Source organism: Pseudoalteromonas sp. SWN166, from assembly GCF_015864485.1.
Lineage (GTDB): Bacteria > Pseudomonadota > Gammaproteobacteria > Enterobacterales > Alteromonadaceae > Pseudoalteromonas.
This window is the reverse complement of record NZ_JADYXB010000029.1, coordinates 1-49522: the sequence shown is the minus strand read 5'-3', so window position 1 is coordinate 49522 and position 49522 is coordinate 1. Positions and strand designations below refer to the sequence as shown.

Annotated in this window: 43 protein-coding genes; 20 read left to right on the top strand and 23 right to left on the bottom strand. The window is 39.1% G+C overall.

The genetic code is table 11. The features are described from left to right. Nucleotides 1–272: 272 nt before the first annotated feature. Nucleotides 273–2414, bottom strand: a complete 2142-nt coding sequence (locus tag I6F49_RS15390) for a transcriptional regulator (protein WP_197181232.1) — start codon at nt 2412–2414, stop codon at nt 273–275. A gap of 282 nt (nt 2415–2696) precedes the next feature. Between I6F49_RS15390 and I6F49_RS15385 the strand changes: the two genes are divergently transcribed. Then, nucleotides 2697–3062 carry a hypothetical protein gene (locus I6F49_RS15385; protein ID WP_197175804.1) on the top strand — a complete coding sequence of 122 codons (366 nt, stop codon included), beginning with the start codon at nt 2697–2699 and terminating at the stop codon, nt 3060–3062. 35 nt (nt 3063–3097) lie between these two features. Further along, complete coding sequence (locus tag I6F49_RS15380) at nt 3098–4018, top strand: TraB/GumN family protein (protein WP_166419937.1); 921 nt, start codon at nt 3098–3100, stop codon at nt 4016–4018. 128 nt (nt 4019–4146) lie between these two features. Here I6F49_RS15380 and trpS read toward each other — a convergent pair whose 3' ends face one another. From trpS to rpe, 3 genes are read right to left on the bottom strand one after another with little or no spacing between them, the layout of a single operon-like run. Next, on the bottom strand, nt 4147–5151 hold the full coding sequence (gene trpS, locus I6F49_RS15375) for a tryptophan--tRNA ligase (RefSeq protein WP_166419936.1): 1005 nt from the start codon (nt 5149–5151) through the stop codon (nt 4147–4149). Between the two features lie 32 nt (nt 5152–5183). Further along, complete coding sequence (locus tag I6F49_RS15370) at nt 5184–5849, bottom strand: phosphoglycolate phosphatase (protein WP_197181231.1); 666 nt, start codon at nt 5847–5849, stop codon at nt 5184–5186. After that, on the bottom strand, nt 5849–6532 hold the full coding sequence (gene rpe / locus I6F49_RS15365) for a ribulose-phosphate 3-epimerase (RefSeq protein WP_166419934.1): 684 nt from the start codon (nt 6530–6532) through the stop codon (nt 5849–5851). The genes I6F49_RS15370 and rpe overlap by 1 nt, the downstream gene beginning before the upstream one ends. 161 nt (nt 6533–6693) lie before the next feature. On the opposite strand from rpe, the gene I6F49_RS15360 reads away from it, so the two are divergent. Both I6F49_RS15360 and I6F49_RS15355 read left to right on the top strand, forming a co-directional pair. Then, nucleotides 6694–6990, top strand: coding sequence for a hypothetical protein (locus tag I6F49_RS15360; RefSeq protein WP_165740605.1), 297 nt, complete (start codon nt 6694–6696; stop codon nt 6988–6990). Nucleotides 6991–6993: 3 nt separating this feature from the next. Beyond that, nucleotides 6994–7179: a DUF2970 domain-containing protein gene (locus I6F49_RS15355; RefSeq protein ID WP_165740604.1), complete on the top strand. Its 186-nt coding sequence runs from the start codon at nt 6994–6996 to the stop codon at nt 7177–7179. Here I6F49_RS15355 and I6F49_RS15350 read toward each other — a convergent pair. The 9 genes from I6F49_RS15350 to I6F49_RS15310 all read right to left on the bottom strand — a co-directional run bounded on the left by I6F49_RS15350 (nt 7136) and on the right by I6F49_RS15310 (nt 16063). Next, complete coding sequence (locus I6F49_RS15350; protein WP_197181230.1) at nt 7136–7993, bottom strand: Dam family site-specific DNA-(adenine-N6)-methyltransferase; 858 nt, start codon at nt 7991–7993, stop codon at nt 7136–7138. The two genes, I6F49_RS15355 and I6F49_RS15350, sit on opposite strands and share 44 nt — an antisense overlap. 53 nt (nt 7994–8046) lie before the next feature. Continuing rightward, the gene (locus tag I6F49_RS15345) at nt 8047–9399 is read right to left on the bottom strand and encodes an SPOR domain-containing protein (protein ID WP_197181229.1); all 1353 of its coding nucleotides are present in this window, start codon (nt 9397–9399) and stop codon (nt 8047–8049) included. After that, entirely contained in the window at nt 9400–10470 is a 1071-nt protein-coding gene (gene aroB / locus I6F49_RS15340) for a 3-dehydroquinate synthase (protein WP_197181228.1), read from the bottom strand. Between the two features lie 27 nt (nt 10471–10497). Beyond that, the gene (gene aroK, locus I6F49_RS15335; RefSeq protein ID WP_166419931.1) at nt 10498–11016 is read right to left on the bottom strand and encodes a shikimate kinase AroK; all 519 of its coding nucleotides are present in this window, start codon (nt 11014–11016) and stop codon (nt 10498–10500) included. Between the two features lie 184 nt (nt 11017–11200). Continuing rightward, the gene (locus I6F49_RS15330; protein ID WP_197181227.1) at nt 11201–13306 is read right to left on the bottom strand and encodes a type IV pilus secretin PilQ; all 2106 of its coding nucleotides are present in this window, start codon (nt 13304–13306) and stop codon (nt 11201–11203) included. Beyond that, nucleotides 13293–13832, bottom strand: a complete 540-nt coding sequence (locus I6F49_RS15325) for a pilus assembly protein PilP (protein WP_197181226.1) — start codon at nt 13830–13832, stop codon at nt 13293–13295. The genes I6F49_RS15330 and I6F49_RS15325 overlap by 14 nt, the downstream gene beginning before the upstream one ends. Then, nucleotides 13829–14434: a type 4a pilus biogenesis protein PilO gene (locus tag I6F49_RS15320; RefSeq protein WP_149593352.1), complete on the bottom strand. Its 606-nt coding sequence runs from the start codon at nt 14432–14434 to the stop codon at nt 13829–13831. Before I6F49_RS15320 ends, I6F49_RS15325 begins: the two co-directional genes overlap by 4 nt. Then, entirely contained in the window at nt 14424–14996 is a 573-nt protein-coding gene (locus I6F49_RS15315) for a PilN domain-containing protein (protein WP_166419927.1), read from the bottom strand. Before I6F49_RS15315 ends, I6F49_RS15320 begins: the two co-directional genes overlap by 11 nt. Continuing rightward, the gene (locus I6F49_RS15310; RefSeq protein WP_197181225.1) at nt 14984–16063 is read right to left on the bottom strand and encodes a pilus assembly protein PilM; all 1080 of its coding nucleotides are present in this window, start codon (nt 16061–16063) and stop codon (nt 14984–14986) included. Before I6F49_RS15310 ends, I6F49_RS15315 begins: the two co-directional genes overlap by 13 nt. 130 nt (nt 16064–16193) lie before the next feature. On the opposite strand from I6F49_RS15310, the gene I6F49_RS15305 reads away from it, so the two are divergent. Further along, on the top strand, nt 16194–18686 hold the full coding sequence (locus I6F49_RS15305) for a penicillin-binding protein 1A (protein WP_197181224.1): 2493 nt from the start codon (nt 16194–16196) through the stop codon (nt 18684–18686). A gap of 68 nt (nt 18687–18754) precedes the next feature. On the opposite strand, the gene metL is transcribed toward I6F49_RS15305, so the two are convergent. Next, nucleotides 18755–21100, bottom strand: a complete 2346-nt coding sequence (metL, locus tag I6F49_RS15300; RefSeq protein ID WP_197181223.1) for a bifunctional aspartate kinase/homoserine dehydrogenase II — start codon at nt 21098–21100, stop codon at nt 18755–18757. Between the two features lie 216 nt (nt 21101–21316). Further along, a complete protein-coding gene (gene metB / locus I6F49_RS15295; RefSeq protein WP_197181222.1) occupies nt 21317–22564 on the bottom strand; it encodes a cystathionine gamma-synthase in 1248 nt (415 codons plus the stop codon). Nucleotides 22565–22853: 289 nt separating this feature from the next. On the opposite strand from metB, the gene metJ reads away from it, so the two are divergent. Next, the gene (gene metJ, locus I6F49_RS15290; RefSeq protein WP_007586263.1) at nt 22854–23174 is read left to right on the top strand and encodes a met regulon transcriptional regulator MetJ; all 321 of its coding nucleotides are present in this window, start codon (nt 22854–22856) and stop codon (nt 23172–23174) included. A gap of 248 nt (nt 23175–23422) precedes the next feature. Here metJ and I6F49_RS15285 read toward each other — a convergent pair whose 3' ends face one another. Both I6F49_RS15285 and rpmE read right to left on the bottom strand, forming a co-directional pair. Further along, the gene (locus tag I6F49_RS15285; protein ID WP_197181221.1) at nt 23423–24664 is read right to left on the bottom strand and encodes a malic enzyme-like NAD(P)-binding protein; all 1242 of its coding nucleotides are present in this window, start codon (nt 24662–24664) and stop codon (nt 23423–23425) included. Nucleotides 24665–25191: 527 nt separating this feature from the next. Further along, nucleotides 25192–25407, bottom strand: a complete 216-nt coding sequence (rpmE, locus tag I6F49_RS15280) for a 50S ribosomal protein L31 (RefSeq protein WP_076925367.1) — start codon at nt 25405–25407, stop codon at nt 25192–25194. A gap of 230 nt (nt 25408–25637) precedes the next feature. Between rpmE and priA the strand changes: the two genes are divergently transcribed. From priA to I6F49_RS15255, 5 genes are all read left to right on the top strand, one after another. After that, complete coding sequence (priA, locus tag I6F49_RS15275) at nt 25638–27824, top strand: primosomal protein N' (RefSeq protein ID WP_197181220.1); 2187 nt, start codon at nt 25638–25640, stop codon at nt 27822–27824. Nucleotides 27825–27844: 20 nt separating this feature from the next. Next, nucleotides 27845–28372: an SPOR domain-containing protein gene (locus I6F49_RS15270; RefSeq protein WP_197181219.1), complete on the top strand. Its 528-nt coding sequence runs from the start codon at nt 27845–27847 to the stop codon at nt 28370–28372. Nucleotides 28373–28451: 79 nt separating this feature from the next. After that, nucleotides 28452–28970 carry an ATP-dependent protease subunit HslV gene (gene hslV, locus I6F49_RS15265; RefSeq protein WP_002958366.1) on the top strand — a complete coding sequence of 173 codons (519 nt, stop codon included), beginning with the start codon at nt 28452–28454 and terminating at the stop codon, nt 28968–28970. An 11-nt stretch (nt 28971–28981) separates the two neighbouring features. After that, entirely contained in the window at nt 28982–30310 is a 1329-nt protein-coding gene (hslU, locus tag I6F49_RS15260) for an HslU--HslV peptidase ATPase subunit (protein WP_197181218.1), read from the top strand. A 57-nt stretch (nt 30311–30367) separates the two neighbouring features. Then, nucleotides 30368–30742 carry a gamma-butyrobetaine hydroxylase-like domain-containing protein gene (locus I6F49_RS15255; RefSeq protein WP_197181217.1) on the top strand — a complete coding sequence of 125 codons (375 nt, stop codon included), beginning with the start codon at nt 30368–30370 and terminating at the stop codon, nt 30740–30742. 60 nt (nt 30743–30802) lie between these two features. Here I6F49_RS15255 and I6F49_RS15250 read toward each other — a convergent pair whose 3' ends face one another. Both I6F49_RS15250 and I6F49_RS15245 read right to left on the bottom strand, forming a co-directional pair. Further along, a complete protein-coding gene (locus I6F49_RS15250) occupies nt 30803–31834 on the bottom strand; it encodes an MJ1255/VC2487 family glycosyltransferase (protein WP_197181216.1) in 1032 nt (343 codons plus the stop codon). Further along, nucleotides 31831–32370, bottom strand: a complete 540-nt coding sequence (locus tag I6F49_RS15245) for a phosphatase PAP2 family protein (RefSeq protein ID WP_197181215.1) — start codon at nt 32368–32370, stop codon at nt 31831–31833. The genes I6F49_RS15250 and I6F49_RS15245 overlap by 4 nt, the downstream gene beginning before the upstream one ends. Nucleotides 32371–32571: 201 nt before the next feature. Here I6F49_RS15245 and rraA point away from each other — a divergent pair, with 201 nt between their 5' ends. Next, nucleotides 32572–33069 carry a ribonuclease E activity regulator RraA gene (gene rraA / locus I6F49_RS15240; protein WP_008169908.1) on the top strand — a complete coding sequence of 166 codons (498 nt, stop codon included), beginning with the start codon at nt 32572–32574 and terminating at the stop codon, nt 33067–33069. A 1-nt stretch (nt 33070) separates the two neighbouring features. Further along, nucleotides 33071–34120, top strand: coding sequence for a formimidoylglutamase (locus I6F49_RS15235; protein ID WP_197181214.1), 1050 nt, complete (start codon nt 33071–33073; stop codon nt 34118–34120). Here I6F49_RS15235 and I6F49_RS15230 read toward each other — a convergent pair. Further along, complete coding sequence (locus I6F49_RS15230) at nt 34117–35781, bottom strand: EAL domain-containing protein (protein ID WP_166419944.1); 1665 nt, start codon at nt 35779–35781, stop codon at nt 34117–34119. The genes I6F49_RS15235 and I6F49_RS15230 overlap by 4 nt on opposite strands. A 120-nt stretch (nt 35782–35901) precedes the next feature. Continuing rightward, nucleotides 35902–37149, bottom strand: coding sequence for an imidazolonepropionase (gene hutI / locus I6F49_RS15225; RefSeq protein WP_197181213.1), 1248 nt, complete (start codon nt 37147–37149; stop codon nt 35902–35904). A gap of 119 nt (nt 37150–37268) precedes the next feature. Between hutI and hutC the strand changes: the two genes are divergently transcribed. From hutC to hutH, 3 genes are all read left to right on the top strand, one after another. Then, complete coding sequence (gene hutC, locus I6F49_RS15220) at nt 37269–37976, top strand: histidine utilization repressor (protein WP_197181234.1); 708 nt, start codon at nt 37269–37271, stop codon at nt 37974–37976. A gap of 66 nt (nt 37977–38042) precedes the next feature. Further along, the gene (hutU, locus tag I6F49_RS15215; RefSeq protein WP_197181212.1) at nt 38043–39716 is read left to right on the top strand and encodes a urocanate hydratase; all 1674 of its coding nucleotides are present in this window, start codon (nt 38043–38045) and stop codon (nt 39714–39716) included. 2 nt (nt 39717–39718) lie between these two features. Then, nucleotides 39719–41254: a histidine ammonia-lyase gene (hutH, locus tag I6F49_RS15210; protein ID WP_197181211.1), complete on the top strand. Its 1536-nt coding sequence runs from the start codon at nt 39719–39721 to the stop codon at nt 41252–41254. Here the strand turns inward: hutH and I6F49_RS15205 are convergent. Then, on the bottom strand, nt 41251–42021 hold the full coding sequence (locus tag I6F49_RS15205; RefSeq protein WP_197181233.1) for an NADP-binding protein: 771 nt from the start codon (nt 42019–42021) through the stop codon (nt 41251–41253). The two genes, hutH and I6F49_RS15205, sit on opposite strands and share 4 nt — an antisense overlap. Before the next feature lie 117 nt (nt 42022–42138). On the opposite strand from I6F49_RS15205, the gene I6F49_RS15200 reads away from it, so the two are divergent. The 4 genes from I6F49_RS15200 (at nt 42139) to I6F49_RS15185 (ending at nt 48803) form a co-directional block, all read left to right on the top strand. Continuing rightward, nucleotides 42139–44166, top strand: coding sequence for a methyl-accepting chemotaxis protein (locus I6F49_RS15200; protein WP_197181210.1), 2028 nt, complete (start codon nt 42139–42141; stop codon nt 44164–44166). 373 nt (nt 44167–44539) lie between these two features. Continuing rightward, nucleotides 44540–47254, top strand: coding sequence for a preprotein translocase subunit SecA (secA, locus tag I6F49_RS15195; protein WP_197181209.1), 2715 nt, complete (start codon nt 44540–44542; stop codon nt 47252–47254). A gap of 68 nt (nt 47255–47322) precedes the next feature. After that, entirely contained in the window at nt 47323–47721 is a 399-nt protein-coding gene (gene mutT / locus I6F49_RS15190) for an 8-oxo-dGTP diphosphatase MutT (RefSeq protein ID WP_166419910.1), read from the top strand. A 14-nt stretch (nt 47722–47735) separates the two neighbouring features. Continuing rightward, the gene (locus tag I6F49_RS15185; protein WP_197181208.1) at nt 47736–48803 is read left to right on the top strand and encodes a phosphotransferase enzyme family protein; all 1068 of its coding nucleotides are present in this window, start codon (nt 47736–47738) and stop codon (nt 48801–48803) included. Nucleotides 48804–49238: 435 nt separating this feature from the next. Here the strand turns inward: I6F49_RS15185 and I6F49_RS15180 are convergent. Then, nucleotides 49239–49522: transposase (locus I6F49_RS15180; RefSeq protein WP_197181011.1), on the bottom strand; the 284-nt coding region annotated here is incomplete at its 5' end.

The window sequence follows — 49522 nt, the reverse complement described above, 5'->3', positions numbered from 1 at the left end:
ACTGATTGCTGGTACGCCAGAAGAAGTTGCTGAATGTGAGCGTTCACATACTGGGCATTACCTAAAACCTCTATTAAGTAAATAGAGGTCTAGCTATAGCAAATCAATCGGCATTAAAGTTATTTAACTGCCGAGATTACATTTGATTAAAAATAGCGAGAAGAGTTACTTCTCGCTATTTTTTTGTTCTAATTTTTCTTTTATCAACATAACAATCGAAAATGTTATTAGAGAAAAACAACGTAAACTTAATCTAAAAAGATAGACACGCCCTAGTCGTTCCAACTTATCTGTATTATTTGCATATCTTTATATTTTGATTCTGTAAAGAAAATCTGATTGTTATCACTAATAAAAAATGCGATGGGTTTAAAATCTACATGTACATCTTGTACTGTTTTATCTTCTAAATTAAGCCGAGCAACTCTTGAAATAGCATCTGAGTAATAAAGGTAATTACCATTAATGGCAAAAAGTTGCGCTTGTCGCGCGTCTTTAGGCAATTCCCAATTCTGTTTATCTGATAGTTTAATTAACTGATTATTTGTAATCGCATAATTAGTGCCGTCAACGTCTGAAATTAATTTGTTAGCTTTAACACCCTCTAATATAGTTGTGTCTCGCGTTAATAAATTAAACTGAGCAAATAGATTTTCTGAACCACTTCGCTCTAAATAAATTATACTTTCATTATTTTTAGACCATACATAGTTTAGTATTTTCTGCCCTTTAAACTCAGCTATGGTATAGAGCTTGTTCAACATAACGTCAAAAAATGCAATATCATTATTAATTCTTAATAAAACACGATCTTGCTTACTCGATACTCTTAGTCCGCCAATAGCAAAGTTAGATTTCCCTTCATAAGTAAAGTTACTAAGTTGCTTTGTAAGTCCATTTTGAGATAACCACAACTGACTGCTGCCAGAGCGCTCGGATACAAAAATATGCGCTGGCCCTTTCTCATTAATGACTTCTACAATGTTGTAGTCGTCTTCATCACTTTTGTAGAGTGCTTCATACTCAGGAACATCGCTAAAAAGATTAGTCGCTTTAATTAACGAAAATGCTTGTGTTTTATTTGCTGAGTAAAAAAGGCTATTAGCAGATTGAACTGCAATATAATAAGGTGAAATTGCTGGGGTAACCGTTAGTGTGCGTTTAATGATATTATTTTCATCAAACACAATGGTTGAAAGCTCAGAGTCTTCAAAAACAATCACGCCTTTATCGTCTGCAAGCCAGTCAAACGCGAAGCTAATTATGCTTTTCTTTGCTTTAAATAACCGCTTGGTTTCATGGGTCTCAAAATTGTAGCTAAATACAGAAAAAGGCTTACCCTTTTGACTAAGTACATATGCTATTTTACTACCAGAATGAGATAAACGAGGCATGATTACGCCATACATGACGCCTGGTGGTGGAATCACTATGAATTCTTTCTTAAGTTCTAAATCATATTTATATAAACCTGAACCCTCATGCTCATTTTTATATTCGGTGTAATAAATATGCTCACCACTTTCGTCTACTTGCGCATAACCAGTGTATCTAAGGTCACACTTTTTAATTAAAGTAGCCTCTCCTATAACAGGAAACTGGCTTAAATCAACGAGTACCATTTCACACTTTTGCTGCTTTAAGTTGGTAGCTTGTAACAACACAGAGCGCTGATTTAACTGCCACGATAAAATGGATACTTGAAAGCCAGGATAGGTAATTTCAACTTCCCTTTGATCAGATAGTCGCTTTACAAATGCATGCATTACGTCATTTTCAGGTTCAACATTTGTATAAGCTAAATATTGTTTATCTGAGGACATCTCAGGGTGAACCTCACTGCCTATATTCCACGTGCTTGCTACCTTATTAACCGTGATCTGTTTAATCTTTTCACTAGAAGGTGTATTAATAAAAAACAACCCAAACCATACTAAAAAGCAGAGGCAGATAATGACGAGTAAAGAATAAATCAAAAACTTTTTACTATTCTTTTTTTGAACTGGTTGCAAAATAGTTGCACTAGCTATTTCTTCATTTTTGGCAGAAATACCCGGTGAGTCAGGCAAAATATTTGCAGGCTCTTTCGAAACGTTTGCTTGCGTTAAACGCTCAGGTATTACTGTTAGGCTATATCCTTTACGGTAATGCGTTTTTAAAAGCGGTGCTTTTTCAATTGGGTGGGCAAGCTGCTTTCTTAACTCTGAGATTGCACGGTTAATCGCATTATCATCAACAAAGCTCTGTTGCCACACACTCTCAATAAGCTCTTGCCGGGAAACGATTTGTTGAGGCTTACCTATAAAGTGGAGTAATAACTTTACTAAAAGTGGATCTAATTCCCTTTCTAAATGGTTTGAAGTAATCACACAGCGATTACTAATAAATTGCCAAGGTCCGATTTGATAATTCATAGTCTTTACGTATTTTTATTTTTATAAACCGTATCACATCTACACTTTATTTTATAGAAAAAGCATTTTAAACCTTATATTAGCATTATAAGATTTAAAGCTAACACACTGAATTTTAACAATTTTTTATATTTAAAACCTTATCTATTAATTGCTCATAACTAGATAAGCGACTCTTAATAAATTCAGCGATATTCTTTAAACCGTCATCAACAAGCAGCTTAGTAAAAATCATTTGTCATTCTAAATTGGCTGCATTTAAAAAATATAAAAGGTTTAATTATGAACAACACAATGAAAAAAGTACTACCAGCTTTACTACTAGCAACGGCTTTTAATACTACTTCAGTTATTGCAGCTGACGCTAAACAAGATACCGTTCAAAATAATTTTGAGAAATGCATGATTGGTGAAAGCATAGAGGCAATTAACCCTGTTAATCAAGAGCTACAAAACACAATCAAAATAGACGCTTCTAAGCCTTTAAAAAGTAATGTTGATAAGCAAACATTACTTTCTTCAATAGATGAAAAAATATCAGCTGAGCTTGACTCTTCAATGAGCAAAATAAACTCGCAAATTGATAAAAATCTTTCAAAGGTAACATCGTCAATAACTGCATATTTCAGCAATGTGTTATCGAACTAAAAAAATCAAATTAAAAGCTATATTAAGGAATGATCATGAAAAAATTCACAAAAAAATTAGTGTCTGCTAGCGTATTACTTAGTTGTAGCCTTTTAGCAAATACAGCACAGGCTCAAAGCTCTGTATGGCAAGTAAGTAATGGCAATGACTCACTATTTATTGGCGGTACAGTTCACATACTACCTAAAGCTGAAATGCCACTACCCGCCGAGTTTAACCATGCTTATGAACAAGCAGATACAATTATTTTAGAAGCACCGTTACCTGACCCAGCCGACACCAATGCACAAATGCAAATGTTAGGTGCGCTATCGTATACAAATAACGAAACGTTGAGTCAAAAGCTAGAACCCCAGGTTAAAGCTTCACTTGAAAATAAGCTTAGCGAGTTTGGCGCTAACCTAGCTAAGTTAGATGGTTTTCGCCCTGCTATGGTTAGTATTGTTTTAATGTCGATGGAACTTCAAAAGCAAAACTTAATGGGTGAAGGGGTTGATGCTTACTTTACTAAAAAAGCGACTGAAGATAACAAAACAAAAAATTACTTAGAAACAATGGAATTTCAGTTAGAGCTTTATAAAACAATGGGTCAAGGCAACGAAAACGATTTCATTAAACGTAACTTAGCTGAGCTTCACAACTATGGCGATATGTTTAAAGGACTTTTAGCTGCCTGGCGCAAAGGTGATACAGGCACACTGAATAAAGTGGCACTTGAAGGTATGCAGAAAAATGATCCGAATAGCTATAAACAACTCATTACAGATAGAAATAATGATTGGTTACCAAAAGTAGAAGCCATGTTTAACAACGACAAAAATGAGTTTGTACTTGTTGGAGTTGGCCACCTTGCAGGACAAGATAGTTTACTTACCTTACTTGAAAACAAGGGCTATAAAGTTTCTCTAGTTGATGTTGAAGAGAGCGTTAAAATAACAACTAAAGACGCTGAATAATGGACAAGACAGACAAACAAGCAATGTCGTTATTATTTATATTTGGTTTTTTAATGTTAATTAGTATTATATAAAAAATGCCGCTTATTTGAAGTAAGCGGCATTTTTACATAAGTGGTAAAGCTACCTTATGGACGTGGAATAAATCCAACCGCATCATAAGCCGCTTTTAATGTAACCTCAGCTCGAGCACTCGCTTTTTCAGCGCCCTTTTTCATAATGTTGTTAAGAAGCGTTTGATCTTCTCTAATCTCTTTAAAGCGAGCCTGAATAGGTTCAATCATACTTACAACAGCATCAGCGGTATCTTTCTTCAAATGGCCATACATTTTATCTTCGTATTCTGGCACTAGCTCTTCAATTGAGCGCTTAGTTGCAACGCTTAATAAAGTAAGCAAGTTTGATACGCCTGGCTTTTCTTTGCGATCAAAGTAGATACGCGCTTGTTCGTCTGAGTCTGTTACTGCTTTTTTAAGTTTTTTCTCAATCTTTTTAGGCTCGTCTAGCATCATGATAAAACCATTTGGGTTTTCATCTGACTTTGACATCTTTTTAAGTGGATCTTGTAGGCTCATTACGCGAGCACCAAATTCAGGAATATACGGTTCTGGTAGCGTAAAAATATCACCATATACATTATTAAAGCGCGTAGCAATATCGCGAGTCAGCTCTAAATGCTGCTTTTGATCATCTCCTACAGGTACTTTATCTGCTTGATACAATAAAATATCCGCCGCTTGCAAAGCTGGATAAGCAAATAAACCCACGTTAATATTATTAGCGTGCGTTGCTGACTTATCTTTAAACTGCGTCATACGATTTAATTCACCCATTTGCGCATAACAGTTTAAAACCCAACCTAGTTGAGCATGTTCAGGCACTTGAGATTGTACAAATAGCGCTGCTTTTTCTGGATTGATACCACATGCTGTATATAGTGCAACTCCGTCCAATACGCGAGCGCGAAGTAATTCTGGGTCTTGGCGTACCGTAATCGCATGCAAATCTGCAAGCATAAAGTAGCTATCATATTCTTCCTGTAGCTTAACCCACTGGTTAATAGCGCCAACATAGTTGCCTATTGTCATACCACCGGTTGGCTGCATGCCACTTAATACTACTGGTTTACTCATGATTTTCCTTTATTTAGCTTAATTAATAATATTTAACGCTGCGTTAGAACAGGTATTATATCTAAGAAGTTATCGCATAGGTACTGCGGATTATAATCTGCAAGGTTTTCACCTTGGTTATAGCCGTAATTAAGTGCAATTACGTCTATGTTAGCGGCTTTAGCTGCAAGTATATCGCTTTTAGAATCACCTATCATTATTGCTTTATTAGGTTCAACATTTAGCGTTTTACAGGCGAATAGTAAAGGCTCTGGAGATGGTTTTTTTGCCATGTCGTCACCACATATAATCACATCAAAATGGCTCGCTAGTGCTAGTTTATCAAGCAACTTCTCTGTAAACACACGAGACTTATTAGTGACTAATGCTTTGGGCATACCGCGAAGTGCTGCAAGCCCAGTTTCTACATGTTGGTACAACACACTATATTCACCCACATGTTGCTCATAATGTTTATAAAACTGCGTAATAGCTTTGCTGCTGAGTGATTCATCTAAATGTTCACTCACTTGCATATCGCCACTCAAGGCGCGTTTAACGAGGACTTCAACACCATTACCTACCCAGCTTTCAACCAAACGCTGACTTACTATCGGGAATGCTAGGTCAGTTAATGTGAGATTTATGGCTATATATAAATCGTAAACGCTATCAACCAAGGTACCATCTAAATCAAATAAGGCGATATCGTACTTCATTATTTTACACTTCCAAGCTGCTCACGCATTTGATCAATCACAACTTTGTAATCTGGTTGGTTAAAAATAGCAGAACCTGCAACAAACATATCTGCACCCGCTTGAGCTGCTGCTGCAATGTTATCGACTTTAATACCACCATCAACCTCTAAGCGAATATCTCGACCTGATTCAATAATACGCTGTTTTGTTTGGCGTAATTTTTCAAGCGTATGAGGGATAAAACTTTGCCCGCCAAAACCTGGGTTTACCGACATAAGTAAAATGGTATCGAGCTTATCAATAACATGATCTAAATAACTTAGACTTGTTGCAGGGTTAAACACTAAGCCTGCTTTACAGCCGTGATCTTTAATCAGCTGTATTGTACGATCAACGTGCTCGCTAGCTTCTGGATGAAAAGTAATAATTGATGCACCTGCCTCTGCAAACAGTGGAATAAGGCTATCTACAGGCTTAACCATTAAATGCACGTCGATAGGCGCTGTTACGCCGTAATCTCTAAGTGCTTTACACACCATTGGGCCAATTGTTAGATTAGGTACATAGTGATTATCCATTACATCAAAATGAACCACATCTGCACCTGCAGCGAGTACTTTATCAACATCTTCGCCTAGCTTTGCAAAGTCAGCAGACAAAATAGAAGGGGCAATTAAATATTTTTGCTCTGGGTTAAACATGATTAACTCCATCAATAAATAGTGTATTGCGTTAATGTAACTTAATTGAAGATGTTACCCAAGTAATATGGCGTAATAGCCCCTATTTCAGGTAACTTTAAGTTTGATATTTAATCAATATTTGCTATGATTAAAAAAGTAACAAATTATTGGATTTTACCATGCGTGCATTTAAAACTGGGATATTAATTGCGTCGGCATTACTGCTTATCGGGGCGTTTAGCTTTGGTTCAAGCTCTGAGCAAGAATTAAGCTCGGTTAATAATTGCCATAATACACAAACTGTAAGTGCTAACAGCACATTATCTACGTGTATTAAAATTGAAGAAGAGTCATCGTGGTTTTCGTGGTTAACTGGCGATAGCCGTAGTGCTCAGTTTCATTACCTCGATTTGCTAGAACTACTTACTAGTTCTGATGATTCTAAAAATACTCCTTCTTTAAAACCCTTATTTTAAATAATGCTGCAATTTATTAGTGCGTTGCAAAGTGTGCTAGCAGCATTTTTTGGTGTTCAGTCTGAAAATAAACGCCAAGCTGATTTTAAACAACACTCTCCTACGTCTATTATTTTAATTGCGATTACACTATTTATTGCTTTTGTTATCGCAATTTATGCAGTGGTTGCTTGGGTGCTAAATACATAGCCATTAACTCGTCTACTTTATTACGAGAGCCACCTTTGGGGCTGATAGTGCGCTTTACTTGTATTTGATCAAGTGACGCTTGGCTATAAATTTTTCGAGTCCATACAGTATCGTGATTAGATATAAGCACTGGCGTGTTTTTTTCAAACGCCGCCTTCTCAGCCAGATTTGCCAAATTAGCCTGATCATCTAAATTAAACCCGCCCTTAGCGTAAGAGGTAAACGAAGCCGTTTTACTTAATGGTACATAAGGTGGGTCGCAATAAATAACAGCATTGTTAGGTACTAACTTAAAAACGTCATCGTAATCTAAGCAGGTGAAGGTAGCTTTTTGTGCTTTTTCAGCAAAAAAATACATTTCTTTTTCAGGAAAGTAAGGCTTTTTATACTTACCAAAAGGCACGTTAAAAATGCCTTTTAAATTATACCTACAGAGTCCATTGTAGCCATGACGGTTCATGTATAAAAACAATATTGAACGTTCATATACATCACGACTTTGATTAAACTGCACACGATATTCGTAATAAGCATCTGCATGATTATTCAGATCAACAAATAGTTTTTTAGCGTCACTAATCAGCTCATCTGGAGAGCTTTTAAGCTCTTTGTATAAGTTAATTAAGTCTGCATTTATATCGTTAAGAATATAGTGTTTAAAGTCACTATTTAAAAACACAGAACCTGCACCAACAAAAGGTTCAACCAACGTATCTGCATGCTTGCTAGCTTGGTTTAATCGCGCATTAATGTTCTCAACTAGGCTGTATTTTCCGCCGGCCCATTTAAGGAAGGCTCTACTCTTTTGCTGCATTGGCTCTTTACTTCAATCTGGTGTTGCGCGATTTTACACTAAAGCAGTGTGTTTTACTGATCAACGAGTGCTATTTCTTGCTTTATTTTACTAATTTTTTTATAGAAAGGTTTATTTTTTCTAACCCCAGCAGATAAAGTATCCATTGCTGATTTTGCTTCTTTTATACTTTCAAAACTGCCAAATGTGACAACCCACCACATTTTATTATTTCGTTTGGTTCGATACGTATGAGTTTGCTGCTGTAGATTAAATTGAGCAATAAAATTATCACTCACTTCCTGCTGAGTTACAGCTAATAATTGAATAACGCTATTTGTATCTGGCTGCTGCATATACCATATATTATCCTGGTTGACCTGAGTTTGCTCTGCGGTATCTACTTTCTTTATTTTAAGAACTTCAGATTTAACGTCACTTGATACACTGCTTTTATTATTAGCACTATCATCAACATCATTGTCTAATACGTTAACGGTGTTGCCAGGTTCGGTAAGGCTTTGCATGATGGCAGGCACATCATTAATATGTACGCGCTCTGGCTTAATATCTGGCTCAACTACTTCAAGTTCATTTAAGTTAATTATTGAGTCATTTTTCTTTATAACCGGCGCACTTACTTGCTCTATTGGTATTGCTGTATTAATTACCTGGGTCTCTTCTTGCTGGTAGTACTGTTGCCACCACTGCGTCATATCAGATTTATAAAGTAGCCCAATAATTAATAGCATAATCAGCAACATCAAAATCAATAAATGTAACCGCCAAGACACTTTGTCTTTAACGATAATATCGGCTATGTGCTCACTAGGTTGCCAAGCAAGCAATAAACTAGGATTGCCGTGAGCCTCAGCTAAAAAAGTACTGAATATAGGGTCTTCATCATAAGGTAAATCAGTAAAATACCACTGCAATAACATCTTGCTTTCTTGAAGCGTTAGCGGTTCTAAGTAAATTTCAACAGCATTATTTAAAGCTAATTTGGACTGTGAAGCTATTATGATATATAGCGTATTTGGGCTGTTTTTTGAAAGTAACTCAAGCTCAATCAACATCTCTTCAGATAACTGTCTACCGCCATCAAGTACCCATAAGCATGGCCCACATGGTTGTTGCTGCAGTAATTGGTAATAGTTTTCAGGTAAACTTAAGTTATGATCAACCAGGGGGGAGTTAAAGCTTTGCTCTAATAGCTCACTCATTAGCTGAGCGTCAGTCATTTGTGCGCTTACTTGCACAAAGGCTTTATTAAAGTCGTTATATTTATCTGTAATGAAGGTTTCGAGCATATAGCTTTTACCTAGCCCAGAAGTGCCAAGTAAAACAATTAAATTTTGCCCGTACTCAAATTGCAGTGCGATTCTATCCACCAAAGCCGCACGGCTTGGTAAAATTTGTGACTGCATTTACTGCTCGATTAAGTCTCTAACTTGATCATCAGATACATTATCAACTAATGCACACTGGCCAAATTGGGTAGGTAGAATAAAGCGGATAGTGCCTTTTTTATTCTTTTTGTCTTTACGCATATGCGTTAAAAACTGCTCGCTAGTCATTTGCTTTGGAATTTCTGTTGGTAAATTATATAGCTCAAGCAGCTTAATAATTCTCTCAACTTCATCTTCGCTTAAATCTTGGCGTGTATGCGCAAGTTTAGCTGCCAATACCATTCCCGTTGCAACAGCTTCACCATGTAACCAAACGCCATAACCCATCTGCGCCTCAATTGCATGGGCAAATGTATGACCTAAGTTTAACAAAGCTCGCAGGCCATGTTCTTTTTCATCTTGAGCAACTATAAGCGCTTTTATTTCACAACATCTAAAAATAATATGCTGTAAACATGCTTCATCGAGTTGCTGTAAATTAGCTACATTTTGCTCTAAATAAGCAAATAGTTCGGTATCGTAAATCAGACCATACTTAATTACTTCAGCCATACCTGCTGCAAACTCTCGTTCAGGTAAGGTGTGTAATGTCTGCGTATCAATAAAAACAGCTTGAGGCTGATAAAATGCCCCTATCATATTTTTACCTAAAGGATGATTTACTGCCGTTTTACCGCCTACCGATGAATCAACCTGTGAAAGCACTGTCGTTGGTATTTGAATAAACGGTACGCCGCGCTGATAACAAGCCGCAACAAAACCAGTTAGATCACCTACAACACCGCCACCTAATGCAATTAAGCATGTATCTCGGCCACAGTTATTTTGTAGTAAAAATGCTGATATTTTTTCAAACCATTCAAGTGATTTATATTGCTCACCGTCAGGAATAATAAAAGATAGCGGATTTAGATCAGCTAATGAATCAAGTAACCTTTGTAAATATAAAGGTGCTATTGTGTCATTAGTAATGATGATAGGCCGACAATCACCAATGTGGTGAACCAGGCGGCCATTATCTTGAAGTGCAGATTCCCCAATATAAATAGGATAACTTCGCTCGTCCAAATTAACAGTTAATTTAAGCATGCTTGGTTATTCCCTTATTATTGGTTTTTAAAAATCTAATTTCTCGATGATTTGGTTAGCAACAACTTTAGCGCTTTGCTCATCGGTACGTACAACAAAATCAGCAACTTCTTTGTATAGTGGCTCGCGTTCTTCTGCTAAGCGCTCTAATACGTTACGAGGTGCTTCTTCAGATTGCAGTAATGGACGACGCTTGTCGCGTTGCGTGCGTGCAACTTGCTTTTCTATAGGTGTCTCTAGGTATACAACGATACCTCGAGCCGAAAGCTTGTTTCGAACTTCTTTGCTCATTACTGAACCACCACCGGTAGCAAGTACAATACCTTGCATCTCGGTTAAATCGCCAATAACAGACTCTTCTCGAAGTCTAAAGCCTTCTTCACCTTCAAGATCGAATACCCATGCAATATCTGCACCTGTGCGGCGTTCGATTTCTTGATCAGAATCAACAAATTCAAGGTGTAATTGGTCAGCGATGTGACGACCAATCGTGCTTTTGCCAGCCCCCATGGGGCCAACTAGAAATATATTACGTTTCTCAGCCATATCTTTTAGTACAAACAAACTCTAAAATTTGAAATAAAACCCCGCCTAACGACCTGGCCCCAAAATTAAGGAGGGGATTATCTCAGTAATTGCAGGGGTATTTCAAGTCAATTAGGATAAAAAGCCATATAACGAGCAATTAATCTAAATAATCACCCGTTGGTTAACATAAAACCACTGTATTTTAATCAATTTGTATTTTTGGTGTCACGAAAATAAGCAATTCACGCTTTTCATTAAACTCACTTGTGCTTTTAAATAGTCTTCCTACATAAGGAATATCACCTAAAATTGGTACTTTACTTGTAGTATTAATGATTTGCTGCTGGAAAATACCACCGAGTACGACGGTTTGGCCATTTTCAACTAATACTTGTGTTTGGATCTCTTGGGTATCAATAGACACAGCTTCACCTGTACCCGTTTGTACGGTATCACCACGTGTATCTTGAGTAATCACTAAGTCTAGTATTACTTTATTATCCGGGGTTATATGAGGCGTTACTTCTAAACTCAGTACCGCTTTTTTAAAGCTTACGGTAGTAGCACCACTTGAAGCTGACTCAGTGTAAGGAATTTCAGTACCTTGCTCTATTCGCGCTTTTTGCTGGTTTGCTGCAATAATGCGCGGGCTTGCAATGATCTCACCTTTGTTCTCTTTTTCAAGCGCACTTAGCTCTAAATCAATTAACGTACCATTAGCCAGTTTTGCTATGTGTAAGCCAATACTTGCTGCTGGGTTTGATGTAGGTAAATTTACATTTAATCGATCTGAAATACTTGGCGCATTTGAAGTTGATGTCGCGTTATAAATGCCTTCTGCGCCTTCAAGTGAGCCTGAAATACCAACACTGCTACCTTGGTCACTAAAGCCCCAGCGTACGCCTAAGTCTTCAGTAACGTTATCGCGCACAGTTACCATACGAGATTCTATTACAACCTGCTGTACTGGAATATCGAGTGTTTCAATCATGCGGCGGATATTTTCTATACTCTTTACCGTGTCTTTTACTAATAAGGTATTTGTACGCTGATCAACCGATACACTACCACGGGCTGTTATAATGCTGTTTCTATCTGTTTTTAATAAATCAGCAAAATCTTCGGCCTTAGCATAGTTTAATCGAATGTATTCACTGTACAGAGGCTCTAAGTCTTCAACTTGCTGTTTAGCTTTTAAATCTTTAGCTTCACGTGCAGCTAGTTCTTCTGCAGGTGCTACCATTAAAATAGAGCCATCCATGCGCTTATCTAGCCCTTTAATACGCAGTACTACATCAAGCGCTTGATCCCACGGTACGCCATCTAAGCGCAGCGTTATGTTACCCGTTACTGAATCGCTGGTTACTAAGTTAAAGTCGTTGTAGCCCGCAATAATTTGTAGTGCTGCGCGTACAGAAATATCTTGAAAATTTAAGGTCATAGGGCGACCTTGATACTCAACGCCACCATCTAAATAGGCGTTTTGTGTTTCATCTTTTTCTACTGTTAACGTTAAAATATTATCTATTTGCTGATAGGTAAATGTAAACTGAGCATTCGGTTCAATGACAACTCTACTTAAACCTTCTTCTTTAAACGTTTCGATATTACTTACAACAGTACCAAAATCTAATACATCCAGCTCATAAAGTAAGTCATCTAAAATATCAGTATGATGGAAGTCTGCATAAATTTTGCCGCCGCTCTCATGTACTTCAATTGCAGCTTGCGTATCTTGTAAGAATACCAGTACTTTCGCTTCGCCCTTTTCACCACGTCTAAAATCAATTGACTGAATACGATTAATATAATTTCCGCTTACATCACCTGAATCCATCACTACATCTTCGTTTTCAGATTCTGTAAGTGGATTGTCCGATACGCGTATTGATACTAAATTATTATGAACTTCGGTTTCATAAATTTTTAATCTATCTAGGTTTACTGTTACTTTTAAACCACTATCAGTTAGAACATTGGTTACATTGCTAATCCCGGCTTGATTAACTGCAACATCATTTAAACCAACTTCTAATTCAGCGGTATCAAAAAACATTTCGATTCTGGCTGGGCTATTAAACACCTGAACTTTTGGCTCAAGCGTTAACTCTTCATCAAAAACAAGCTGTAACTCAGTTTCGCCTTTAAGTAATGGATTATAACGAACATCATAAAGTAACGGCCCTGCAACGGCTGAATTTACAGTGACTAAAGCAACAGCAGCCAGTAATGTTCGTGAAATACGATGAAGCCAAAGTACATCCTTATGCATGCTATTTTTACCTTTTTTATTATTAATTTGCGCCATCTGTTGCCGCCTCTAACATTTCTAATTTAGTCAAGCGCTCTTTCCAACAGCCAGACCCATCAGGGATTAATTCCACTAACTCTATATAGTCGTTACTTACTGTTTTTACTTTTCCATCATAACTACCAAGGTAATTCCCTACCGTTACACGATGCAAAGTAGCGTCAGCTGCTGTTATTAATGCCCATATTTGTCCACTAGAACCAATTGTACCTTTCATAGCTAAGTTATCTAGCGGGTATTTTTCTAACGGTTCGCGGCGACGCTCTTGATCTGGGTGCAAACAGTTTTTTACTTGCGTTAATTTATTTTGAATTATTTCAGGCTGAGGCGCTACAAACGGACTACGTAGCTGCCCTGCACTATATTCAAATATTTCAAACTTTGTAAGTTCAGGAATTGAGTCTACTTTTGGTGTTGTACTTGCCTTAACTTGATCAATGAATTCTTTTTGTTCAGAAGTATCATCATTACAACCAGCTAAAACAAAGGCTATTGCTAAAGGTACTACGCGAAGGAGTTTCATTTTTTAACCCCTTCTTCATAACGATATGTTTTTGCAACAACACTGAATGTTAACTGTTTATCGCCCGATGATAAAATAGAAAAATCATGTAGGCTTACAATTCGTGGTAACTGAGCCACTTTACCTACAAACTCACCAAACTCATGATAGGTACCGATCACTTCAATTTTAATCGGCAGCTCGGTATAAAATTCTTTTTCAACCTCAGGCAACCAGCCTATTTTTAAAAAAGTCAGGCCACTCGTTGTCCCAACATACGACAAATCATCAAGTAAGCCAGGAGTTTCGTTCGAAGTAGGTAGACGTTTTAATAGCTGTGAAAACTTATCTTCCATTTCAACCATTTGTTGACGATAGATTTCAAGCTTACTCGCTACAGCATACTTAGTACGATAAGTAGTACGTAATTCAACTTCTTTAGCAACCGCACTATGGTAGCTATCAATTTCATCAGAAACTAATAGGCTGTAACTAAAAAACAATACAAGCCCAGCAACAAACGCACAACAAATTGCTTTAACAGCAATAGGCCAATCGCCAATGTTATCGAGCTCTATTTCATTCCAATCAATTTCACTCAGTGCTTTAAAATCAAGGTTCATCGCTAACCTCACCAATTTTATCAAATGGTTTTACATAAAATTCCATATTAAAATCACTAAGTAAACGCGACGATTGATCGCCTGCAACAATGCCCTGCATTGAAGGATTCTCTAGTAAATATGAACTTTGTACTTCGCGCAGCATTGTCGATAAACGGTTATTAGACTCACTACGTCCTAACACATGTATTTGGCTGCCTCTGCGCTCTAGTTTTGTTAAATAAACGCCACCGGGCACTATTTTGGCAACTTCATCCATTATTTGCGTACCCAGGTTACGACTACTTTGTAATTCTTCAATAAGCCTCATACGCTGCTGTAAGTTTTCTTTTCTTTTATCTAAGCTTCTTATTTCACTTATTTTTTTATCTAACATGCTAATTTCTGAGCTTAGATAGTTATTCTTTAAGTTTTGCCCATCTTTTAAAGCACCATAAAAAGAGCTCAATAAATACATACTCGCAAAACAAATTATAACGACACCAACAAGTATAGTTACAAATTTCTTTTTCGATTCTTCGCGTTGTAATTCGCGCCAAGGCAGTAGATTTATATATGGCATGTTGAAAAACTCCTTAATGCCAACCCAGTCGCAATTGCAAACTGTGTTTTGTGACGCTGCATCACATTACGATCTACTTTAGGTGAAATTTCCATATTCTCAAAAGGCTCAGCTACGACAGAGTGAATACCGAGCTCTTCGATGAGCAATCGGTCAATACCTTTTATCATCGATGTCCCACCCGTTAATACAATATAGTCAATTTGTTCTTTACCACTGGTTGTTAAAAACATTTGTACTGCACGTCGCACCTGTTGAAGTAACGAGGTTTGAAAAGGGGCCAATACTTCAAAAGTATAGTTTGGTGGTAAATCACCTGATGTTTTACCAATTTCGGCTTCATCAAAGCCTTTATTATAATAAGCCACAATACTATTTGTATATTGATCGCCGCCAAAAACCTGATCACGTGTATAAATTGTCTCACCTGCTTGTACTACGCTTACAAGCATTAAAACTGCACCAATATCAACCACCGCTACACATTTATTAAATGCGTCGCTAGGTAGCTGTTGGTAGTAAACATCCATTGCACGACTTAATGCATAGCTTTCTACATCAACTATTTTAGCTTCTAAGTTTGCCGCTTCTAAAGCGCCAACACGCGCTTCTACACTTTCAGTACGAGCAGCAGAAAGCAAAACATTCATTTTACTAGGATCTGCCTCATTCGTCGAAAGCCTCTCAAAATCAAGGCTTACCTCATCAAGTGGGTATGGGATTAAACTATCGGCTTCAATTTCAATTTGTGATTCAAGTTCAGCATCAGTTAACGATACATCCATGAAGATCACTTTAGTAATGACTGTTTGGCCTGAAACAGCTACTGCTGCAGATTTTAATGATTTTGGTAATTTTTTTCTTAATTTTGAAATTACGTTACCAATCGCTTCGATATCTTGAATTGTGCGCTCACTCATTGCGCCTTTTGGCATTGGCTCAATTGCAAGTGCTTCTAGTCGAAATCCTGTTTCAATTTCACGTAAAAGCACAGCCTTAATAGAGTGCGATCCAATATCAATTCCTACCATCATCGGGGACGGTTTTTGAAATAGTTGACTTAGCATGTTTCAACTTGGCCTTTGTTTTAATAATAAACAAGTTATAATTTTTATATGAAAAAATATTATTCATTTTTTAATCAATATATACTAGCAGTCAAAACTCGCAATTGGGAGTCCATTTAGGGAAATATAAGTGATTTTATTAAAACGAACTTTACAATTTTTTATCATTTGTGTGTTAATTGGTCTGATCACTTTGGTCAGCCTTTATTACTACGTTAAACCTGATATCCCCAGTGTGCAAGTTTTAAAAGACGTGCAATTACAAACTCCTATGCAAGTTTTCACTAAAGATGGGCTTTTAATCAATCAATTTGGTGAAAAACGCCGTATTCCTGTGACTATTGATGAAATTCCTCAAACGTTAATTAATGCGTTCTTAGCGACGGAAGATAATCGTTTTTACGACCACATAGGCATAGACCCTATAGGTATTGTACGCTCAGCCCTTGTTCTTATATCTACCGGCGAGAAAAAACAAGGCGCAAGTACTATTACCATGCAGCTTGCTCGTAATTTCTTTTTGACACGCGAAAAAGCCTATATTCGTAAAGTTAAAGAAATATTTATAGCACTGCATATCGAAGATGTATTAACAAAAGACGAAATTTTAGAGCTTTATCTTAATAAAATAGAATTAGGTAATCGTGCTTTTGGTATTGGTGCGGCAGCGCAAGTATATTACGGCAAAGAATTAAAAGATTTAACACTTGCCCAAATGGCGATGATTGCAGGTTTGCCTAAGGCACCTTCGGCTTTAAATCCAATTCGTAACCCGACTCGTGCAAAAGCACGTCGAAATGTTGTTTTAGGCCGCTTACTAACCGAAGATTACATAACACAAGAACAATATAACGAAGCAACAAGCCAACCTATAACCGCTTATTTTCATGGTGCAGAAATAAACTTATACGCACCGTATATTTCTGAAATGGTACGCGCCGAAATGGTTTCGCGTTATGGAATTGATAAAGCATATAACTCAGGTTTTAAAATATTCACCTCAGTAGAGTCAAAGGTTCAAAAAGCAGCGCAAAACGCACTTGTAAATAACTTACATAATTATGATATGCGCCACGGTTTTAGAGGGCCTACTGATGTTTTATGGAATCCTGAAACACAACCGGCTTTAACCAAAGAGCAAATACTCAATAAATTACAGAGCGCAAATGAGTTAGGCACTTTAAAAGCAGCTGCTGTGCTTAGCGTTAATGATAAAACAGCAACGGTACTGCTTAAAAACGGTGAGCAAACAACGCTGACTTGGGATAGCTTAAAATGGGCGCGTAAATATATTACTCGCTACCGCCAAAGCTTTGCTCCAAAAGCTGCGACTGATATTTTAACGCCAGGAATGCAAATATGGGTGCGTAAAAATGATGATGACAGCTACTTACTAAGCCAAATACCAGAAGCATCAAGTGCCATTGTTTCACTCGATCCACAGGACGGTAGAATTAGAGCTATTGTAGGGGGTTACAGCTTTGAGCAAAGCCAATACAACCGCGCGGTACAAGCTAAGCGTCAAGTTGGTTCTAATATAAAACCGTTTATATACTCAGCAGCACTTGAAAAAGGTTATACGCTTGCGTCTATATTAAACGACGCACCTATAAACCAATGGGATAAAAGCCAAGGCGTAGCATGGCGCCCTAAAAACAGCCCTGCTGTATACAATGGACCTATTCGAATTCGCCGTGCTTTAGCACAGTCTAAAAATGTTATTTCGGTGCGTTTGCTACGCGGTGTAGGATTACAACGTACAGCCGATCACTTACTGAAATTTGGCTTTAAAAACGCTGACATTAATCGCAGTGAATCACTAGCGCTTGGTAGTGCTTCTATCACCCCTCTTGAACTTGCCAGGGGTATGAGTACATTTGCCAATGGTGGTCACTTAATTGAACCTTACTTTATTTCAGAGATTCAAGATGCCTACGGCAATGTATTATTTGAAGCAAACCCTGCTCTTGCCTGTGACGAAGAGTCTTTACCAACATACAATGAACTCTCAATACACAATAGTAACGTTGAAGTGGATCAACCAAAAAAGTGTGCACCGAGAATTATATCTAAGCAGAATGCATTTTTAATAGCTGATGCAATGCACAGTGGTATTTGGGGCGGCGGAAGCTGGGCTCATAAAACAGGTTGGAGTGGTACAGGTTGGCGCGCGCAAGCCTTGGAACGTCGCGACCTTTCGGGGAAAACAGGCACAACAAACGATTCTGTAGATACTTGGTTTAGTGGTTTTAACAGTAAAGTGATGACTTCTGTATGGGTTGGGTTTGATAACCCTGGCAACTCTCTTGGTCGCTCAACTTACAATAACAACCTTGATAGTAGCCAAATATCAGGCGCTGAATCGGGTGCTAAAACAGCACAACCTGCATGGATTGAGTTTATGAAAGCCGCACTTGAGGGAACACCTGAAGCGCCAATTGAACCGCCTGAAGGGCTTGTTTCAATCCGCATTGATTTAGCTACTGGCCTGTTGAGTCATAAAAACGACTACACAAGTCGCTTTGAATATTTTGAAAAAGGCACCGCCCCTACAAAGTATGTGCTATCTCAGCCTAACGATATATTTGAAGAAGACACAAAAACTGAAGAAGAACTATTTTAATAATATGTATGTAATACAAAAACGGCCGCTTATTTAAGCGGCCGTTTTATTTCGTGTAAATATAAAATCTATTTTAAGTTTTGAACAAGCCAATATAAATCTGAATGAATACCTGCTGCGGTTACTTCCCTGCCTGCCCCAGGTCCTTGAATCACTAATGCGTTGTCGTTGTACCACTTACTATTAATTACAAAAATATTATCGCCCGGTGTTAAATTCACTAACGCATTACCATTTGGCACATACGCGATTCCCACTTTAGCAATTACTTTATCGTTTGTAATTTCTAATAACCCAGTGTACCTAAGTACTGAATTTTTAACTTTTGCTGCGGCTGCATGCTCTTCAATGAACGCATCTAGCTGTGCTTTTTTATTTAAAAAGTCATCCCAATTTCCCAGCGTAAGTTCATCTGGCATCAATGCCGACAAGCTAATATCATCAAGTTCAAGCTCTACACCTAGCTCTCGAGCTAAAATAAGTAGCTTACGCTGCATATCTCGCCCAGATAAATCTTCGCGAGGGTCTGGCTCTGTGAATCCCATTTTCTGTGCTTCTAGTACCAACTCAGAAAATGCGGTAGAACCATCATATTTACTACATAACCACGAAAGCGTACCTGAAAATACGCCTTCTATACGTGTTATTTTATCGCCACTATTTTGCAAATCTGCCAAGGCAAAGTTAATAGGCAAACCAGCGCCGACACTTGTATTATATCGCCAATGTAAGTTGCGCTCTGCCAAATTATTTCTAAGAGTTTGATACCAGAGCGTAGGCGCTGTACCCGCATATTTATTTGCACTAATTAAATGACAATCGCTTTGGACAAAACCAGTATAAAGCTGGCTAAATTGCTCGCTAGCAGTAATATCAATGACTACTTTACGCTCGTAATCAAGCTCGCTAATTGCATTTAATAAATCACTACTTTGGTATTTTTTTGCCTCAAGCTGCCATTGTTTTTTCCATGTTTGAGGATTAACTCCACTTGGATTAAACAACATCTCTTGAGAGCGTACTAATGCAACTAATTTAATGCTAAAGTCATCTGATAAACGCTCAAATTGCGCCGATAACTGCTTAATAAAAGCATCACCTACGTTACCAAGCCCCGCAACTATAATTGCTATTTCTTGGCCTTTATTAATTAGCTTATCATGTAAAGCACTTTGTATATCGCTATCTATAAATTGATCGGTAAGTAATAAAGCATATTCAGTATCTTGATGGACAAAACGAGGTTTTATACTGTGAAGTTTTAATAAATCTAATGCTTGTAAGCTTAATATATTAACGTCTTGCTCAGGCGCTACAATTGCACAGCCGTTTAAATTTGACTCACTAATATTTGCCCTACCCGCAAAATAATTAATAACCAGATAAGTTTGTGCTGCCGGTACTACCAAATACACTTCACCGTTGTGATTAAAGTGATGAAGGCTATGCTGAATAAGCTGACTAACACTTGCAACCTCTCCCTCACTTAATCCTTCAACCATTAATAAGTCCACATTTTGTAAGGTGGTTATAAAACGTTTTTTCTTCGCTGCTCCCTCTTTTACTATATCGGTCGGGCTTGCTTGCACATCAAAACTACTGCGAACAGCTAGCTTAATATCGGTATTTTTAAGAGGCGATAGCGTTTTAGCATGTAAAACAGGATTACCTAAACGAGCCAGTAAATTAGCTTGTCCACGGCAAATTTTGCCGTATTTAATCGCTTTTTGCACTTTACGTGGATCAGTACTAAACACTCCTTGCGTATCAGTCCAAATACATACTTGCTTAGCATTACAATAATTTGCAAGCAGTGTTGCACTGTAATCACTACCATTGCGTCCAAGCGTTACTGTCTCGCCCTTAATATCAGCGGCAATAAACCCAGTAACAACATTTATTTTATTAGGTAAAATTAACTGCCCACATTGCTGCACATTTTTTGCATGCATTAATTCGCCATCACTTAAGGTAAAAAGAGTGCGAGCATCTTGAGCACATGCCTCAATATTTAGCTGCTGCAAATAAGTGGCTAGTAAACGTGCTGACCACAGTTCGCCATGTGCAAGTAACGCAGCCTCTTTTAGCTGCTCAGCCTGAGCAAGTTCTGCAATATAGCTAAGCTCGATACTTAGTGTTTTAAGTGCAATTCGCTTTAAATCGGCTTCTAATAGCTGCTCTATTAAATCACTTTGATGATTATTTAACTGCAATAAAATATCGGCTACTGCTTGAGTATCTTCTTTTTGATAACTTTGCCAAAGTAATACTAGCGTATCGGTTGTCTTACCCGCAGCCGATACCACGACACAGTCACCCGGTTGAGTATGCGTAATTATTATTTTTGCTACACTTTGATAGCGATCGCTCGAGCTTAAACTCGAGCCACCAAATTTATGTATACAATTAACCATATTTATACCAATTCGCTTAATTAAGTGGTCTATTTTGAGGTAAGAAAACCGTGTCGATAACAAGGCAAATATTTCGTTATTTAGTTGTTATCACTAATTGCTCCTGCATTGCTCTACCTCCTGCATCCATGCAGTCGTATATCAGGAATTTTTAACGAAGTTAGCGTGCGGTTTAATCCCTCAAATTGATTAGGTATTATTGCGGATTGGTATTACTTACCAAAGCGCCGGACGGGCTACACTTAATTTAACGTTACCACCAGAAGTACCTGCACCTTTGCCAACACGGCCAACATTTTTATTTTGCCCTGGTTTTACAAGTTCAAACACTCGCTCAAAATCAGCGACTAAATCGTGTATATCTTCAATACCTACCGAAATACGAATAAGCGTATCGCCAACACCCGCTTCTAAACGTGCTGTTGCATCCATGCCTGCGTGCGTCATGGTTGCAGGATGACAAATTAAGCTCTCTACGCCACCTAATGACTCAGCTAAACTAAACGTTTTAAGGCTAGTTAAAAATGCTGCAGCGTCGTTTATATCGCCTTTAATATCAAAACTAACCATGCCACCAAAACCAAGCTGCTGTGCTTTAGCTAGTTCATGTTGAGGATGTGACTTAAGACCTGGGTAATAAACTTGGCTTACAAATTCAGAGCTTTCAAGGTATTTAGCTATTGCCAGTGCATTTTCTTGATGCTGCCTTAGGCGCACATTTAAAGTACGTAAACCACGTAGCGTTAAATAGCTATCAAAAGGTGCGCCCGTAATACCAATGTTATTAGCCCACCAAGCAAGCTCATCGCCTAACTCTTGTGTTGCGGCAATAACAGCGCCACCCACAACATCTGAGTGTCCGTTAATGTATTTAGTCGTTGAATGCACCACAATATCGACACCAAACTTAATAGGATTTTGTAAGGCCGGTGACAAAAACGTGTTATCTGCAGCCACCAATGCACCGCATTTTTTTGCAACATCGGTAACCGCTTTAATGTCTGTTAAACGAAGTACCGGGTTACTTGGCGTTTCTATCCATATGAGTTTAGGTTTAATTGCTAAAATTTGTTGCAGGCTTTCTGGTTTTGTTAAATCTAGTATTTCGAGCTTTAGTAAGCCGCGTTTTTGCAGCGATGTAAATAAACGATAACTACCACCATAACAATCATGTGGAATTACTAGCGTATCGTCACTGTTAAGTAGCTGAGTAGCTAAATGTACGGCAGCCATGCCTGTGGCAGTAATTATGCCGCGAGCACCACCTTCAAGCTTAGCAAGCGTTTCAGCTAAAATATCCCGATTAGGATTGCCGCTACGACCATAGTCATACTCGCGTTTAGTATCAAAGTCGGCAAACGAATACGTAGTCGATAAATAGATTGGCGGTACTACCGCTCCATGATGTTTATCAGCATCAACGCCGTTACGCACAGCAATGGTTGCTTTATTTTCTTCGCTCATATTCGTTACCTGATTAATTTGGATGTTTAGACGTCTAAAAGAGTAAGTTATCCATTTTGATAAGTCAAAGTATTTTAAAGCTCTAGATGGCTAAAAATAAAGATAGCCATAACTAACGGTACAATTAAGTTTGTTAAAGTGCGCCTATATTTACATTCACAATAGGCTTATTAAGGTAGATCTGTATCTATTATTTGACTATCTTTTTTAAATCGATAGAATTTCACGCATATTTACACGCTTTTTATGCCGTGTGAGAAATTAATAATCTGAGGCAACGATACATCTTATGGCTAAATGGAATGGTGAATATATTCACCCATACGCAGAACACGGGAAAAAATCAGAGCAAGTTAAAAAGATCACCGTTTCGATCCCGCTAAATGTATTAAAGGTATTAACTGACGAACGTACACGTCGTCAAATCAACAACCTCCGCCATGCTACAAATAGTGAATTGCTATGCGAAGCGTTTTTGCATGCTTTTACTGGCCAACCTTTACCAAATGATGACGACCTACGTAAAGATAACGCCGAAAAAGTGCCAGAAGAAGTTAAAAAAATAATGCAAGAAATGGGTCTAGAAGTACCCGTTTTAAACGAAGAATAAATATTACAAAAACATAAAAAAAACCTCAGTTAATACTGAGGTTTTTTTATGTCTAAATTTTATTGCATAGATCTACTGTATAGATTTATACCAATTCGCTTAATGAAGTGATCTATTTTGAGGGAAGAAAATCGTGTCGATAACAAGGCAAAAATTTCGTTATTTAGTTGTTCTATATCAGAAATTTTTAACGTAGTTAACGTCAGATTTAATCCCTCAAATTGATTAAGTATTATTGCGGATTGGTATTACCGCATATAATTTTCTGGTAAATCAATTTGTGCTACACCCGACTCAACAGCAGCAAGTGCAACAGCTCTTGCTATACGCGGTAGTAAACGTGGATCCATTGGTTTTGGAATAATATACTGCGCACCAAATTCTAGTTTATCAACACCAGCGGCTTTTAAAACCTCTGCTGGTACAGGTTCTTTGGCAATACTACGAATAGCCTCTACTGCAGCAATTTTCATTTCATCGTTAATAGCGCTTGCACGTACATCAAGTGCACCACGGAAAATAAACGGGAAGCATAAAACATTATTAACTTGGTTAGGGTAATCAGAGCGCCCTGTTGCCATAATTAAATCATTGCGTGCGCCGTGCGCAAGTGCAGGATCAATCTCAGGATCTGGATTTGAACACGCAAACACAACCGGTTTTGCTGCCATTAGCTTTAAATCTTCAGCCGCTAATAAGTTAGGGCCAGAAACGCCTACAAATACATCCGCATCTGCAATTACATCTTGCAGCGTACGTTTATCGGTATTGTTAGCAAACAGTTGTTTGTATTCGTTTAAGTCATCGCGACGAGTATGAATAACACCTTTACGGTCCAGCATGTAAATGTGCTCACGCAGTGCACCACACTTAATTAACAGCTCCATACACGCAACTGCTGCAGCGCCAGCCCCTAAACATACAATAATTGCATCTTCAATTGATTTACCTTGTACTTCTAGCGCGTTGAGCATACCAGCAGCCGTTACAATTGCAGTACCGTGTTGATCATCATGAAAAACCGGAATACTACAACGTTCAATCAATGCCTTTTCAATTTCGAAACACTCTGGGGCTTTAATATCTTCAAGGTTGATACCGCCGAATGTGTCGGCAATGTTGGCAACCGTATTAATAAAGTCTTCTGTTGTTTTGTGCTTAACTTCAATATCGATAGAATCAAGCCCTGCAAAACGTTTAAACAATAACGCTTTACCTTCCATCACAGGTTTAGACGCTAAAGGACCTAAATTACCAAGTCCTAAAATTGCAGTACCGTTAGTGATAACCGCAACCATATTACCTTTACCGGTATATTTATATGCATTTGCAGGATCTGCAGCAATTTCACGTACAGGTTCGGCAACACCTGGGCTATACGCAAGTGCGAGATCATGAACCGTTTCAGCGGGCTTTGTTAGCTCAATGCTAATTTTACCAGGTACGGGATGTGAGTGATAATGTAGTGCTTGTTCACGAAAGTCAGACATAACGCGATGGTATCCTGCAATTTAAGTTAAAGTGAGAGGTGGAGTCTTGGGGTACGATACCCTTATTATTTTTAAATTCCAAGCAATATCAGGTCTATCCTGTTATATGCTATATCCTTTGATTTTAAGAGGTTTTTCAGTAACTTTGCAGAATTATATCAACATTTCATAAATAAAAATTCACCTAAAAAGTAAGTTTTGAGGTGCTTTTATACTTATTAAAATATTAATAAAATGTATGTATAAAGTATCAGCATAAACTTAAAATAACAGCCTACTACTCAACTTTAAAAACAGATAAGCCCACGTTAGCTACTTTTATCAACCTAGTTAAAAATTATACTATTTAAAATATAGAGAATATCTATCGATTTGTCTGTAAAGGTTTATGCATACTCAGAATAAGAATAGGAAATAGTTATGCAAAAGGGGGGTATAGCTAAAATCAACGAAGTAAAATAATAAATAACAAATTTTAGGCACAAAAAAAGCACCCTAAAGTGCTTTTTTTAACTAAACAGCAATAATTATTTCTTGCTGGCAAGTGCACCGAAGCGTTTGTTGAAACGATCAACACGTCCGCCAGTGTCTAAAACTTTTTGCTTACCAGTGTAAAACGGGTGACACGCAGAACATACGTCTAAGTGAATGTCTTTACAAAGAGTTGAGCTAGTTTCGAATTGGTTTCCGCATGAACATGTTGCAGAAATTACTTCGTACTTAGGGTGAATACCTTCTTTCATAGGAACCTCTAGTTAAGGCCGCATCGCTCTCCAAACCCGGAGTTTGGCACCATACGTCGTTAAAACAAATTTGTTGGTGGCGGATTTTATCCAACAACCTCCCCCTACACAAGTATTTATTTATGTTTTTGCCAAAAAAGTGAACAATCTCGCTCTCAAGTACTATTGCTAGTAGGTTTTTAGCGTTATTTTTAGTACATTACAGCATTAATTTTACGGGTTGAGTTGTTATGAGTTTTGTTGAAGTTGCTATTAAAGTTCCGCTTCCACGCACCTTTGATTATAAAATAGAAGAACAGCTCAGTGGCTTATCAACTCCTTTACTACCTGGCATGCGGGTTTTGGTACCTTTTGGTAATCAAAAAAAAGTAGCTGTTGTTTTGGGTATTAAGAGCAGTACCGACGTCCCAGAAAATAAAATAAAAAGCATCATAGAAGTCATCGACGACACCCCCATTTTAAGTGCCCAGCACTTAGAGCTCCTTAGCTTTACTGCCCGCTATTATTGTTATCCCTTAGGCGAAACTATTCATATAGCGCTACCGGCTGTACTTCGCCAAGGTGAATCGCCTGATAAAACCAGTATTAATATGGTTGCCCTGACAGAAAAAGGTGCAAAAGTACCGTCATTAAAAGCTAAAACACAGCTCAACCTATTAAAGCAGTTATCGCAATCAGGTAAGTCATCATTAACTGAGTTAAAAGCATTGGGCTTTAGTAAAAAAACAATAGATAGCCTAATAGATAAAGAACTCATAACACAAACTATTGAGCACGATAACCAATGGCAAAGCGTTGCGCCAACCGTCGGTAGTAAACCAGTACTTAATAAAGAACAAGCGGTTGCTTGCACAGCTATAAATCAAAGTACTGGCTTTAGCAGCTTTTTATTAGAAGGCGTAACGGGCAGCGGTAAAACTGAAGTGTATTTACAGTGCCTAGAAGAAGTACTCAAACGTAGCGAGCAAGCTCTCGTACTCGTGCCCGAAATCGGCCTAACACCACAAACCGTAAACCGTTTTCGCCGCCGCTTTCCTGATACACCCATTATGCTTTGGCACTCAGCACTTACCGACAACGAACGTTTACAAACATGGCGTTTTTGCGAAAAAGGCAGTTGCGCGATAGTTATTGGCACGCGTTCGAGTATTTTTCTACCATTTTTAAAACTCGGTATGATTGTTGTTGATGAAGAACACGACTCGTCATTTAAACAACAAGATACTCTTCGTTACCATGCTCGTGATTTAGCCGCTTACAGAGCTTTTCAGCATAAAATCCCGCTTATATTAGGCAGCGCCACACCCGCGCTTGAAACACTTCACAAAGCAATTAATAACAAATACCAGCTATTAAGTTTAACCGAGCGTGCGCAAACAGCGACTGACAATCAGTTTAAGTTACTCGATATGAAAGGTCAGCCCGACCAAGCAGGTATTGCACATGCAAGCCTTGCTACTATGCGTCAGCACTTAAATCGCGGTAAACAGGTTATGGTATTTTTAAATCGCCGAGGTTTCTCACCCACCCTTATTTGCCATGAGTGCGGTTGGTTGAGCGAGTGTAAACGATGCAGTACCAGCGCTACATTTCATAAAGCGATTGGGCAAATGATCTGTCATCACTGTGGCGACCAGTACCCTGTCCCTCACCAATGCCCTGACTGTGGGAGTACGCAAATATTTCCTAACGGTAAAGGCACGGAGCAAATTGAAGAGTTTTTATCAACCGAATTCCCTGATACACCCGTTACTCGCATAGACCGCGATTCAACCCGTCGTAAAGGTAGCCTTGAAAAAGCACTTGATGAAATAAACCTAGGTGGCGCACGTATTTTAGTGGGAACACAAATGCTTGCCAAAGGCCATCATTTTGCAGATGTAAGCCTTGTTATAATTTTGGACGTTGATAGCGGCTTATACTCGTGCGACTTTAGAGCGACAGAGCACTTAGCGCAATTAGTTACCCAAGTAGCGGGTCGTGCTGGGCGTTCAGGAGAGCCTGGCCAAGTGTTATTACAAACGCACTTTCCAGAACACCCTCTTTTACAAGACTTAGTTAATAATGGTTACCAAGATTTTGCCCGTTTTGCCCTTAGTGAGCGCGATGATGCAGACTTGCCACCTATTACAAATATGGCCATTGTCCGTGCACAAGGGCATAGTATTAAGTTAGTCGTCGATTTTTTGACGGATTTGGTTCCTGTGAATGGGGTATCTGGTATACAATTGCTTGGTCCGATCCCTGCTCCACTTGAAAGAGTCGCAGGTATGTATCGTTTTCAATTGCATATTCAAGCGCAAGATCGTCGCATATTACATCAGTACCTTGCGCAAATGGTTGATTATTTAAGTACCAGTAAACTTGCACAAAAAGTACGCTGGAGCTTAGACGTAGACCCTATAGACATGATTTAGGTTAAGGCCAAAATAACACCATGGCACAGCACGATTATATTAATAAAAAGCCTGCAGGCAGAAACAGTAAAAAAAACGTACCCGCTAAAAAAACATTTCCTATTCTTTTAGCCGTTATAGCCATCTTACTCGTAGGTGGTTTTGCCTACACATTATGGTTTATAAAAAGTAATGCCGATCCAAAACTTGTCGAAAAACAAGCTAACCCAACAGCACCCGCAAAAGTAGAAGTTGTTATTCCACGTACACCGGAATTTATTAAAGAAATCAGAAACCACGAAATTCAAGTTGAAGTAAAAGAACTTGAGCAAAAAGGTCCTTATGTTATGCAGTGCGGTTCGTTCAGAACTCATGCACAAGCTGAATCGTTAAAAGCTAAAATCGCATTTGCAGGGCTAATTTCTGAAATAAAACAGGCTGAAGGCAGCAATGGTACTTGGTATAAAGTACGTTTAGGCCCTTATAAAACCAAACGCCAGGCCGAAAGCGATAAAAACAAACTTAAACGTGTAAAAATAGTCGGCTGCGGAATTTGGGGCTGGACTTGAAAATAAACCATTCACCCATATAACCTCATCATAATCGTTTTTTACGAGTTGCCTCTGCAGCTCGATGATGAGGAATAACATGACTACTATCGTAAGTGTTCGCCGCGGCGACAAAGTTGTAATTGGCGGCGATGGCCAAGTTTCGCTTGGTAACACCGTAATGAAGGGCAACGCCCGTAAAGTTCGACGTCTTTATAATGGCAAAGTAATCGCTGGTTTTGCCGGTGGTACTGCTGATGCCTTCACTCTTTTCGAACGTTTTGAAAGTAAATTAGAAATGCACCAAGGTAACCTAACTAAAGCCGCAGTAGAAATGGCTAAAGATTGGCGTAGCGACCGTGCACTTCGAAAACTCGAAGCGTTACTCGCTGTTGCAGACGAAACCGCCTCTTTAATTATTACCGGTAATGGTGATGTAGTTCAGCCAGAAAACGACCTAATTGCAATTGGTAGTGGTGGCAACTTTGCGCAATCAGCTGCAACCGCCCTTTTAGAAAATACAGATTTAAGCGCTCGTGAAATAGTAGAGAAAAGCTTAACTATTGCAGGCAACATCTGCGTATTTACTAATAACTTCCAAACAATCGAAGAATTATAATAGGAACTATTATGTCTGATATGACCCCAAGAGAAATTGTTCACGAGCTAGATCAGCACATTATAGGTCAGGCTAAAGCTAAAAAAGCGGTCGCTATTGCGCTTCGTAATCGCTGGCGCCGCATGCAATTAAATGAAGATTTACGCAGTGAAGTAACACCAAAAAATATATTAATGATTGGTCCAACAGGTGTAGGTAAAACAGAAATTGCCCGTCGTTTAGCAAAACTTGCTAACGCACCATTCATTAAAGTAGAAGCGACTAAGTTCACTGAAGTTGGTTATGTTGGTAAAGAAGTAGATACGATCATACGTGATCTCGTTGATGTTTCAATTAAAATGACACGTGAGCAACAAACTAAAAAGTTTAAACATCGCGCCGAGGAAGCAGCAGAAGAGCGTATTTTAGATGCACTTTTACCACCTGTTAAAGATCAATATGGCGAAAGCCAACGCGACGATACTTCATCTACTCGCCAAACATTCCGTAAAAAATTACGTGAAGGTCAATTAGACGATAAAGAAATCGAAATAGACTTAGCACAGGCTCAACCAAACGTAGAAATTATGGCCCCTCCTGGTATGGAAGATATGACCAACCAGTTACAAAGCATGTTTCAAAACATGGGCGGCGATAAACGTACTAAACGTAAGTTAAAAATTAAAGAAGCCTTCAGACTATTAACGGAAGAAGAAGCCGCTAAATTAGTAAACCCTGAAGAGCTAAAAGAACAGGCTATTTTTGCAGTAGAACAAAACGGTATTGTGTTTATTGATGAAATAGACAAAATTTGTAAACGCGGTGACAGCTCAGGTCCAGATGTGAGCCGCGAAGGCGTTCAACGCGATTTACTACCGCTAATTGAAGGCTCAACGGTAAATACTAAACATGGCATGGTTAAAACTGACCACATGTTGTTTATTGCCTCAGGTGCGTTCCAAATGTCTAAGCCATCAGACATGATACCTGAGCTGCAAGGTCGTTTACCGATTCGAGTAGAACTTGAGCCACTAACTGCAGATGACTTTATACGCATCCTTACAGAGCCGCATGCATCGCTTACTGAGCAACAACGAGAGCTACTTAAAACTGAGCAAGTAACTATTGAGTTTAGTGATGATGCTATTGAGCGTATTGCTAAAGCTGCGTGGCAAGTTAACGAGAAGACCGAAAACATTGGTGCCCGCCGCTTGCACACAGTGATGGAAAGATTGATGGAAGAAATTTCATACGACGCCTCTGAAAAAGCAGGTTCGTCACTTGTCATTGACGCCGCTTATGTTGAAAAACATCTAGGTGCACTTGTTGAAGATGAAGACTTAAGTCGCTTCATTCTTTAATTGATACCCTTTATACTAAAAGCCTCCGTACGGGGGCTTTTTTATGGGACATATTAAATGAAACACGTTACAAAAGTGCATTACCACAGCGTGAGTAAAAACTTAGACGTTTTTTTTGACGACGACAGCCAAGCCACTTTTAGCTGTGAATTTTTACGCGTTCACTCCCCTTCTGCAGAAGTACAAGGCCACGGCTCTGGCCCTATGAAACTGGTTTTAAATAAGCAGTCAGTTAGTATTAAAAACATAGTACCCGTTGGGCACTATGCACTGCGTTTAGATTTTGATGATGCGCATAACAGCGGATTATTTAGTTGGCAGTATTTTACAAAACTCCAAGAGCAGCAAAATAGATTGTGGGATGAGTATTTAGCGCGCGTGGCTGAGCACGAACAAAACAAAAATAGTGTACCAATAAAGTTTATTCCTTAACCTTATTGGTAATTTTCAGCGAGCCTACTAAGCTGAAAAATCATTAATAATGCCAGGTCTTTAATTTTTCACGCTTTTCCATAAGCCTTTGTATAACGACTCTGTATTATTCCATTGTTTTTTAACCAACCAATTAATTAATGGTGCAGGATCGCTTGGGTAATTTATTTGCTTATTTTGCGGAGCACTATTCCAGTCATCAAGAGCTTGCGGGTTTAAATAGTTCATAACATGCGCCATACCCATGGCAAACAAAGTTTGTGCATTTGCTGTTTGCTCAAACTGCCCATACAAGGGCTTTAATAGTAACTTTTTACCTAACTTTAGCGCTTCACTGGCAAGCTCAAACCCTGCATTACCAATAACGCCACTGGTATTTGCTAAGTCATTTAAAAAATCAGAACGTGAGGGGGTTCGCAAATGTATATGCCCAAAAGATTGATTTTTGGCATGTGGGTGATAACAATAAAACTCTTTTTCGGGAAAGTCTTTTAAATAATCAACAACGCTATCTAAGTTTTCAAAAGGTAAATACACCAATACCTTATTCATTACTGCAACAGGGTTTTCATGATTATGATGAGCAATAAAAGGCGGTATTATGTTATTTGCAAATGGTTGCCAGTGCACACCTAAGTAAGTGGATGCTGGTGCGTAATGCTTAATGAGCGATTTTCTGAATATACCACGACCAAACATAGGCACATTATCTGACAAAAATGCAGCTTGATGACTAATGCCAATAACGGGTATGTCTGCTTTTTTTGCAGCCCATGCAGTAATGGGCTCAAAATCATTAAGTACAAAGTCGTACTGTTTTACATCAAGCGATTTTATATCACTCACCAGCTTACAAACTCGTACATTTTTAAGTGTTTTTAAATTTTTAACTTGCCCACATTCAGTACTAAACGATAAACCACGAAACGCTTTATAATCTGAAAATTCGTGCATATCAAAGTAATCTTTATTTGCACGCCCTGAAAAAACATAATCAACCTCAATACCGAGTTTAGTAAAACAACTTGCCATAACACGAGCTCGCGTTATATGTCCATTACCAGTGCCTTGTACTCCGTACAGTATTTTCATGCAGGCACCACGATCGCTAACGCAAATAGGCCACAACAACTACCAATAGTTGAACCTATAATAATATCTGCAGGAAAGTGCACGCCCAATACCACACGAGAAATAGCCACACCGGCTGCCCAACTAAGTAGTAGCCATGCATATTCTGGAAAAAAATGGCTTAATATAATAGCGACTAAAAAAGCAGCTGCACTGTGACCTGATGGCAAACTAAACTTATCACTGGGAACTATATAGGCGTTTGTTACCAAACAGTCGCATGGACGAATTCGAGCAAATCTATTTTTGGCCAGTAAGTAAATAGGTCTCTCTATAACAAAACCAATTAATATCGTTGCTGGCAATAATTGATGTTGCTCATTATTACTAAGCCACCATACAGCTAAGCACACCAATACATACAATCCACCATCACCACTTTTAGATAATCCAAACGCCATTGTTTTAAACCATCTAGGTGAATTGCAATTAAACAAAGTTAAAAATAATTGCTCATCTATCTGAGTTACCTTTTTAAGCATATTATTATCCATCATCTACCCTTATTGCATAATATATGAACACCGATTTAGCTTATGTGTTGTAAATAACAATTGAGTGACGCTTTTAATACACTATTATTGCGATTGATGATCTAACGCTTGTTTTGACCAAATTTACTGCGATTAAGTCGTTGTTATTGCTTATAAGGAGGGTATACTGAGTTATAAATTAATGTACCTTTTGAGGATAAAATAATGGATTACAGCACTTCTGATTTATGCGACCACTTTGCTGACGTGGTTGACGTGCTAGAACCAATGTTCATCAACTTTGGTGGTCGACACAGCTTTGGTGGCCGCATTAAAACGGTTAAATGTTTTGAAAATAATGAACTGATCCGCGAATTACTTTCTCAAGATGGTACAGGATTGGTACTTCTTATTGATGGTGGTGGCTCAACTCGTCGCGCACTAATCGATATTGAACTGGCCGAATTAGCCCTTGAAAACAACTGGAATGGTATTGTTGTTTACGGCGCAGTACGCCATGTTGATGAGCTTGAAGAGCTTGATTTAGGCATTCAAGCAATTGCTTCTATTCCTGTTGCAGCCGACAGCGAAGGTGCTGGCGAAGATGCTATAGGTGTTAACTTTGCAGGCGTATCATTTTTTGATGACGACTTTATTTATGCCGACAGCACAGGCATTGTTTTATCTGCAGAAGAATTAGAGTTGGAAGTTGTAGAAGTATAACGTGACCTCCCACTTAAAAGTATATGATGAAAGCGCGGTTAGAGCACTTTGTTCTACCCGCGCAAATGAGAAAAAAGCATGGCAAGCAATGGCCTTGCTCGACACTCAAGTAAACCTGCAACAAGCACTCATTGACGCTGCTCAATTTGGTATTCGCTACGTACTCCTCGGTATTTGCGAAGATATTGGCCCCAAGGCAAACTTAGGGAATGGCGGTGCAAACGAAGCATGGTCGGCTTTTTTAAAACGCTTTTTAAACCAACCTCACAATCAATTTATTGCCACTCAAAAAGTACTTTTATTGGGTGAAGTAGATACTGATGATTTAATGGCCCAAAGTAGCCAGCTCGATAATCAACAAGCCCAGCAGTTAACTCAACTACGAGATTTATGCCAACAACTTGATGAACGCGTAGAGTCAGTATTAAGCCTTATTTTTAAAGCAGGCCTTGAGCCAATAGTTATTGGCGGGGGTCATAATAATTGCTTGGGAATTATTCGTGCGCTAAGTAAGTCAAAAAACACGCCTATTAATGCCATTAACTTTGACCCCCATGCAGACTTTAGAGAATGTGAAGGGCGCCATAGTGGTAATGGGTTTCGCTACGCATATAACGAGCAACATCTAAGTAATTACCATGTTATTGGCTTGCATGAATTAAAAAACAATCAAGCAATTATAGATGCAATGAAAGACGCTGACTTTAAGTTTGATAGCTATCAATCAATACACGTTAAGCGAAAAGTAACGCTTACGCAGGCAATTGAAAACGCACTGAATAATTTTAACGATTTACCACTGGGTATTGAAGTTGACTTAGATAGTATTACTTACATGCCTGTTAGTGCGTACACATGCTGTGGATTTAGTGTAAGCGACACCGAGCACTTTGTGCATTTAGCTGCAAGTAACCGCCACGCTAAGTATTTACACTTGTGTGAAGCCGCTCCCAGCCAGCATCCTAATGGAGTAGAAACTGGTATTACGCATGTAGGGCAAGTAATCAGTGCGCTTGTAAATAGTTACCTACAAGCCAAAGAAAACACCTAACGCTGCTGCGCTTGTCGCCACTCTTTTAGCCAGCTCATCAAACCAATGCTACTTAGCGGGTGACCAAAGTAATAACCCTGGGCTGCATAACCTTTTAAGCTTTTTACAAACTTAAGTTGCTCAAGCGTTTCTACCCCTTCAAAAATCACTTTTGTTTTTTGTTGGTTATGCATTTCGACCATTCCGCCAACTAAACTACGTATATTATTTTGATTACTAAAATCAGCCGTAAGTGAAGGTGAAACCTTAATATATTCAACCGCTAAACTAGGCAGTTTAGAGAGCAATACAGGATTATCGCCCAGTCCATCAACACACACTTTCAAGCCAATATTATTAAGCCTTGCGATCATACCTCTGCCTTTGTCATCTAAACCAGCAAAAATATGCAAAGGACATTCAACAATTAAGTCGCCTGCTTCTAAATGGTGCTCGCTTATAACAACATCTACAAATTCTACAAACTCTTCATTTAGCATTTCAGGGCCAAATACGTTAATGCTAAGCGGTATAGAAATACCTTCTACTCTAAGCGCCATTGCAAGCTCAGCGGCTCGCTCTATTACAAATTTAGCAAGCGGATAACCAAGCCCTGCAATTCTAATATCATCAATAAAACGATTAGCCGATAAAATCCCTTGTTTAGGATGTTGCCAACGCAGAAGTAATTCTAAAAACTCAATTTGACCGCTTTCATTACAGATAATAGGTTGAAAATAAAGCTCTAATTCGCTAGCAAAATCAATGTTAGCAAGCTCTTTTAAGCGTGCTTGTTGCTCTCGCAGTTCAATCATCATCTGTTGATGGTAAGGCACAACTCTACGATCTGGATGGCTATCGAGTGCTAAGTATGCGTACGATATTAAATTATCAAAGTTATTATCTTGCTCATTACAATCAACATAACTCGCCCTAGCCTTAACCTCTACAGTGCAATTAGCAACATTAAACGGCTTAAGTGTCGCGCTAAGTATTTGATCTATAACCAGCTCATGTAAGTGCTTTTGATTTGCAAAGCTACAAATAAATGCAAAGTTGAGTCCCCCTAAGTGGGCTAGCTTTTCTTGCCCTACTAAAGTTACTATTTCGTCACTTGAAAGTAGCTCTTTTATTCTGTTAGCCGATTGCGCTAAAAGTATATCGCCAAAGTCGCGTCCAATATGCTGGTTAACTTGCTCAAATCCTTCAAGACGAATAACGACTAATGCGGCGCTTACTTGTTTGTTATTGCACCATGCGTAGTAACCTTGGCGTAACTGTTTTCTATCTGCAAAAACCGAAAGCGGAGATTCTTCAATAAATGCGTCATCTGCAGGTTCTGCCTCTATAACAACTTGTGCATCGGCGCTTTCATCATTTAAAAAACCTACAATGGCCAATAACAGTATTGCTAACACAACCCAAAATAACGGAACTTCTAATAATAAATGAGCTGAAAATAACACAACAAATAAAAGCCCAGCCGTAGAGCTAGTAATTATCATACTCCAATTATTGCGCTCAAATGCTTGCCATAAATGAAAACAAAATCCAAAGGCAAGTAAAATGGCCAGCCAAGCTGCGCCGCTACTTAAAATAGCTAAACCAACAGCTGCAGTGCATAAATAACTAAATTTAATACTGGCATTTTTAACGGCAAATAAAGTGGCAATCATTGCCATTAATAGTGCACCACTAAAAAATATTGGGAAATTACTGTCGGTTATTATGTTCAAATTAACGGCATCCGTATTCGCTAAAAAAGTTAAAAATAGGTTATATATGGATAAAAATAATACAAACTAATTAATTCTACCCAAAATCCATAAATTTAACAGTTTATTTACGCCAAATTGGTAACTTAATTGTGATGGATGACTTATTTGCCAATGTGCAATATCGGCTCTTGCACCGAGCTTTAAAACACCACGATCTTCTAGCCCTAGAGCTTTAGCTGCATTAACGGTAACACCTGCTAATGCTTGTTCAGGCGTTAATCTAAATAATGTGCACGCCATGTTCATCATCAAGTGCACTGAGCACAGCGGTGAAGTACCAGGATTAAAGTCACTCGCGATAGCTATAGGTACTTTATACTGATTAAGTAGCTCAATAGGTGGGAACTTTGTTTCTCGTAAAAAGTAAAACGCACCGGGTAATAACACTGCAACAGTACCTGCTTGTGCCATCGCTTTTACACCGTCCTCATCAAGATACTCAATGTGGTCAGCCGATAAACCATTAAACTGCGCCACCAGCTCAGCACCATGTTGATTAGATAACTGCTCAGCATGACACTTTACCGGTAGATTATGTTTTGCAGCGGCTTCAAAAACACGTTTGGTTTGCGAATAACTAAAGCCTACATTTTCACAAAATACATCGACTGCATCAGCTAGGTTATTAGCGACAACGCAATCAAGCATGTCTGTACACACTAAATCAATATATTCATCAGCACGGTCTTTGTATTCAGCCGGCAATGCATGAGCACCTAAAAATGTCGTTTTGATATCAATAGGATGGTGTTCACCTAATAAACGAGCAACTTCTAATATTTTCACTTCATTTTCAGTATCTAGCCCATAGCCCGACTTTATTTCTACTGTGGTTACACCTTCTTTTAATAACGTATTTAAGCGATCTTTTGCATCAACAAACAATTGTTCACGGTCGGCTGCTCTCGTCGCTTTAACTGTACTGGCTATGCCACCGCCTTGTGCTGCTATATCCTCATAACTTACACCCTGCAAGCGCAGCTCAAACTCTTGAGATCTTGAGCCTGCAAATACTAAGTGCGTATGACAATCTATTAGACCTGGTGTTAACCATTGTCCTTTTACACTTAATGTCGGCGTTGCAAACACATCAAAGCTTGGCAATGTTGATTGCTCTCCAATCCACGCAACTTTGCCATTTTTGATTGCTATAGCGGCATTTTCGATCGCACCATAAGGCGCATTTATATTGCTATCCATAGTGGCAATGTTGGCGTCGGTTAAAAGTAAATCGATTTCTTCTAACTCATAACTTTGTATATTACTTTGCATGTGCAGCCCTTTTGCGCCGTGTAGTGATTGAAATATAGTCTAACAACACAGCTTGTATATACAAGGTAATTATGTCATCTTATTTATATCGTTTATTTTTATATTTAGCCGTTAATTTAATGACAACCCCCAAATTTGCGCAAATAAAACAATTCATTGTTGATAAGATTCGCAGTGGTACATGGCAAGAAAACCAACGTGTTCCTTCTGAAAACGAGCTAAGTAGCCAATTTAGTGTAAGTAGGATGACAGCCCGTCGTGCGCTCAGTGAATTAACTGAGGCTGGTATTTTAACGCGCAGCCAAGGGCTAGGTACATTTGTAGCTACATTTAAATCACAGTCATCGTTACTCGAAATTAAAAATATAGCTGATGAAGTAAAAGAACGTAACGGAAACTACACTTGTAGCGTACTCATACTTGAATCAATAAATGCAGTAGCGCCTATTGCTATTGCGCTTGGTGTTGAAATTGACAGTGTTGTGTATAGAAGTGTACTGGTGCATAGCGAAAACGACAGTCCTTTGCAGCTAGAAGAGCGTTTTGTGAACCCTGCACTTGCCGCCGGTTACTTACAACAAGATTTTAGTACCCTTACACCTCATGAATACCTATCAAGTGTGGCACCGCTTACCCAAGCAAGACATACCGTAGAGGCCATCATGCCAAACAGCGAGATGTGCCAATGGCTTAATTTATATAACGAAGAGCCATGCTTACAAGTTATTCGACGCACATGGTCTGTTAATGGCATTGTAAGCTTTGCACGCCTTGTATCTCCAGGCAGTAAATATCGCTTAGGCGGCCATTTAACATTTAAAAAATAACAAACAATAGCGCTTACTGCGCTTTTTTTATAATAAATTACCTTGTATATACAACAGGAGCAAAACATGAACAACCGACTCGACACAAGTCGCGTAATACGTGCACCTCACGGCGATAAAATAAGTGCTAAAAGCTGGCAGACTGAAGCTGCCAAGCGCATGCTAATGAATAACTTAGACCCTGAAGTTGCAGAGCATCCTCACGCACTTGTTGTATATGGTGGTATTGGCCGAGCAGCCCGTGATTGGCCAAGTTATGACAAAATTATAGAAACCCTCGACAGACTCGAAAATGACGAAACCCTACTTGTACAATCAGGAAAGCCAGTAGGTGTATTTAAAACTCACAGTAATGCACCGCGTGTACTTATTGCCAACTCAAACCTAGTTCCACACTGGGCAAATTGGGAACATTTTAACGAGCTAGATAAAAAAGGCTTGATGATGTACGGCCAAATGACGGCAGGCTCTTGGATTTATATTGGCTCGCAAGGCATTGTACAAGGTACCTACGAAACCTTTATAGCTATGGCAAAACAGCACTTTTCGGGCAGTGCTAAAGGCAAATGGGTATTAACGGGTGGCCTTGGTGGTATGGGCGGCGCACAACCGCTTGCAGCTACAATGGCAGGATTTAGTGCACTTGTTGTTGAATGTGATGAAAGCCGAATCGATTTTCGTATAAAAACAGGTTACGTTGATGTAAAAGCAACGAGCCTTGAACATGCACTGCAATTAATAACCGATGCATGTGTTAAAGGTGAGGCCCTATCAGTGGGTTTACTTGGTAACGCTGCCGATGTATTTAGCACGCTAGTTAAAACAGGTATTACCCCAGATGTAGTTACAGATCAAACATCAGCTCACGATCCTCTCAATGGTTACTTACCACAAGGTTGGACCATGGATCACGCAGCAAAAATGCGTGAGCAAGATCCAACAGCTGTAGTAAAAGCGGCTAAACAATCAATGGCAGTTCAAGTTAAAGCGATGTTGGCGCTGCAAAAAGCGGGTGCAGCAACAACAGACTATGGCAATAATATTCGCCAAATGGCGTTTGACGAAGGCGTTACCAACGCGTTTGATTTTCCTGGGTTTGTACCCGCCTATATTCGTCCTTTATTTTGTGAAGGTATTGGCCCATTTAGATGGGTAGCTTTATCGGGCGATCCTGAAGATATTTATAAAACCGATGCTAAAGTAAAAGAGCTCATTCCTGATGACGCACATTTACATAATTGGCTTGATATGGCGCGTGAACGTATTCAATTTCAAGGCCTGCCAGCACGTATTTGTTGGGTAGGTTTAAAAGATAGAGCACGCCTTGCACTGGCCTTTAACGAAATGGTTAAAAATGGCGAACTTAAAGCTCCTATCGTTATTGGTCGTGACCACCTCGACTCTGGCTCCGTTGCCAGCCCTAACCGTGAAACCGAAAGCATGAAAGATGGCTCTGATGCGGTATCTGATTGGCCATTACTCAATGCACTCCTTAACACGGCAAGTGGCGCTACTTGGGTGTCACTTCATCATGGCGGCGGTGTAGGTATGGGCTTTAGCCAACACTCTGGTGTGGTTATTGTTGCAGACGGAACAGATGAAGCTAAAGAGCGTATTGCTCGCGTATTGTGGAACGACCCCGCAACGGGCGTAATGCGCCATGCTGATGCAGGCTACGACACAGCAAAAAACTGCGCTAAAGAGCAAAATTTAGACCTACCAATGCTAAACGAGGAATGATCATGTTCGAACTTACTCTCACACCTGGCTCACTTGATTTAAACACACTGAGAAAAATTAATAATTCGCCGGTAAAATTAAGCCTTGTAAAGCATGCCGAGTCACAAATAGCAGCAAGCGCACAAACCGTTCAAAATGTAATAAACGAGCATCGTACCGTATACGGAATTAATACCGGCTTTGGGTTATTAGCTAATACCAAAATAGCCGACGACGAACTTGAATTATTACAGCGCTCCATTGTTCTTTCACACGCTGCAGGCATTGGCGAATACATGGATGACAGCACAGTAAGGTTAATGATCACCTTAAAAGCAAACTCGCTTTCGCGCGGCTACTCGGGTATTCGCCTGCAAGTAATCCAATTTTTTATGCAGCTGCTTAGTAGCGAAGTATATCCATGCGTGCCTAAAAAGGGCTCTGTGGGAGCATCGGGCGATTTAGCCCCCCTTGCACATATGTGTCTACCTTTATTAGCTGAAGGCCAAATGCGACATAAAGGAAAAATAATTAGCGCAGCACAAGGGCTAAAAATAGCAGGGCTTGAGCCCCTTACCCTTGCAGCAAAAGAAGGCTTAGCTTTATTAAACGGCACACAAGCGTCTACGGCGTTTGCACTACAAGGCCTGTTTAGAGCGGAAGATTTATATACACAAAGCTGTGTTATTGGCTCTATAAGCATAGAAGCCGCAATGGGCAGTCGTGCTCCGTTTGATGCGCGCATTCATGAAATTCGTGGTCAGCGCGGACAAATAGACACCGCGCAAGTGTTTAGAGAGCTGCTCGATACGCACTCCCAAATTAGTGACTCCCATGTTAATTGCGAAAAAGTACAAGACCCTTACTGCTTGCGCTGCCAACCTCAAGTATTAGGTGCTTGCCTTACGCAAATACGCCAAGCCGCAGAAGTATTGTTATGCGAGTCAAACGGCGTAACCGATAATCCACTAGTGTTTGCTGATGTAGGCGATATTATATCGGGCGGAAATTTTCATGCAGAGCCAGTGGCAATGGCAGCTGACAACCTCGCTATTGCTATTGCCGAAATTGGTGCATTAGCAGAGAGGCGAATTGCATTACTTATCGATTCAAACCTGTCTAAACTACCGCCATTTTTAGTTGAAAACGGCGGCGTAAACTCAGGGTTTATGATTGCTCAAGTTACCGCTGCTGCGCTTGCTTCAGAAAACAAATCATTAGCACACCCCGCGTCAGTCGATAGCTTGCCAACATCGGCAAATCAAGAAGATCATGTCTCTATGGCAACCTTTGCAGCAAGGCGCTTGGGTGAAATGGCCAATAATACCCAAGGTGTTTTAGCTATTGAATGGTTAGCGTCGGTTCAAGGGCTAGAATTTAGAAAGCCGCTTGAACCATCAAATAAAGTGCAAAGCGCCAAAGCATTATTACGCGAACATGTTAGTTATTACGATAAAGACCGCTACTTTGCACCTGATATAGAAGCTGCCAATACATTACTAAGTGAGGGTAAGTTATGCGACTTTATTAAGTGCAGTCCCCTACCTTCAGCATATTAAATACCATACTGGTAAGTAAAACCTAACGCCTCAATAGCTGAGCCAATAACTTTGCGCTCAGCTTTATCATTACTGGTAAAGCGTGGTAAATCACCACCATGTTCTGCACACTTTAGCGCGTAATATTCAGCTTTTGTTGGGTGCGCAGGGTTAACTACATTATAAATACTTTGCCCTGTATTCCAGTGTTCAATAACCGCAAAAATGGCATTAATTACATCTTGTTGATGCACCATATTTACCACTTGCTCACTTGATGTATTGAGCTCTTTTCCCGCAACAAAACGACCTGGTTCTCTATTTGGACCTAATAACCCAGCTAAGCGCAGTACTTTTCCATCTTGTTCAAGTACCTGCTCTTCTGCTTCATAAAGCTTTATTTGTCGCTCGTTAGTACACGAAATTTCACTGCTTTCGCTGTATACACCAGGTTCTTGATCGTACACCCCAGTAGATGAGCACAATAAAAAGCCTTTAGCGTTTAACTCTTTTGAAAGCTTAAGCGCTGCGGTGAGTGTTTCAGGATAGTTACTTTCACTGTACCTGCTGCGTGGTGGAATAGCACAAACCCAATAAGCATCTTGTAAATCAACTTGATGCACTAATTGTCCATTTTCAAGTGCAAATTGACGTTCAAAGTTGAACTCATGTACATCCGTTCTATGTGTACCTTGTACTTGCCAAGCCACTTTTTGTGCACTTACGCATAAAGCATGCCCTAACCAACCTGCACCTAATACTACTAATTTATTAGCTTTAATTTCCATTTTTTGCATAACCCTTCATTTTAAACGCATAATTAGTGCTTTTTATCTAACTTTATAGAGATTTTCAGTAATATATGATTAGATATAATTTCATAAATAATAAAAATACGTGCACTCATGCTAAATAATTTATCATTACGGAAGAAAATATTATTATTGATTGGTGGAACAATTACCGTTTTACTAATTATCGCATCAACATTTTTTGTTAAACATATTGCCAATCTCTCCCGAGAAAATATAGAGAACGAAGCGCAAAGTTATCTACAGACCGAGCAACTTTCAATGCAAAGCTACTTTGCAATGTACGGTAAAATGGTATCAACCTTTGTTAATAACCCGCATTTAATCAACTTTTTTGAAAATTGGGATACTCGCGATCAAGCACTTGAAAGTGCGCCTGGTTACAACGAAGTAAACCAAGATTTTGTGCGTTTAAGCTCAAACGATGAAAATATCCTATCTGCCTTTTTTGCTTCAGCAACCACTGGTGAATACTTTAAAGAAAATGAGCGCACAAGTCATTATAACGGCCAGCCTTATTACGCCTACAAGCGTGGTTGGTGGCAAGAAGCCATGCAAGTTAATAAGCTTTATGTAGGGCCTATTTCGGTTGACTTAACCACAGGCGTAGCATCAGCTGTAGTACAACAACCTGTTTATAACGCACAGCGTAAACTCATTGGCATGGGTGGTGTTGATTTACAATTAAACAAAATTAACGACATGGTCGAAAATATTCGCTTTAACGGACAAGGTTATGGCTTTTTACTAGATGGTAATCAAAAAGTGGTGCACTTTTCAAAAGCTACTGGCCATAAGCTTTCAATTACAGATGAAGGTGCAAACGGTAAAGAAGGGCTCGATGCGCTTGAACAACAATTTACAGATACCGCAGGCTTTAAAGAGTTAAACACACAAATGCGAAATAACCTTAAAGGCAGCCAAATGGTTACTTTTAAAGGCGAGCAGTTTTATGTGGTTTACCATCGTCTGCAGTTAGAGCAGCCTTATATAGATTGGTATGTAGGCTTACTTATTCCAACTAGTATGATTGAAGCGCCCGTAAATGCAGCAGTAACCGCAACAACAACTGCAGTAATTATTATCTTAATTATTATATTAGCCATGATTTTATGGGCTACCCATATGATTTCAAAACCCATTACAACGCTTACACACATTATGCGTGATATAGCGTCGGGCGAAGGCGATCTTACTCAAAAAATTGATATTGATAGCCAAGATGAAGTCGGCCAACTGGCCAATCACATGAATACGTTTATTGATAAGTTACGCGCCATGATGCTCGAAACCGCAGCCCAAGCAGAGCAACTAAGCAACGCAGCAGCTCAACTAAGACGTGTTTCTGAACAAACTAATTCTGAAATTCAGCAAGAAAAGCAACAAGTTGATAGTGTAAGTGCAGCAGTGACTGAAATGGCAACTACCGTGCTTGAAATATCACGTAATGCACAACATACAAATAACGCAGCTGAAGAAGTACAAGCAATCACTGCTGAAGGAGCTAGCCGCTCTACACAAGCACAAAAAGTAATGACTGAACTTGCGCTACATATTGGTGAAGCATCTAAAGTGGTTGCAGGCCTTGAACAGGAAAGCAATAACATTGGTGCATTAGTCGATGTAATTAACTCAATTGCCGATCAAACCAATTTACTTGCACTTAATGCCGCTATTGAAGCAGCACGAGCTGGCGAACACGGTCGAGGCTTTGCCGTTGTTGCGGATGAAGTACGCTCACTAGCAAGTCGCACACAAGAATCAACAGACGATATTCGCAATATGATTTCGCGCTTGCAGCAAATAGCACAGCAAGCCTCAGTGATGATGCAACAAGGGCAAGACCAAACCGAGGGTTCAGTGCTTCAAACTAAAGAAGTACTTAGCTCTTTGCACAACATTGCGCAGTCGGTTACTAAAGTACAAGACCAAAGTCATCAAATAGCCACCTCAACTGAAGAGCAAACAGTTGTTGCTGAAGATATTAATACGAGCCTTTCGGCAATTAATAACCTAGTGAACAGCACTGCTGACCATGCGCATACGCTTGCTGACGAAGCTCGTGATTTAAGTGATTTAGCGGCGGCGCTTAACAAAACGGTTAATCAATTTAAATTATAAAAAACACTCATTTTATAGCTGTGTTTAAGTGCAAAACTTAAGCACAACTATAACCCTTGTTTTTAATTTATTTAGCACCATATCTTTACAGTTCGCTGCTATTTTTACTGTAATTGAGTAATACAAAGTTATTTTTACGAACCAGATCAAATTTTTCGATTTTATACACAGATCTTTTTATTGAGATAGTTTGTTGTTTGGCAGAGTCTGGTATAGTAGCGCACGTAATAAACAGTTCTTTTTGAACGGTTTAATACAAAATTGCTAATTAATATGTTCTAAGTGTTACTGAAAAGCATATATTAATTACCAATTGTTAAAAATGGGTTGGCCGATACTCGGCTGACAAAGAATACATTGTAACGGTTTTATCATGATATCTAATTTATTTACCAAGCTTTTTGGTAGTCGCAATGACCGCACTATTAAAAACTTAAGAAAGACGGTCGCGCTAATCAATGCGCTAGAAACGCAACTTGAAGCGCTTTCTGATGAAGATTTAAGAGCTAAAACAGCTGAGTTTAGAGAACGTTACGATAACGGACAAAGCCTTGACGACATTCTACCTGAAGCTTTTGCTGTGGTACGTGAAGCGTCAAAGCGTGTAAATGGCATGCGTCATTTCGACGTGCAGTTATTAGGTGGTATGGTTTTACATCAAGGTCGCATTGCAGAAATGCGTACCGGTGAAGGTAAAACATTAACAGCGACCCTACCCGCTTACTTAAACGGCTTAACAGGTAAAGGCGTCCACGTAATTACCGTGAATGACTACCTTGCTAAGCGTGATGCTGAAACCAACCGTGCGTTATTTGAATTTTTAGGCCTTACTGTAGGCTGTAACGTTCCAGGTATGATGCCACAGCAGAAGAAGCTAGCTTATACTGCGGACATTACATACGGTACTAATAACGAATTTGGTTTTGACTACCTTCGTGACAACATGGCCTTTAGCATTGATGAGCGTGTACAACGTCCATTATTTTATGCTGTAGTCGATGAAGTGGATTCAATCTTAATTGATGAAGCGCGTACTCCGCTTATTATTTCAGGCCCAGCTGAGGATAGCTCTGAGCTATACACTGAAATAAACACCATCGTTCCTTTACTTGAGCTTCAAGAAAAAGAAGACGAAGAAGGTATTGAAGGCGACGGCGATTACACTATTGATGAAAAGTCTAAGCAAGTTCATTTAACAGAACGTGGTCAAATTAAAGTAGAAGAGCTACTTACTGAGCGCGGCTTAATTGAAGAAGGCGATTCGCTTTATTCAGCAGCTAGCATTACGCTACTAAGCCATGTTTATGCTGCTCTTCGTGCTCACAAGCTATACCAAAAAGATGTTGATTACGTTGTAAAAGAAAACGAAGTAATCATTATCGATGAGCACACTGGTCGTTCAATGGAAGGTCGTCGTTGGTCAGAAGGTTTACACCAAGCTGTTGAAGCTAAAGAAGGTGTAAATATTCAAAACGAAAACCAAACATTAGCGTCTATTACATTCCAAAACTACTTCCGTTTATACGAAACGCTAGCTGGTATGACAGGTACTGCCGATACTGAAGCTTTTGAGTTTCAATCTATCTACGGCCTAGATACGGTTGTTATGCCAACTAATAAGCCGATGGTTCGTGATGATCGCGCCGACTTGGTTTACCTAACGCAAGAAGAAAAATACGAAGCTATTTTAATTGATATTAAAGACTGTCAGGACCGCGGACAACCCGTGCTTGTAGGTACTATTTCAATCGAAAGCTCTGAGTATTTATCACAGTATTTACGCAAAGAAAAAATTAAGCACAACGTGCTTAATGCTAAATTTCACGCGCAAGAAGCTGATATCGTTTCAGATGCTGGCCTACCAGGTACGGTAACAATTGCAACCAACATGGCCGGTCGTGGTACCGATATCGTGTTAGGTGGTAACTGGAACAGTGAAGTTGAAAAACTTGAGAACCCAACTGCTGAGCAAATTGCTGAAATTAAAGCAGCTTGGAAAATTCGCCACGATGCGGTAATTGATGCTGGCGGTTTACATATCATTGGTACTGAACGTCACGAATCTCGTCGTATAGATAACCAGTTACGTGGTCGTTCTGGTCGTCAAGGTGACGCTGGTTCTAGCCGTTTTTACCTATCGATGGACGATGCACTAATGCGTATCTTCGCTGGTGAACGCATGACTAACATGATGCGTAAACTAGGTATGCAACGCGGTGAAGCAATTGAACATCCATGGGTAAACCGTGCGATTGAAAATGCACAGCGTAAAGTAGAAGCACGTAACTTTGATGTTCGTAAGCAATTGCTTGAGTACGATGATGTAGCAAACGATCAACGTCGTGTTGTTTACTCTCAACGCAACGAGCTACTTGAAGAAGGCGATATTTCAGAAACTATTACTGCAATTCGTGGTGATGTTCTTGCTAGTGTTATTGACCAGTACATTGCACCGCAAAGCCTTGCTGAGATGTGGGATATTCCAGGACTTGAAGAGCGTTTAAAACAAGACTTCTTAATTGAACTACCAATTACTCAGTGGTTAGCTGATGACAATAAGCTGTACGAAGAAAAACTTCGTGAGCGTATCGAAGAAGCTGTTGAGCAGTCATACAAGCAAAAAGAAGAGCAAGTTGGCGATTCTGTTTTACGTCAATTCGAAAAAGCGATTATGCTACAAAGTCTTGATCAGCATTGGAAAGATCACCTTGCTGCGATGGATCACTTACGCCAAGGCATTCATTTACGTGGTTACGCGCAAAAGAATCCTAAGCAAGAGTACAAGCGTGAATCGTTTGAACTGTTCTCTGAAATGCTTGAAAACTTAAAAGTAGATGTTGTAAGCATCCTAAGTAAAGTACAAGTACGCGCAGAAGAAGATGTTGAAAAAGTAGAAGAGCAACACCGTAAAAGTGAAAATGCTCCTCGCGAATACCAACATGAAGAAGCTGAGCAAGTAGGTGGCGAAGCGCCAGAGCCAGAGACAGCTACTGTAATGGCTCGTACAGAACCAAAAGTTGGTCGTAATGACCCTTGTCCTTGTAAATCAGGTCAAAAATTCAAACAATGTTGCGGTAAATTAAAATAGCCCAATATCGTTATTAGCTTATTAAAAAGCGGCGCTAGCGTCGCTTTTTTTTATGGAGTTTTAAAGTAATGACTATAGAAATTGTACATGTAGCTGTTGGTGTTATTAAGAAAAATAACGCTATATTCATTTGTAAACGCGCAGCTGAACAACATCAAGGCGGTTTATGGGAATTTCCTGGTGGTAAAGTAGAAGCAGGCGAGAGTGTTTTTGTTGCGCTTAAGCGCGAGCTTATTGAAGAAGTTGGACTAACAATTCACAGCTCTAGTCAACTTATGGTTATTGAACATGACTACGGCGATAAATGCGTTAAGCTAGACGTACATGTAGTTAGTAACTTTAGCGGCGAAGCACATGGCGCTGAAGGGCAACCTAGTGAATGGGTAGCCATTAGTGAATTAGAAAATTATGACTTTCCTGAAGCGAATGCTGAAATTATCGAAAAGATAGTTGCCCGATACGCATAATTAAGTGAGTCACAATGCACACGTCTGTACAGTATAAATTAAGTGAGCTACTCGCTTTAAATCCTGAGTTTACTCAACTTAGTGTGATTGGTAGCGGCCATATAAATAGCACATGGCTACTTAAAAATACTGATGAGCAGTTCATTGTGCAAAAACTTAATACCGAAGTATTTAAACACCCTGCTCAGCTAGTTAGTAATGCACAACTAATTGAGCAGCATTTAAATACTAAACAACTACAAAACAATTATCCTCTTGAAGTAATCAAGCATATAGCTACGTACAACCGCGAATACTTAATAGAAATAGATAACGAACACTATCGTGTACTAAATTATATAAGTAACAGCTACAGCGAAGACGTTATTAAAAATGCGCAACAGAGTGAGCAAGCAGCTTACGCTTTTGGCGTATTTGCTAATGCTTTACAAGATTTTGATGCACAACAACTGCATACTGTCATTCCTGATTTTCATAACTTAGCTATGCGCTTTGAGCAACTAAATTCCGCAATCACTAACAATATAATTAATAGAGTAAAGCACTGCGCTGACGAAATAAAATATTGCTTATCGCAGCAGCATTTAATTACCGAACTTAATAACATTACCCAGCACATACCGCTTAGGGTTTGCCATAACGATACAAAAATAAATAATATGTTGTTTTGTAGTACAACCCATAAAGCAAAAGCGGTTATTGATTTAGATACCTGTATGGCTGGGTTTTGGCTTTATGATTTTGGTGACATGGTACGTACATTTTGCTCCCCCGAAGCTGAGGATTCAACAAACTTACACAACGTTGTTATTCGAAAAGATATATTTTCAGCCATTGTTAAAGGCTATGTAGCACCATTAAAAAGTAGCATGAGTACACTAGAGCGAGAAAGCTTATTATTAGGCGCTAAAATAATGCCGCTCATGCTCAGTGTGCGCTTTTTGACTGATTACTTAAATAACGATGTTTATTTTAAAGTGGCTCATGCAGATCATAATTTAGAGCGAGCACAAAACCAACTCGCACTTTATAAAAACATACTCAGTAACGAGCAGTGGATGCATGAGCGCTTGATGAGCTAAAGCTTATTTAACCTGAACTCTGGTTAAGAGATTTATTAACGTATTGAATCATGTTGATATTTAAATTTATTTTCTCTAGCCAGATATTTTTAGTGAAAACAAGGCGAATTTACGCGTCAATAGCTGGCCTATTGCAAGTAAATTCAACGCAGTTAGCGCTGAAAATAGCTGCTTGAGATAGATTTATTATCCATAGTTCATATATGGTCTCCTCCAGTATTGCAAGGTGTCATTCAACGATAGTAGGGACAGGTTTGCTGTCATATATACGGCCTTTTAGTGAAGATTATTACTTCTGACCTTGATGTAATCCGCGCATATTGTCCTGATCAGGTTATCGGTATTTACTACCACTGAACTCTATAGGTTTTCAATATGCAGGTTTGACCTGTTATGTCATCGTTTAAGCCACTTACGCAATTCTTTGAAGAGTATTTATACGGGTGAGTAACTCTCACCTGAAGCGCTAATAGCCCAAGCCATTCTCGCCATCTTGTTGGCATAAGCTACACATGCTCGATTATGCCCTCGAGTTTGAACCAGTCGGTTTATCCATTGACTTAATTTATCATTCTTCGTTTTTGCTCTTGAGACAACAGCTTTTGCTCCTTGGATCAACAGGCACCTTAAGTAGCTATTTCCTCGCTTACTTATCCCAAGTAAAGTATCTTTTCCGCCACTACTGTGTTGACGCGGAACGATACCTAAAGACGCTGAAA

What these genes read in the sequence shown, in the direction of transcription:
- I6F49_RS15390 (WP_197181232.1), bottom strand. Translation starts at nt 2,414, where the DNA reads ATGAATTATCAAATCGGACCTTGGCAATTTATTAGTAATCGCTGTGTG.
- I6F49_RS15385 (WP_197175804.1), top strand. Translation starts at nt 2,697, where the DNA reads ATGAACAACACAATGAAAAAAGTACTACCAGCTTTACTACTAGCAACG.
- I6F49_RS15380 (WP_166419937.1), top strand. Translation starts at nt 3,098, where the DNA reads ATGAAAAAATTCACAAAAAAATTAGTGTCTGCTAGCGTATTACTTAGT.
- trpS (WP_166419936.1), bottom strand. Translation starts at nt 5,151, where the DNA reads ATGAGTAAACCAGTAGTATTAAGTGGCATGCAGCCAACCGGTGGTATG.
- I6F49_RS15370 (WP_197181231.1), bottom strand. Translation starts at nt 5,849, where the DNA reads ATGAAGTACGATATCGCCTTATTTGATTTAGATGGTACCTTGGTTGAT.
- rpe (WP_166419934.1), bottom strand. Translation starts at nt 6,532, where the DNA reads ATGTTTAACCCAGAGCAAAAATATTTAATTGCCCCTTCTATTTTGTCT.
- I6F49_RS15360 (WP_165740605.1), top strand. Translation starts at nt 6,694, where the DNA reads ATGCGTGCATTTAAAACTGGGATATTAATTGCGTCGGCATTACTGCTT.
- I6F49_RS15355 (WP_165740604.1), top strand. Translation starts at nt 6,994, where the DNA reads ATGCTGCAATTTATTAGTGCGTTGCAAAGTGTGCTAGCAGCATTTTTT.
- I6F49_RS15350 (WP_197181230.1), bottom strand. Translation starts at nt 7,993, where the DNA reads ATGCAGCAAAAGAGTAGAGCCTTCCTTAAATGGGCCGGCGGAAAATAC.
- I6F49_RS15345 (WP_197181229.1), bottom strand. Translation starts at nt 9,399, where the DNA reads ATGCAGTCACAAATTTTACCAAGCCGTGCGGCTTTGGTGGATAGAATC.
- aroB (WP_197181228.1), bottom strand. Translation starts at nt 10,470, where the DNA reads ATGCTTAAATTAACTGTTAATTTGGACGAGCGAAGTTATCCTATTTAT.
- aroK (WP_166419931.1), bottom strand. Translation starts at nt 11,016, where the DNA reads ATGGCTGAGAAACGTAATATATTTCTAGTTGGCCCCATGGGGGCTGGC.
- I6F49_RS15330 (WP_197181227.1), bottom strand. Translation starts at nt 13,306, where the DNA reads ATGGCGCAAATTAATAATAAAAAAGGTAAAAATAGCATGCATAAGGAT.
- I6F49_RS15325 (WP_197181226.1), bottom strand. Translation starts at nt 13,832, where the DNA reads ATGAAACTCCTTCGCGTAGTACCTTTAGCAATAGCCTTTGTTTTAGCT.
- I6F49_RS15320 (WP_149593352.1), bottom strand. Translation starts at nt 14,434, where the DNA reads ATGAACCTTGATTTTAAAGCACTGAGTGAAATTGATTGGAATGAAATA.
- I6F49_RS15315 (WP_166419927.1), bottom strand. Translation starts at nt 14,996, where the DNA reads ATGCCATATATAAATCTACTGCCTTGGCGCGAATTACAACGCGAAGAA.
- I6F49_RS15310 (WP_197181225.1), bottom strand. Translation starts at nt 16,063, where the DNA reads ATGCTAAGTCAACTATTTCAAAAACCGTCCCCGATGATGGTAGGAATT.
- metL (WP_197181223.1), bottom strand. Translation starts at nt 21,100, where the DNA reads ATGGTTAATTGTATACATAAATTTGGTGGCTCGAGTTTAAGCTCGAGC.
- metB (WP_197181222.1), bottom strand. Translation starts at nt 22,564, where the DNA reads ATGAGCGAAGAAAATAAAGCAACCATTGCTGTGCGTAACGGCGTTGAT.
- metJ (WP_007586263.1), top strand. Translation starts at nt 22,854, where the DNA reads ATGGCTAAATGGAATGGTGAATATATTCACCCATACGCAGAACACGGG.
- I6F49_RS15285 (WP_197181221.1), bottom strand. Translation starts at nt 24,664, where the DNA reads ATGTCTGACTTTCGTGAACAAGCACTACATTATCACTCACATCCCGTA.
- rpmE (WP_076925367.1), bottom strand. Translation starts at nt 25,407, where the DNA reads ATGAAAGAAGGTATTCACCCTAAGTACGAAGTAATTTCTGCAACATGT.
- priA (WP_197181220.1), top strand. Translation starts at nt 25,638, where the DNA reads ATGAGTTTTGTTGAAGTTGCTATTAAAGTTCCGCTTCCACGCACCTTT.
- I6F49_RS15270 (WP_197181219.1), top strand. Translation starts at nt 27,845, where the DNA reads ATGGCACAGCACGATTATATTAATAAAAAGCCTGCAGGCAGAAACAGT.
- hslV (WP_002958366.1), top strand. Translation starts at nt 28,452, where the DNA reads ATGACTACTATCGTAAGTGTTCGCCGCGGCGACAAAGTTGTAATTGGC.
- hslU (WP_197181218.1), top strand. Translation starts at nt 28,982, where the DNA reads ATGTCTGATATGACCCCAAGAGAAATTGTTCACGAGCTAGATCAGCAC.
- I6F49_RS15255 (WP_197181217.1), top strand. Translation starts at nt 30,368, where the DNA reads ATGAAACACGTTACAAAAGTGCATTACCACAGCGTGAGTAAAAACTTA.
- I6F49_RS15250 (WP_197181216.1), bottom strand. Translation starts at nt 31,834, where the DNA reads ATGAAAATACTGTACGGAGTACAAGGCACTGGTAATGGACATATAACG.
- I6F49_RS15245 (WP_197181215.1), bottom strand. Translation starts at nt 32,370, where the DNA reads ATGATGGATAATAATATGCTTAAAAAGGTAACTCAGATAGATGAGCAA.
- rraA (WP_008169908.1), top strand. Translation starts at nt 32,572, where the DNA reads ATGGATTACAGCACTTCTGATTTATGCGACCACTTTGCTGACGTGGTT.
- I6F49_RS15230 (WP_166419944.1), bottom strand. Translation starts at nt 35,781, where the DNA reads ATGGCAATGATTGCCACTTTATTTGCCGTTAAAAATGCCAGTATTAAA.
- hutI (WP_197181213.1), bottom strand. Translation starts at nt 37,149, where the DNA reads ATGCAAAGTAATATACAAAGTTATGAGTTAGAAGAAATCGATTTACTT.
- hutC (WP_197181234.1), top strand. Translation starts at nt 37,269, where the DNA reads ATGACAACCCCCAAATTTGCGCAAATAAAACAATTCATTGTTGATAAG.
- hutU (WP_197181212.1), top strand. Translation starts at nt 38,043, where the DNA reads ATGAACAACCGACTCGACACAAGTCGCGTAATACGTGCACCTCACGGC.
- hutH (WP_197181211.1), top strand. Translation starts at nt 39,719, where the DNA reads ATGTTCGAACTTACTCTCACACCTGGCTCACTTGATTTAAACACACTG.
- I6F49_RS15205 (WP_197181233.1), bottom strand. Translation starts at nt 42,021, where the DNA reads ATGGAAATTAAAGCTAATAAATTAGTAGTATTAGGTGCAGGTTGGTTA.
- I6F49_RS15200 (WP_197181210.1), top strand. Translation starts at nt 42,139, where the DNA reads ATGCTAAATAATTTATCATTACGGAAGAAAATATTATTATTGATTGGT.
- secA (WP_197181209.1), top strand. Translation starts at nt 44,540, where the DNA reads ATGATATCTAATTTATTTACCAAGCTTTTTGGTAGTCGCAATGACCGC.
- mutT (WP_166419910.1), top strand. Translation starts at nt 47,323, where the DNA reads ATGACTATAGAAATTGTACATGTAGCTGTTGGTGTTATTAAGAAAAAT.
- I6F49_RS15185 (WP_197181208.1), top strand. Translation starts at nt 47,736, where the DNA reads ATGCACACGTCTGTACAGTATAAATTAAGTGAGCTACTCGCTTTAAAT.